This is a genomic window from Methylobacterium sp. E-025, assembly GCF_022829705.1.
In the GTDB taxonomy this organism is placed as follows: domain Bacteria; phylum Pseudomonadota; class Alphaproteobacteria; order Rhizobiales; family Beijerinckiaceae; genus Methylobacterium.
Genome location: NZ_JAKSYR010000062.1, coordinates 1 through 57,397, shown reverse-complemented (window position 1 = coordinate 57,397; position 57,397 = coordinate 1). Strand labels below are relative to the sequence as shown.

48 protein-coding genes and 1 other RNA gene (1 of these 49 cut by a window edge) are annotated in these 57,397 nt (G+C 71.5%); 39 read left to right on the top strand and 10 right to left on the bottom strand.

What is annotated here, in order from left to right:
* The 22 genes from MKK64_RS05930 to MKK64_RS05825 form a co-directional block, all read left to right on the top strand.
* On the top strand, positions 1–587 hold the final stretch of the coding sequence (locus tag MKK64_RS05930) for an NADH-quinone oxidoreductase subunit D (RefSeq protein ID WP_147728467.1). Its footprint begins 604 nt before the window's first position; only the last 587 of its 1,191 coding nucleotides appear in the window; its start codon lies off the left edge, out of view; it ends in the stop codon at positions 585–587.
* Between the two features lie 21 nt (positions 588–608).
* Positions 609–1,643, top strand: coding sequence for an NADH-quinone oxidoreductase subunit NuoE (gene nuoE / locus MKK64_RS05925; protein ID WP_243932614.1), 1,035 nt, complete (start codon positions 609–611; stop codon positions 1,641–1,643).
* A gap of 19 nt (positions 1,644–1,662) precedes the next feature.
* Positions 1,663–2,964, top strand: coding sequence for an NADH-quinone oxidoreductase subunit NuoF (gene nuoF, locus MKK64_RS05920; RefSeq protein ID WP_243932613.1), 1,302 nt, complete (start codon positions 1,663–1,665; stop codon positions 2,962–2,964).
* Positions 2,965–2,969: 5 nt separating this feature from the next.
* Positions 2,970–3,179 (top strand): hypothetical protein, encoded by a 210-nt coding sequence (locus MKK64_RS05915; RefSeq protein WP_243932612.1) that lies wholly within the window; start codon positions 2,970–2,972, stop codon positions 3,177–3,179.
* A 9-nt stretch (positions 3,180–3,188) separates the two neighbouring features.
* Entirely contained in the window at positions 3,189–5,261 is a 2,073-nt protein-coding gene (gene nuoG, locus MKK64_RS05910) for an NADH-quinone oxidoreductase subunit NuoG (RefSeq protein WP_243932611.1), read from the top strand.
* Between the two features lie 9 nt (positions 5,262–5,270).
* On the top strand, positions 5,271–6,293 hold the full coding sequence (gene nuoH, locus MKK64_RS05905; protein WP_147726109.1) for an NADH-quinone oxidoreductase subunit NuoH: 1,023 nt from the start codon (positions 5,271–5,273) through the stop codon (positions 6,291–6,293).
* A gap of 44 nt (positions 6,294–6,337) precedes the next feature.
* Positions 6,338–6,826 carry an NADH-quinone oxidoreductase subunit NuoI gene (nuoI, locus tag MKK64_RS05900; protein WP_147726108.1) on the top strand — a complete coding sequence of 163 codons (489 nt, stop codon included), beginning with the start codon at positions 6,338–6,340 and terminating at the stop codon, positions 6,824–6,826.
* Positions 6,827–6,969: 143 nt separating this feature from the next.
* Positions 6,970–7,590 carry an NADH-quinone oxidoreductase subunit J gene (locus MKK64_RS05895; RefSeq protein ID WP_147726107.1) on the top strand — a complete coding sequence of 207 codons (621 nt, stop codon included), beginning with the start codon at positions 6,970–6,972 and terminating at the stop codon, positions 7,588–7,590.
* Positions 7,591–7,645: 55 nt separating this feature from the next.
* Complete coding sequence (gene nuoK / locus MKK64_RS05890; protein WP_147726106.1) at positions 7,646–7,951, top strand: NADH-quinone oxidoreductase subunit NuoK; 306 nt, start codon at positions 7,646–7,648, stop codon at positions 7,949–7,951.
* Between the two features lie 62 nt (positions 7,952–8,013).
* A complete protein-coding gene (gene nuoL, locus MKK64_RS05885) occupies positions 8,014–10,125 on the top strand; it encodes an NADH-quinone oxidoreductase subunit L (RefSeq protein WP_243932610.1) in 2,112 nt (703 codons plus the stop codon).
* A gap of 47 nt (positions 10,126–10,172) precedes the next feature.
* Entirely contained in the window at positions 10,173–11,693 is a 1,521-nt protein-coding gene (locus MKK64_RS05880; RefSeq protein WP_147842752.1) for an NADH-quinone oxidoreductase subunit M, read from the top strand.
* A 14-nt stretch (positions 11,694–11,707) separates the two neighbouring features.
* The gene (gene nuoN, locus MKK64_RS05875) at positions 11,708–13,162 is read left to right on the top strand and encodes an NADH-quinone oxidoreductase subunit NuoN (RefSeq protein ID WP_243932609.1); all 1,455 of its coding nucleotides are present in this window, start codon (positions 11,708–11,710) and stop codon (positions 13,160–13,162) included.
* Positions 13,163–13,165: 3 nt separating this feature from the next.
* A complete protein-coding gene (locus tag MKK64_RS05870; RefSeq protein WP_243932608.1) occupies positions 13,166–13,954 on the top strand; it encodes a biotin--[acetyl-CoA-carboxylase] ligase in 789 nt (262 codons plus the stop codon).
* A 16-nt stretch (positions 13,955–13,970) separates the two neighbouring features.
* Positions 13,971–15,644: a ribonuclease J gene (locus MKK64_RS05865; protein ID WP_147726101.1), complete on the top strand. Its 1,674-nt coding sequence runs from the start codon at positions 13,971–13,973 to the stop codon at positions 15,642–15,644.
* A 339-nt stretch (positions 15,645–15,983) separates the two neighbouring features.
* Positions 15,984–16,388, top strand: a complete 405-nt coding sequence (gene mce / locus MKK64_RS05860) for a methylmalonyl-CoA epimerase (protein ID WP_147726100.1) — start codon at positions 15,984–15,986, stop codon at positions 16,386–16,388.
* Positions 16,385–16,729 (top strand): DUF1467 family protein, encoded by a 345-nt coding sequence (locus MKK64_RS05855; RefSeq protein WP_147842749.1) that lies wholly within the window; start codon positions 16,385–16,387, stop codon positions 16,727–16,729. The genes mce and MKK64_RS05855 overlap by 4 nt, the downstream gene beginning before the upstream one ends.
* Positions 16,730–16,837: 108 nt before the next feature.
* A complete protein-coding gene (locus MKK64_RS05850; RefSeq protein WP_243932607.1) occupies positions 16,838–18,142 on the top strand; it encodes a sugar MFS transporter in 1,305 nt (434 codons plus the stop codon).
* Positions 18,143–18,569: 427 nt separating this feature from the next.
* Complete coding sequence (gene proS / locus MKK64_RS05845; protein WP_147843822.1) at positions 18,570–19,895, top strand: proline--tRNA ligase; 1,326 nt, start codon at positions 18,570–18,572, stop codon at positions 19,893–19,895.
* A 7-nt stretch (positions 19,896–19,902) separates the two neighbouring features.
* On the top strand, positions 19,903–21,201 hold the full coding sequence (locus MKK64_RS05840) for a lipoprotein-releasing ABC transporter permease subunit (RefSeq protein ID WP_147727873.1): 1,299 nt from the start codon (positions 19,903–19,905) through the stop codon (positions 21,199–21,201).
* 11 nt (positions 21,202–21,212) lie between these two features.
* On the top strand, positions 21,213–21,926 hold the full coding sequence (locus MKK64_RS05835; protein WP_243932606.1) for an ABC transporter ATP-binding protein: 714 nt from the start codon (positions 21,213–21,215) through the stop codon (positions 21,924–21,926).
* 183 nt (positions 21,927–22,109) lie between these two features.
* A complete protein-coding gene (locus tag MKK64_RS05830) occupies positions 22,110–22,355 on the top strand; it encodes a hypothetical protein (protein ID WP_243932605.1) in 246 nt (81 codons plus the stop codon).
* Positions 22,356–22,514: 159 nt separating this feature from the next.
* Entirely contained in the window at positions 22,515–22,976 is a 462-nt protein-coding gene (locus tag MKK64_RS05825) for a hypothetical protein (protein WP_147843825.1), read from the top strand.
* Positions 22,977–22,979: 3 nt separating this feature from the next.
* Here the strand turns inward: MKK64_RS05825 and MKK64_RS05820 are convergent, their stop codons facing one another.
* Positions 22,980–23,363 carry a hypothetical protein gene (locus tag MKK64_RS05820; RefSeq protein WP_243932604.1) on the bottom strand — a complete coding sequence of 128 codons (384 nt, stop codon included), beginning with the start codon at positions 23,361–23,363 and terminating at the stop codon, positions 22,980–22,982.
* 176 nt (positions 23,364–23,539) lie between these two features.
* Here MKK64_RS05820 and MKK64_RS05815 point away from each other — a divergent pair, with 176 nt between their 5' ends.
* Positions 23,540–24,436 carry a GGDEF domain-containing protein gene (locus MKK64_RS05815; RefSeq protein ID WP_243932603.1) on the top strand — a complete coding sequence of 299 codons (897 nt, stop codon included), beginning with the start codon at positions 23,540–23,542 and terminating at the stop codon, positions 24,434–24,436.
* Positions 24,437–24,685: 249 nt separating this feature from the next.
* On the top strand, positions 24,686–25,381 hold the full coding sequence (locus MKK64_RS05810) for a LuxR C-terminal-related transcriptional regulator (protein WP_243932602.1): 696 nt from the start codon (positions 24,686–24,688) through the stop codon (positions 25,379–25,381).
* Between the two features lie 28 nt (positions 25,382–25,409).
* Here MKK64_RS05810 and MKK64_RS05805 read toward each other — a convergent pair whose 3' ends face one another.
* Complete coding sequence (locus MKK64_RS05805; RefSeq protein WP_243932601.1) at positions 25,410–26,624, bottom strand: DNA topoisomerase IB; 1,215 nt, start codon at positions 26,622–26,624, stop codon at positions 25,410–25,412.
* Between the two features lie 114 nt (positions 26,625–26,738).
* Between MKK64_RS05805 and MKK64_RS05800 the strand changes: the two genes are divergently transcribed.
* The 8 genes from MKK64_RS05800 to addB all read left to right on the top strand — a co-directional run bounded on the left by MKK64_RS05800 (position 26,739) and on the right by addB (position 36,704).
* Entirely contained in the window at positions 26,739–27,896 is a 1,158-nt protein-coding gene (locus tag MKK64_RS05800; RefSeq protein ID WP_243932600.1) for a glycosyltransferase, read from the top strand.
* Positions 27,893–28,552 carry a class I SAM-dependent methyltransferase gene (locus tag MKK64_RS05795; protein WP_147858855.1) on the top strand — a complete coding sequence of 220 codons (660 nt, stop codon included), beginning with the start codon at positions 27,893–27,895 and terminating at the stop codon, positions 28,550–28,552. The genes MKK64_RS05800 and MKK64_RS05795 overlap by 4 nt, the downstream gene beginning before the upstream one ends.
* 244 nt (positions 28,553–28,796) lie before the next feature.
* Positions 28,797–30,056: an EAL domain-containing protein gene (locus tag MKK64_RS05790; protein WP_243932599.1), complete on the top strand. Its 1,260-nt coding sequence runs from the start codon at positions 28,797–28,799 to the stop codon at positions 30,054–30,056.
* A 200-nt stretch (positions 30,057–30,256) separates the two neighbouring features.
* On the top strand, positions 30,257–31,882 hold the full coding sequence (gene tsaE / locus MKK64_RS05785; protein WP_409567900.1) for a tRNA (adenosine(37)-N6)-threonylcarbamoyltransferase complex ATPase subunit type 1 TsaE: 1,626 nt from the start codon (positions 30,257–30,259) through the stop codon (positions 31,880–31,882).
* 35 nt (positions 31,883–31,917) lie between these two features.
* Positions 31,918–32,679, top strand: coding sequence for a nucleotidyltransferase family protein (locus tag MKK64_RS05780; RefSeq protein ID WP_147729627.1), 762 nt, complete (start codon positions 31,918–31,920; stop codon positions 32,677–32,679).
* Positions 32,680–32,719: 40 nt separating this feature from the next.
* Entirely contained in the window at positions 32,720–33,040 is a 321-nt protein-coding gene (locus tag MKK64_RS05775; protein ID WP_243932598.1) for a hypothetical protein, read from the top strand.
* Positions 33,037–33,504 (top strand): hypothetical protein, encoded by a 468-nt coding sequence (locus MKK64_RS05770; RefSeq protein WP_243932597.1) that lies wholly within the window; start codon positions 33,037–33,039, stop codon positions 33,502–33,504. Before MKK64_RS05775 ends, MKK64_RS05770 begins: the two co-directional genes overlap by 4 nt.
* Positions 33,501–36,704, top strand: coding sequence for a double-strand break repair protein AddB (addB, locus tag MKK64_RS05765; RefSeq protein WP_243932596.1), 3,204 nt, complete (start codon positions 33,501–33,503; stop codon positions 36,702–36,704). The genes MKK64_RS05770 and addB overlap by 4 nt, the downstream gene beginning before the upstream one ends.
* A 112-nt stretch (positions 36,705–36,816) precedes the next feature.
* On the opposite strand, the gene MKK64_RS05760 is transcribed toward addB, so the two are convergent.
* Together MKK64_RS05760 and MKK64_RS05755 are read right to left on the bottom strand one after the other, a co-directional pair.
* The gene (locus MKK64_RS05760; RefSeq protein WP_243932595.1) at positions 36,817–37,755 is read right to left on the bottom strand and encodes a dihydrodipicolinate synthase family protein; all 939 of its coding nucleotides are present in this window, start codon (positions 37,753–37,755) and stop codon (positions 36,817–36,819) included.
* 77 nt (positions 37,756–37,832) lie between these two features.
* The gene (locus tag MKK64_RS05755) at positions 37,833–38,891 is read right to left on the bottom strand and encodes a YeiH family protein (RefSeq protein WP_243932820.1); all 1,059 of its coding nucleotides are present in this window, start codon (positions 38,889–38,891) and stop codon (positions 37,833–37,835) included.
* 176 nt (positions 38,892–39,067) lie between these two features.
* Between MKK64_RS05755 and MKK64_RS05750 the strand changes: the two genes are divergently transcribed.
* Complete coding sequence (locus tag MKK64_RS05750; protein WP_243932594.1) at positions 39,068–39,313, top strand: hypothetical protein; 246 nt, start codon at positions 39,068–39,070, stop codon at positions 39,311–39,313.
* A 202-nt stretch (positions 39,314–39,515) separates the two neighbouring features.
* Here the strand turns inward: MKK64_RS05750 and fghA are convergent, their stop codons facing one another.
* From fghA to addA, 3 genes are all read right to left on the bottom strand, one after another.
* On the bottom strand, positions 39,516–40,349 hold the full coding sequence (gene fghA, locus MKK64_RS05745) for an S-formylglutathione hydrolase (RefSeq protein ID WP_243932593.1): 834 nt from the start codon (positions 40,347–40,349) through the stop codon (positions 39,516–39,518).
* A 111-nt stretch (positions 40,350–40,460) separates the two neighbouring features.
* The gene (locus tag MKK64_RS05740) at positions 40,461–41,597 is read right to left on the bottom strand and encodes an S-(hydroxymethyl)glutathione dehydrogenase/class III alcohol dehydrogenase (protein WP_147727892.1); all 1,137 of its coding nucleotides are present in this window, start codon (positions 41,595–41,597) and stop codon (positions 40,461–40,463) included.
* A 212-nt stretch (positions 41,598–41,809) separates the two neighbouring features.
* Positions 41,810–45,262 carry a double-strand break repair helicase AddA gene (addA, locus tag MKK64_RS05735; protein WP_243932592.1) on the bottom strand — a complete coding sequence of 1,151 codons (3,453 nt, stop codon included), beginning with the start codon at positions 45,260–45,262 and terminating at the stop codon, positions 41,810–41,812.
* 222 nt (positions 45,263–45,484) lie between these two features.
* On the opposite strand from addA, the gene MKK64_RS05730 reads away from it, so the two are divergent.
* Positions 45,485–46,171 carry a YoaK family protein gene (locus MKK64_RS05730; protein WP_243932591.1) on the top strand — a complete coding sequence of 229 codons (687 nt, stop codon included), beginning with the start codon at positions 45,485–45,487 and terminating at the stop codon, positions 46,169–46,171.
* 118 nt (positions 46,172–46,289) lie between these two features.
* On the opposite strand, the gene MKK64_RS05725 is transcribed toward MKK64_RS05730, so the two are convergent.
* Complete coding sequence (locus MKK64_RS05725; RefSeq protein ID WP_243932590.1) at positions 46,290–47,171, bottom strand: polysaccharide deacetylase family protein; 882 nt, start codon at positions 47,169–47,171, stop codon at positions 46,290–46,292.
* A gap of 218 nt (positions 47,172–47,389) precedes the next feature.
* On the opposite strand from MKK64_RS05725, the gene MKK64_RS05720 reads away from it, so the two are divergent.
* The 4 genes from MKK64_RS05720 to MKK64_RS05705 all read left to right on the top strand — a co-directional run bounded on the left by MKK64_RS05720 (position 47,390) and on the right by MKK64_RS05705 (position 51,270).
* The gene (locus MKK64_RS05720) at positions 47,390–48,664 is read left to right on the top strand and encodes an O-antigen ligase family protein (protein ID WP_243932589.1); all 1,275 of its coding nucleotides are present in this window, start codon (positions 47,390–47,392) and stop codon (positions 48,662–48,664) included.
* A 100-nt stretch (positions 48,665–48,764) separates the two neighbouring features.
* Positions 48,765–48,863, top strand: an RNA gene (gene ffs, locus MKK64_RS05715) — signal recognition particle sRNA small type.
* An 89-nt stretch (positions 48,864–48,952) separates the two neighbouring features.
* Complete coding sequence (locus MKK64_RS05710) at positions 48,953–50,881, top strand: DNA polymerase III subunit gamma/tau (protein WP_243932588.1); 1,929 nt, start codon at positions 48,953–48,955, stop codon at positions 50,879–50,881.
* 65 nt (positions 50,882–50,946) lie between these two features.
* Positions 50,947–51,270 (top strand): YbaB/EbfC family nucleoid-associated protein, encoded by a 324-nt coding sequence (locus MKK64_RS05705; RefSeq protein WP_147729577.1) that lies wholly within the window; start codon positions 50,947–50,949, stop codon positions 51,268–51,270.
* Between the two features lie 73 nt (positions 51,271–51,343).
* On the opposite strand, the gene MKK64_RS05700 is transcribed toward MKK64_RS05705, so the two are convergent.
* Together MKK64_RS05700 and MKK64_RS05695 are read right to left on the bottom strand one after the other, a co-directional pair.
* The gene (locus MKK64_RS05700) at positions 51,344–51,781 is read right to left on the bottom strand and encodes a DUF3429 domain-containing protein (protein WP_147729576.1); all 438 of its coding nucleotides are present in this window, start codon (positions 51,779–51,781) and stop codon (positions 51,344–51,346) included.
* A 149-nt stretch (positions 51,782–51,930) separates the two neighbouring features.
* Entirely contained in the window at positions 51,931–55,296 is a 3,366-nt protein-coding gene (locus tag MKK64_RS05695; protein ID WP_243932812.1) for a hypothetical protein, read from the bottom strand.
* A gap of 286 nt (positions 55,297–55,582) precedes the next feature.
* Here MKK64_RS05695 and MKK64_RS05690 point away from each other — a divergent pair, with 286 nt between their 5' ends.
* Positions 55,583–57,367, top strand: coding sequence for an acyl-CoA dehydrogenase C-terminal domain-containing protein (locus MKK64_RS05690; RefSeq protein ID WP_243932587.1), 1,785 nt, complete (start codon positions 55,583–55,585; stop codon positions 57,365–57,367).
* Positions 57,368–57,397: the final 30 nt, after the last annotated feature.

The window sequence follows — 57,397 nt, the reverse complement described above, 5'->3', positions numbered from 1 at the left end:
TCGACATCGGCATCGTCTCGGTGGACGAGGCGATGGCCTGGGGCTTCTCCGGCCCGATGGTGCGCGGCTCCGGCATCCCGTGGGATCTGCGCAAGTCGCAGCCCTACGAGTGCTACGAGGAGATGGAGTTCGACATCCCCGTGGGGAAGAACGGCGACACCTACGATCGCCAGGTGATCCGCATGGAGGAGATGCGGGAATCCGTGAAGATCATGCGGCAATGCTGCGTCAAGCTGCGCGAGCCGGCGGGGCAGGGGCCGATCGCCTCGATCGACGGCAAGTTCGCGCCGCCGCCGCGCCGGGAGATGAAGCGCTCGATGGAAGCGCTCATCCACCACTTCAAGCTCTACACGGAAGGGTTCCACGTGCCCGCCGGCGAGGTCTACGCCGCGGTCGAGGCGCCCAAGGGCGAGTTCGGCGTCTACCTCGTCTCCGACGGGACCAACAAGCCGTATCGCTGCAAGATTCGCGCTCCGGGCTTCGCCCACCTCCAGGCGATGGACTGGATGTGCCGCGGGCACCTGCTCGCCGACGTGTCCTGCGTGCTCGGCACGCTCGACATCGTCTTCGGCGAGGTGGACCGGTGAGCTGGAAGGGCCAGAACTGATATGTCGAACCGCAGGCTCGCCCCCGCCGCCGAGCAGCCCGAGAGCTTCGCGTTCACGCCGGAGAACGCGGACTGGGCCAAGGGCCAGATCGAGAAGTACCCGGAGGGCCGCCAGGCCTCCGCCGTGATCCCGCTGCTGTGGAAAGCGCAGGAGCAGAACGGCGGCTGGCTGCCGCGGCGCGCGATCGAGGCGGTGGCCGACGAGCTCGGCATGCCGCACATCCGCGTGCTCGAGGTCGCGACCTTCTACACGATGTTCGCGCTGGAGCCGGTGGGCCGGTTCTGGATCCAGCTCTGCGGCACGGTGCCGTGCGATTCCTGCGGCGCGCGCGAGCTGAAGGACATGCTGCACGCCCGCCTCGGCGCGCCGGGGCACGTGTCCGCCGACGGCAACTTCTCCTGGCTGGAGGTCGAGTGCCTCGGTGCCTGCTGCAACGCGCCGATGGTGCAGATCAACCAGGACTACTACGAGGACCTGACGCCCGAGAGCCTCGGCCGGCTGATGGACGACCTCGCCGCCGGCCGTCCGGTCAAGGTCGGCTCGCAGACCGGCCGCGTCTCGTCGGAGCCGCAGGGCGGCGCCGCGACGCTGACCGACGCGACGCTGTTCGACGGGTCGCGCGTCGGCGCCTGGCGCCAGCGCTTCGAGGACAAGAGCAAGGCCGAGGGCGAGGAGGCCCGGGGCAAGGACGAAGCCGCCTCGACCGAGGCGCGCGCGGCGAGCGAGCCGAAGATCGCCAAGCCCGATGCCGGCCGCGCCGTCGAGCGCCCGGCCGCCGACGCCCCGGCCCAGCGCGCCGCGGACGGCGATGTGCCGACCAAGGCCGGCGACAAGGCCGACGCCGACGTCCTGGATTCGCCGGCCAAGCGCGTCGTCGAGGGAGAGCCCGCCGGCGCCGAGGCGGGCGCGCAGTCCGACCTGCCGCGCGACGCGGTGCCGCCGCAGCCGGAAGCCTCGGGCGCGAGCGGGGACGCGCCCGCCGCGGAGCCATCGAAGCCCGACGCGGCGCCGACCAAGACCGACCCGGCCACCTGAGACACGGAAAGCCAAAGCCATGCTGGCCGATCAGGATCGCATCTTCACCAACCTGTACGGGTTGCACTCGCCGGGCCTCGAGGCCGCGCAGAAGCGCGGCGCGTGGGACGGCACCAAATTCCTTCTCGAGATGGGCCGCGACTGGATCATCGACGAGATGAAAGCCTCGGGCCTGCGCGGCCGCGGCGGCGCCGGCTTCCCGACCGGCCTCAAGTGGTCGTTCATGCCCAAGAAGTCGGACGGGCGGCCGCACTACCTCGTGGTCAACGCCGACGAGTCCGAGCCCGGCACCTGCAAGGACCGGGAGATCATGCGGCACGATCCGCACCTCCTGATCGAGGGCTGCATGCTGGCCTCGTTCGCGATGGCGGCGCATGCCTGCTACATCTACATCCGCGGCGAGTACGTCGCCGAGAAGCACGCGCTGCAGCGGGCGGTCGACGAGGCCTACGCCGCCCGGCTCGTCGGGCAGAACAACGTCCACGGCTACCCGTTCGACATCTACGTCCACCACGGCGCCGGGGCCTACATCTGCGGCGAGGAGACGGCGCTGCTGGAAAGCCTCGAGGGCAAGAAGGGGATGCCGCGCCTCAAGCCGCCGTTCCCGGCCAACATGGGCCTCTACGGCTGCCCGACGACGGTGAACAACGTCGAGTCGATCGCGGTCGCCGGCACGATCCTGCGCCGCGGCGGCGCGTGGTTCGCGGGCTTGGGCGGCAAGAACAACACCGGCACCAAGCTGTTCTGCGTCTCCGGCCACGTCAACAAGCCGTGCAACGTCGAGGAGGAGCTCGGGATCACCTTCCGCGAGCTCGTCGACAAGCATTGCGGCGGCATGCGCGGCGGCTGGGACAACCTGCTGTGCTCGATCCCCGGCGGCTCCTCGGTGCCGCTGGTGCCCGCCGAGCAGATCATCGACGCGAAAATGGACTTCGACACCCTGCGCAACCTCGGCTCCGGCCTCGGCACGGCGGCGGTGATCGTGCTCGACCGCTCGACCGACATCGTCCAGGCGATCGCCCGCATCGCGTACTTCTACAAGCACGAGTCCTGCGGGCAGTGCACGCCCTGCCGCGAGGGCACCGGTTGGATGTGGCGGGTGATGCTGCGCATGGCGGAAGGCCGCGCTCAGAAGCGCGAGATCGACATGCTGCTCGACGTCACCAAGCAGATCGAGGGTCACACGATCTGCGCGCTCGGCGACGCGGCGGCCTGGCCGATCCAGGGCCTGATCCGCCATTTCCGCCCTGAGATCGAGAAGCGGATCGACCGCTACAGCGCCAACCCGCATTCCGATGCGGTGCCGATGGCCGCGGAGTGAAGCCGATGACCGACCAGCCCGACAACCCGATGCTCGTGTACCTCCGTCGCATCGATGAGAAGGTCGATCGGCTGAGTGCCGACATGCACGATGTGAAGGTGCGGCTGTCCGGCATCGAAGAGAATCTGGCCGGCGTCCATGGCCGGATCGACCGTCTCGAACTTCCGGTCGAGCGGATCGAGCGCAGGCTCGATCTCGCCGACACGACGCACTGAGAAGCGCGCATGACCAAAATCCTCGTCGACGGCATCGAGGTCGATGTTCCGGCCGAATTCACCCTGCTGCAGGCCTGCGAGATGGCGGGCGCGGAGATCCCGCGCTTCTGCTTCCACGAGCGGCTGTCGATCGCCGGCAATTGCCGGATGTGCCTGGTCGAGCTGAAGGGCGCGCCCAAGCCGGTGGCCTCCTGCGCCTACGCGGTCAAGGATTGCCGCCCCGGCCCGAACGGCGAGCCGCCGGAGGTCCTCACGCGCTCCGGAACGACGAAGAAGGCGCGCGAGGGGGTGATGGAGTTCCTCCTCATCAACCACCCGCTCGATTGCCCGATCTGCGACCAGGGCGGCCATTGCGATCTGCAGGACCAGGCGATGGCCTACGGCGTCGACTCGACCCGCTACGGCGAGAACAAGCGCGCGGTCGAGGAGAAGTACATCGGCCCGCTGGTGCGGACCGCGATGAACCGCTGCATCCACTGCACCCGCTGCGTCCGCTTCCTCGCCGAGGTCGCCGGCGTGCCGGATCTCGGCGCGATCGGCCGCGGCGAGGACATGGAGATCACGAGCTACCTCGAGGAGGCGATGGGCTCGGAGCTGCAGGGCAACGTCGCCGACCTCTGTCCGGTCGGCGCCCTCGTGCCCAAGCCGCAGAGCTACAACATCCGCCCGTGGGAGCTGTCGAAGACCGAATCGGTCGACGTGATGGACGCGGTCGGCTCGGCGATTCGCGTCGACGCCCGCGGCCGCGAGGTCATGCAGATCGAGCCTCGGGTTAACGAGGACATCAACGAGGAGTGGATCTCGGACAAGACCCGCCACCCCGTCGACGGTCTGCGCGTCCAGCGCCTCGACCGGCCGTACCTGCGCGAGAACGGCCGCCTGCGCCCCGCCTCCTGGGGCGAAGCCTTCGCCGCGATCGCGGCCAAGGTGAAGGGCACCGATCCCAAGCGCATCGGCGCGCTGGTCGGCGATCTCGCTGGGGTCGAGGAGACCTACGCGCTCAAGAGCCTGATGACCGGGCTCGGCGTCGCCAACCGCGATTGCCGCCAGGGCGGTGAGCGGCTCGATCCGGCCTGGGGCCGCGCCGCCTACGTGTTCAACCCGACGATCCCCGGCATCGAGACGGCGGACGCGATCCTGCTCGTCGGCGCCAATCCGCGGACCGAGGCGTCGCTCCTCAACGTCCGCATCCGCAAGCGCTGGCGGATGGGGCCGCTCGCGGTCGGCCTGATCGGCGAGGCCACCGACCTCACCTATCCCCACACCTATCTCGGCGCCGGCACCGACACGCTGACGGCTTTGGCCAAGGGCGAGCACAGCTTCCTCGAGATCCTGAAGGGCGCCGAGCGTCCGCTGGTGATCGTCGGCGCCGCCGCGCTCGCCGACCCGGCGGTGCTCGCCGCCGCCGCCGCGCTCGCCAAGGACGTCGGCGCCGTCACGCCGGCGTGGAACGGCTTCGGCGTTCTGAACACCGCGGCCGCCCGCGTCGGGGCGCTGGATCTCGGCTTCGTGCCGGGGGAGGGCGGACTCGACTTCGCCGGCATGATCGCGCCCGGCGCCCTCGACGTCGTGTTCAACCTCGGTGCCGACGAGTGCACGGTCGGGGCCGGCGCCTTCGTGATCTACCAGGGGACCCACGGCGACCGCGGCGCCTCCCGCGCCGACGTGGTGCTGCCGGGCGCCGCCTACACCGAGAAGAGCGCGACCTACGTCAACCTCGAGGGCCGGGTTCAGCAGGTCAACCGCGCCGGCTTCCCGCCGGGCGACGCCCGCGAGGACTGGGCCATCCTGCGCGCGCTCTCGGACGTGCTCGGCCACCGCCTGCCGTTCGATTCGCTGGTGGCCCTGCGCCGGGCGCTCTACGCCGAGCACCCCCACATGGCCGCCATCGGCAGCGTCGAGCCGGGCGACACGGTCGCGGCGGTCGATCGCCTGGCCGGCCTCGGCGGCGAGGTCGCGAAGGCGACCTTCGCCTCGCCGGTGCTCGACTTCTACCTCACCAATCCGATCGCGCGCGCCTCGCGCGTGCTCGCCGAATGTTCGAGCCTCGCCCGCGGGCGCGCCCTCGAAGCCGCCGAGTAAGGGGCCGCCATGACACCTTGGGAAACCGTGGGCCTCGTGCTGCTGCTGGCGCTGAAGAGCTTCCTGCTGCTCGCCTGCCTGCTCGTCTTCATCGCCTACGCGCTGCTTGCCGACCGCAAGATCTGGGCGGCGGTGCAGCTGCGACGCGGGCCGAACGTGGTCGGCCCGTTCGGCCTGTTCCAGTCCTTCGCCGACCTCTTGAAGTTCGTGCTGAAGGAGCCGGTGATTCCCGCCGGCGCCAACAAGGCGCTGTTCCTGCTGGCGCCCCTGGTCTTCGCGACGCTGGCGCTCGCGGCCTGGGCCGTGATCCCGCTCGCGGAGGGTTGGGCGCTGGCCGACCTCAACGTCGGCATGACCTACATCTTCGCGATCTCGTCGCTGGGCGTCTACGGCGTCCTGATGGGCGGCTGGGCCTCGAACTCGAAATACGCCTTCCTCGGTGCGCTGCGCTCGGCGGCGCAGATGATCTCCTACGAGGTCTCGCTCGGCTTCGTGATCATCTGCGTGCTGCTCTGCGCCGGCTCGCTCAACCTGTCGAAGATCGTCATCGCGCAGGACACCTCGCTCGGCATCCTCGGCTGGTACTGGCTGTGGCTGTTCCCGATGTTCGTCGTGTTCTTCATCTCGGCGCTCGCCGAGACCAACCGTCCGCCCTTCGACCTGCCCGAGGCCGAATCGGAGCTCGTCGCCGGCTACATGGTCGAGTACTCCTCGACCCCGTACCTGCTGTTCATGCTCGGCGAGTACGTGGCGATCATGACCATGTGCGCGCTCGGCACGGTGCTGTTCCTCGGCGGCTGGCTCTCGCCGATCCCGTTCGCGCCCTTCACCTGGGTGCCGGGGCTGATCTGGTTCGCACTCAAGGCCAGCTTCCTGTTCTTCATGATCGCCATGGTGAAGGCCATGGTGCCGCGCTACCGCTACGACCAGCTCATGCGGCTGGGCTGGAAGGTTTTCCTGCCCCTTTCGCTCGCCTCGGTCGTCGTCGTCGCCTTCGTGCTCAAGCTGACCGGCCTCGCTCCAGGTGCATGAGTGACGTCGTGCGTGAGCCTCACCCAGGAATCGGAGATCGCGGCATGAAGCTCGATCAGGTCGCCAAGGGCCTTCTGCTGAAGGAGTTCGTCTCGGGGTTCGTCCTCGCGATGAAGTATTTCTTCAAGCCGAAGGCAACGATCAACTACCCCTTCGAGATGGGCCATCGCGGGCCGCGCTTCCGCGGCGAGCACGCGCTTCGCCGCTACCCCAACGGGGAGGAGCGCTGCATCGCGTGCAAGCTGTGCGAGGCGATCTGCCCGGCGCAGGCGATCACCATCGAGGCCGGCCCGCGCCGCAACGACGGCACGCGCCGCACCACGCGCTACGACATCGACATGGTGAAGTGCATCTACTGCGGCATGTGCCAGGAGGCCTGCCCGGTCGACGCCATCGTCGAGGGGCCGAACTTCGAGTTCTCGGTCGAGACCCGCGAGGAGCTGCTCTACGACAAGGAGAAGCTTCTTCTGAACGGCGACCGCTGGGAGCGCGAGATCGCGCGAAACCTCGCGATGGACGCCCCCTACCGCTGACATCCCCGCCCCGTCGCCGGCGCCGCGGGTTGTGCGGCGCGGGAGCGGGTTCTATAGACGGCCGGCCGGGTCCGGACCGTTTTTGCGGACCGTTTTCTCATGAGGCAGAAGGGGCCGCTCCGGCGGCCGATCCCGACAAGCGCATGACCGCAGCCGCCGCCTTCTTCTACCTGTTCGCGGGCCTCACCATCGCCTCGGGCTTCATGGTGATCGCGTCCCGCAATCCCATCGCCTCGGTGCTGTTCCTGATCCTGGCCTTCGTCAACGCGGCCGGCCTGTTCGTGCTGATGGGCGCTGAGTTCCTGGCGATGATCCTGGTCGTGGTCTACGTCGGCGCGGTCGCGGTGCTGTTCCTGTTCGTCGTGATGATGCTCGACGTGGATTTCGCCCAGCTCCGGCAGGGGTTCCAGCAGTATCTCCCGGTCGGCGCGATGATCGGCGCGGTGTTCCTGATCGAGCTTCTTCTCGTCGTCGGCTCGTGGACGATCGATCCCGGCCTGGTGCAGGCGCCGCTCGGCAACGTGGCGGCGGGCGAGCACACCAGCAACACGGTGATCCTCGGCCGGGTGCTGTACACGGAATACGTCTACTTCTTCCAGATCGCCGGCCTGATCCTGCTCGTCGCGATGATCGGCGCCATCGTGCTGACCCTGCGCGACCGCCCCGGCGTGAAGCGGCAGAACATCGCCCTGCAGAACGCGCGGACCCAAGGGGACGCGGTCGAGACCCGGAAGGTGCCCTCGCGCCAGGGCGTCGAGGTCTGATGGCCGCGGCTCGGACGGTTTGGGCGACCCTGAAGACTTGGGCGGAGACAGCACGATGATCGGCCTCAGCCACTACCTCACGGTCGCCGCGATCCTGTTCACGCTCGGCGTGCTGGGGATCTTCATCAACCGCAAGAACGTCATCGTCATCCTGATGTCGATCGAGCTGATCCTGCTCGCGGTCAACATCAACTTCGTCGCGTTCTCGACCTACCTGAACGACATCACCGGCCAGGTCTTCGCCCTGTTCGTCCTGACCGTCGCCGCGGCCGAGGCCGCGATCGGGCTCGCCATCCTCGTGGTGTTCTTCCGCAACCGCGGCTCCATCGCGGTCGAGGACATCAGCATGATGAAGGGCTGAGCGGGGACCCCCGCGACGTCCTTCCGCCAGAAACCCGCTGCCCCGCGAGGCCGGACCGCACGATGTATCACGCGATCGTCTTCTTCCCGCTCATCGGCGCCCTGATCGCCGGGCTGTTCGGGCGCTTCCTCGGCGCGCGGGTCTGCGAGTACGTCACCACCGCCTGCCTCGCCTTCTCGGCGCTCCTGTCCTGGGGCGTGTTCATCGAGGGCGACCACGCCACGCGGGTGCAGGTCGCGACCTGGTTCACGGCCGGCGACCTCACCGTCGACTGGGCCTTCCGCATCGACACGCTGACCCGGGTGATGCTCGTCGTCGTCACCACCGTCTCGACGCTCGTGCACCTCTACTCCGTCGGCTACATGGAGGAGGATCCGCACCGGCCGCGCTTCTTCGCCTACCTGTCGCTCTTCACCTTCGCCATGCTGATGCTGGTGACGGCCGACAACCTCGTGCAGATGTTCTTCGGCTGGGAGGGCGTCGGCCTCGCCTCCTACCTGCTGATCGGGTTCTGGTACGAGAAGCCCTCTGCGAACGCGGCCGCGATGAAGGCCTTCATCGTCAACCGCGTCGGCGATTTCGGCTTCTCGCTCGGCATCTTCCTGGTCTTCGTGCTGTTCGGCTCGGTCGCCTTCGACGGCATCTTCCCGCGGGTGAACGAGCTCAAGGACGCGCATTTCCACTTCCTCGGCCAGGACTGGCACGCGCTCACCCTGACCTGCCTGCTGCTGTTCATGGGCGCGATGGGCAAGTCGGCGCAGTTCCTGCTCCACACCTGGCTGCCGGACGCGATGGAAGGCCCGACCCCGGTCTCGGCCCTGATCCATGCCGCGACCATGGTCACCGCCGGCGTCTTCATGGTGGCGCGCCTGTCGCCGCTGTTCGAGCTCGCGCCCGACGCGCTGGTCTTCGTCACGGTCATCGGCGGCATCACCGCCTTCTTCGCCGCCACCGTGGGCCTGGTGCAGAACGACATCAAGCGGGTGATCGCGTACTCGACCTGCTCGCAGCTCGGCTACATGTTCGTCGCGCTCGGCGTCGGCGCCTATTCCGCCGGCATCTTCCACCTGTTCACCCACGCCTTCTTCAAGGCGCTGCTGTTCCTCGGCGCCGGCTCGGTCATCCACGCGATGCACCACGAGCAGGACATGCGGAACATGGGATCCTTGCGCCGCTACATCCCGTTCACCACGGGGATGATGGCGATCGGCACCCTCGCGCTCATCGGCTTCCCCTTCACCGCCGGCTACTATTCCAAGGACGCGATCATCGAGGCGGCCTACGCCTCGACGCGTCCCGGGCACACCCTAGCCTTCCTCGCCACCGTGATCGCGGCGTTCTTCACCTCGTTCTACTCCTGGCGCCTGTTCTTCCTCACCTTCGAGGGGCCGGCCCGCTGGGGGGCGCATGCCCACCACGACGACCACGCGGCGCCGGCCGTCGCCCACGCCTCCGCAGCCCACGAGGCCGACGGCGCGCCCGGCCACACCGAGGGCGTCGCCCACGACGATCGCGGCCACGACGTCGAGCCGGCGCACAAGAGCGACCTCGTCGCCGACGACCATCACGGGCACGGCCATCACGGCGATCACACGCCGCACGAATCGCCCCTGGTGATGACGATCCCGCTCGGCGTGCTCGCCTTCGGCGCGCTCTTCGCCGGCCTGATCTTCAAAGACCGCTTCATCGGCGAGGGCATGGAGGCGTTCTGGGGCCACGCGCTGGCGCACGGCCCCGACAACCACATCATGCACGACATCCACCACGTGCCGGCGCTCGTCTCCTACGCGCCGTTCATCATGCTGGTGCTCGGCTTCGTGCTGGCCTTCGTGATGTACATCCGCCGGCCGAAGCTGCCGGCCGAGCTCGCCGCCCAGCAGCCGGTGCTGTACCGGTTCCTGCTCAACAAGTGGTACGTCGACGAGCTCTACGACCGGATCTTCGTGCGCCCGGCCAAGGATTTTGGCCTGTTCCTGTGGAAGCAGGTCGACGGCCGCGCCATCGACGGCGCCGGCCCGGACGGGATCGCGGCCCGCGTCGTCGACGTGACCCGCGGCGTCGTCCGCTTCCAGACCGGCTACGTCTACCACTACGCCTTCGTGATGCTGATCGGCGTCGCGGGCATCCTGAGCTGGTACCTGATGGCCGGCCTGCCGAAGCCGGGGGGGCACTGATGGGCCTCGCGTCGCAAGCCGCCCTCACGAACGGGATGGATCGCTAGATGTTCGGCTTAGGGCTCCTCTCCGGGCTGCTGATCGTGCCGCTCTGCGGCGCGGCCTTCATCCTGACCTTGTCGGGCGACGAGAAGGCGGTGGCGAAGAACGCCCGTTGGGCGGCGCTCGCCACCACGGTCGTCACCTTCCTGCTCTCGCTGGTGGCCTGGAACCGCTACGACGCGACCTCGGCGAGCTTCCAGCTGGTCGAGAGCCATGCCTGGCTCGCCGAGACGATCCGGTTCAAGCTCGGCGTCGACGGCTTCTCGATGCCGCTGGTGCTGCTGACGACGTTCCTGATGCCGTTCTGCATCGGCGCCTCGTGGCATTCCATCGAGACGCGGGTGAAGGAGTACTTCGTCGCCTTCCTCGTGCTCGAGACGACGATGATCGGCGTGTTCCAGGCGCTCGACCTGGTGCTGTTCTACCTGTTCTTCGAGGCCGGCCTGATCCCGATGTTCCTGATCATCGGCATCTGGGGCGGCAAGCGGCGCATCTACGCCAGCTTCAAGTTCTTCCTTTACACGCTGCTCGGCTCGGTGCTGATGCTGCTCGCCATCATGGCGATGTACTGGCAGGCCGGCACGACCGACATCCCGACCCTGCTCCAGACCCGCTTTCCCGTGGGCATGCAATGGTGGCTGTGGCTGGCCTTCTTCGCGAGCTTCGCGGTGAAGATGCCGATGTGGCCGGTCCACACTTGGCTCCCCGACGCGCACGTCGAGGCGCCCACCGCCGGCTCGGTGATCCTGGCCGGCATCCTGCTCAAGATGGGCGGCTACGGCTTCATCCGGATCTCGCTGCCGATGCTGCCGGATGCGAGCCACACCTTCGCGCCGCTCGTCTTCGCGCTGTCGGTGATCGCGATCATCTTCACCTCGCTCACCGCGCTGATGCAGACCGACATCAAGAAGCTGATCGCCTACTCCTCCGTGGCGCATATGGGCTTCGTCACCCTCGGCCTGTTCACCCTCAACGAGCAGGGCATCCAGGGCGCGCTGTTCCTGATGATCTCCCACGGCATCGTCTCCGGCGCGCTCTTCCTCGGCGTCGGCGTGGTCTACGACCGGATGCACACCCGCGAGATCGCCGCCTATGGCGGCCTCGTGAAGCGGATGCCGCTCTACGCGGTGGCGATGATGGTGTTCACCATGGCCAATGTCGGCCTGCCCGGCACCTCCGGCTTCGTCGGCGAGTTCCTGGCGATGATGGGGGCGTTCAAGGCCAACCCGACGGTGGCGTTCTTCTCGGTCTTCGGCATCATCCTGTCGGCCGGCTACGCCCTGTGGCTCTACGCCCGCGTGATCTACGGCAAGCTCGAGAAGCCCAACCTCCAGGGCATCCTGGACCTCGACAACCGCGAGAAGCTGATCCTCGCGCCGCTCGTCGCGCTGACGATCTACTACGGCGTCCACCCGGCCCCGATCCTCGACGTCTTCGCCCCCTCCACCGAGGCGCTGATGACGAGTATGAAGGCCGCCCTCTCGAACACGCAGACCGCGGCCGCCGCGCTGCCCCTCGCGCGCTGAAGGCAGGGCCAGAGATGCCGACCGTCCAGACCGTGCAGACCGTCCTGCCCTCGCTCACCCCGCTGCTGCCCGAGCTGATCCTCGGCATCGGCGTGATGGTGCTGATCCTCTACGGCGCCTTCCGCGGCGAGCGGTCCGTCGAGACCATCAACGTCGGCGCCCTCGCGCTGCTCTTGGTGGCCCTCTTCGTGGTGATGTCGCAGCCGGCCGGCACCAAGGTGACCACGCTGTCCGGCAGCTTCATCCAGGACGGCTTCTCGAAGGTGATGAAGGCCCTGGTGCTGCTGGGCTCGGCCGCGACGATCCTGCTCTCGCGCGACTACTTCCAGCGCGAGCGCATCGACCGGTTCGAGTTCCCGATCCTGATCGTGCTGTGCACGATCGGCATGCTGATCATGGTCTCGGCCAACGACCTGATCGCGCTCTATCTCGGGCTCGAGCTGCAGTCGCTCGCCGCCTACGTCATCGCCGCGTTCCACCGCGACGACCTGAAATCCACCGAGGCCGGTCTCAAGTACTTCGTCCTCGGCGCACTCTCCTCGGGCATGCTGCTCTACGGCGCCTCGCTGGTCTACGGCTTCACCGGCACGGTGTCGTTCCCGGGCATCGTCTCGGCGCTGCACGAGGATGCCGGCTTCGGCATCGTGCTCGGCATCGTGTTCGTCGCGGCCGGCGTCTCGTTCAAGCTGGCGGCGGTGCCGTTCCACATGTGGACGCCCGACGTCTACGAGGGCTCGCCGACCCCGGTGACGGCGTTCTTCGCCTCCGCCCCGAAGATGGCGGCGATGGCGATGACGGTCCGCGTCTTCATCGGCGCCTTCCCCGACGTGACCGCGATCTGGCAGCAGATCATCGTGTTCATCGCCATCGCCTCGATGACGCTGGGCTCGTTCGCGGCGATCGGCCAGCGCAGCCTCAAGCGCCTGATGGCCTACTCGTCGATCGGCAACGTCGGCTACGCGCTGATCGGGCTGGCCGCCGGCACCGAGGAGGGCATCCGCGGCGTCGTGGTCTACATGATCATCTACCTCGCGATGACGCTCGGCGCCTTCGCGATCATCCTCTCGCTCCGCCGCCGGAACGAGATGTTCGAGACGATCGAGGACCTGTCGGGCCTGTCGCGCACCCATCCCTGGATCGCGTTCTGCCTCGCGATGATGATGTTCTCGCTGGCCGGCATCCCGCCGCTCGCGGGGTTCTTCGGCAAGTTCTACGTCTTCGCCGCCGCGATCCAGGCCAACCTCGTGGCGCTGGCCGTCATCGGCGTGGTCACCAGCGTGGTCGGGGCGTACTACTACATCCGCGTGGTCAAGATCATGTACTTCGACGAGGCCAAGGCGCCCTACGAGGCGATGGCGCCGGGCCTGCGCATCGTTCTCGCCCTGTCGAGCGTTGTCGTGATCCTGTTCTGGCTGCTGCCGGCACCGCTCGTCGGGGCGGCGGGCGCGGCAGCCAAGTCGCTGTTCTAGGCCTTGGACTTCCGTCTCGGCGAGGGTGCGCGGGCGGCCGGGCACCGCCTTCACGTCCACGACCGCCTCGGCTCGACCAACACCGAGGCGCTCGACCAGGCCCGCGCCGGCGCGACCGGGCCGCTCTGGATCGCGGCGCGTGCCCAGGAGGCCGGCCGCGGCCGGCGCGGCAACGTCTGGGCCTCGATCCCGGGGAACCTGACCGCGAGCGTGCTCTGGCCGGTGGCCGGTGTCGAGCCGGAGCGGGTCGCCGGCCTCGGCTTCGTCGCCGGCATCGCGCTGGTCGAGGCCCTGGACGCGGCCTGCGGCCCCGACTCGGCCGGGACGTTCGGCCTCAAATGGCCGAACGACGTGCTCGCGGGCGGGGCCAAGCTCGCCGGCATCCTGCTCGAGGCGGAGACGCTGCGGGGCGGCCGGCGGGCGGTGGCGATCGGGTTCGGCGTCAATGTCGCAGACGTCCCGGAGGCGTTTTCGGCCTCAGCCACCTCTCTGGCGGGGCTCGGATACCCACTTGATGCCAGCATGGTGTTGGCGGATCTGACGAATAAGCTTGCCGTGGCGGCCCGTATCTGGGATCGCGGACGGGGATTTCCTGAGATTCGCGAGCGTTGGCTCGCACGGGCCTCCGGCCTCGGATCGCGCATCGCGGTCCGCAGCGGGACGGAGACCCTGGTCGGCGATTTCGAAGACATCGACGAGGGGGGGCGGCTCGTGATCCTCGCCCCCGATGGAACGCGGCGGACCGTGACGGCGGGCGAGGTGCATTTTGGGACGGCCGCGACGGCGGCATGAGATGGATTCTGGATTTATGACAACGGGACAGGACGAGCTCGTCTTCCTGCCGCTCGGCGGCGTGGGCGAGATCGGGATGAACGCGGCGCTCTACGGCTTCGGGCCGGAGAAGGGCCGCAAGTGGATCATGGTCGATTGCGGGATGGGGTTCGCGAGCGAGGAGGCGATGCCCGGCGTCGACCTCATGTTCCCGGACCTCTCCTACATCGAGGAGCGCAAGAAGGACCTTCTCGGGATCTTCATCACCCACGCGCACGAGGACCATATCGGCGCGATCAGCGAGCTGTGGCCGCGCCTCAAGGTGCCGGTCTACGCGACCCGCTTCGCCAAGAGCCTGCTCGAGACCCGGCGCCTGTCGGAGCCGGGCGCGCCGAAGGTCGACCTGCGCGAGATCAAGCCGGGCCGGCGCGTGACGCTCGGGCCGTTCGAGATCGACTACGTGCCGGTCTCGCACTCGATCCCGGAATCGAATGCGGTGGCGATCCGCACCTCGGCCGGCCTCGTGCTGCACACCGGCGACTGGAAGATCGACCCGACGCCGATCCTCGGCGACGTGACCTCGGCCGAGGCCTTCCGCGCCATGGGCGACGAGGGCATCCTGGCGCTGGTCTGCGATTCGACCAACGTCGTCCGCGAGGGCTTCTCGCCGAGCGAGGCCGAGGTCGCCTCGACCCTGGCCAAGCTGATCGCGGCCGCGCCCCAGCGCGTGGCGGTGACGACCTTCGCCTCGAACGTCGCCCGCATCCGCGCGGTGGCCGAAGCCGCCAAGGCCTGCGGGCGCGAGGTGGTCGCGGTCGGCCGCGCCATGGACCGGGTCATCGACGTCGCCCGCGAATGCGGCTTCCTCGACGGGCTGCAGGAGTTCCGCCGCGCCGATTCGTGGCGCGACCTGCCGCGCGACAAGGTCGTGGCGCTGCTCACCGGCTCGCAGGGCGAGCCCCGGGCGGCGCTCGCCCGCGTCTCCCGCAAGGACCATCCGGACATCGCGCTCGCCGCCGGCGACCAGGTGATCTTCTCCTCGCGCGCCATCCCCGGCAACGAGCGCGACGTCGGCGCGATCATCAACGACCTGATCGAGCAGGGCGTCGAGGTCATCACCGACCGGACCGAGCTGGTCCACGTCTCCGGCCACCCGCGCCGCGACGAGATGGCCGAGATGTACGCCTGGACCCGGCCGCAGACGGCGATTCCCGTCCACGGCGAGGCGCTTCACCTCGACGAGCATGCGCGCTTCGCCCGCGCCCACGGCGTCGACAACGTGGTCAAGGCCCGCAACGGCACCCTGATCCGCCTGAGCCCGGGCAAGCCGGAGATCATCGACCACGTGAAGTCGGGCCGCCTGTTCAAGGACGGCAACGTTCTGATCGACGGGAAGGACCGCGCGATCCCCGAGCGGCGCAAGCTCGCCCAGGCCGGCCTCGTCTCGGTGGCGATCGCCATCGACGAGAGCGGCGAGGTGTTGGGCGAGCCGGCGGTCGACATCATCGGCCTGCCCAACCGCGGCCGCGGCGGCGCGCCGCTGATCGACACCGTGGTCGATTCGGTCTCGCGCACCCTGTCGGGCATGTCCAAGGGCAAGCGCCGCGACTCGGAGGCCGTCGAGAAGGCGGTCGACCGCGCCGTGCGCTCGGCCGTCAACGAGGTCTGGGGCAAGAAGCCCGCCTGCCACGTGCAGGTGGTCGAAGTCTGATCTTTACCCTCCCCCCGTTGCGGGGGGAGGGCGCCTGCGAAAACGTCGCTTCGCGCATTCGACCCGCATTCGCAGCGGCGATCCGGCTCTCGAGTCTCGGCTCGGACCTGCGCGTATCCGCTCCAACCCCGTCATCCCGGGGCCGCGAAGCGGAGCCCGGGATCCAGAACCGCCGGCGGCGTCGTCACCGGCACGCCGCGGCGGCTCTGGGTTCCGGGCTCGCCGACGGAGCCCGTGAACGACGGGTTCGGGTTGCCAGGGGGCTCCGGATCGTTAGGTCGGTGGAGACCTCGAATGGGGCGCAGCGTCCTCTCGCGGAAGACAGTTAGGGAGAAACCAATGATCGGCCGGCTCAACCACGTCGCCATCGCGGTGCGCGATCTCGACGCCGCCTGCAAGGTCTACCGCGAGACGCTGGGCGCGACGCTGACCGCGCCGCTGCCGCAGCCCGAGCACGGCGTCACCGTCGTGTTCGTCGAATTGCCCAACAGCAAGATCGAGCTGATGGCGCCGCTCGGCGCGGATTCGCCGATCGCCAGCTTCGTCGAGCGCAACCCGGGCGGCGGCGTCCACCACGTCTGCTACGAGGTCGACGACATCATCGCCGCCCGCGACCGGCTCAAGGCCGAGGGCGCCCGCGTGCTCGGCACCGGCGAGCCCCGCATCGGCGCGCACGGCAAGCCGGTGCTGTTCCTGCACCCGAAGGACTTCCTCGGGACGCTGACCGAGCTGGAGCAGGTCTGATCCGGGTGAACGCGCTCCTGAAGGCCGTGGCGCGCACGACGCCGCGGACGCTCGGCGTCGTGCTGGTTCTGGTGGCCGCCTTCGTCGCGGTGGCGGTTCTGCAGTTCCGTCTCACGGTGTTCGGCGCGAGCGCGTTGTACTTCGTGGTGTGGTGGACGCTGCTCTTCGCGATCCTGCCGATCCGCAACCAGGCCGAGACCGACCCGGCCCGCGTGGTGCCGGGCCAGGATCCCGGCGCGCCGGCCGCGCCGCGGCTCCGCGAGAAGGCGATCTGGACGACGCTCGCCGCCGGCGCGGCCTTCCTGGTCGCGCTCGCCGCGTTCCCCCTGACGGGCCTCTAGGCGCCTTCCGCTCCCGGATGTCGCGTTGACAGCCCGTCGACGCCTGGCGAAAGCTTCGCCGTGGCGCGGCGCTCGACCGCCCGTCATCCCAGGACGACGGAGGATCGCATGCTGGCGCCGGGCGCAATGCCGGAGGGCGAGGCCGCCGCCGGTGCGGCGGCACGGCGGCTCCTGCCGATCGTCCTGGCGCTGTTCTTCACCTGGGGGCTCGCCACCGTTCTCGTCGACATCGTCACCCCGAAGCTCAAGAGCCTGTTCGCGCTGAGCTACGCCGAGGCGACGCTGACGCAGTTCGCGTTCTTCATCGCCTACGCAGTGGTCTCCCTGCCGGCCGGCCTCCTCGTCTCCCGCATCGGCTACATGCGCGGGCTGGTGCTCGGGCTCCTGGTGATGACGGCCGGCTGCGTGCTGTTCGCGCCCGCCGCGCGGGCCGGCGTGTTCCCACTGTTCCTCCTCGCCCTGTTCGTGATGGCGTCCGGCATCGCGGTGCTGCAGGTCGCGGCGAACCCGCTGGTCGCGCGGCTCGGTGCGCCCGAGCGGGTGTCGAGCCGGCTGACGCTGGCGCAGACCTTCAACGCGCTCGGCACCACCGTCGGCCCGGCGGTCGGCGCCTGGGCGATCCTCGGCCGCGACGCTCCGGCGCCGGCCGATGCGGCGACCGCCTCGCCCGCCATGCTCGCCGCCGCGCGGCAGGCCGAGGCGGCGGTGCTGCAGGGGCCGTTCCTCGCCATCGCGGCCGGCCTCTTCGCGCTGGCGATCCTGTTCTGGTCGCTTCGCGGCAGCGTCCGGGAGACGCCGACGGCGGCGGTCGCGGGCTTCGGCCTCGATCTGCTCGCCCGGCCGCGCCTCGCCCTCGGCGCCCTGGCCTTGTTCCTCTACGTCGGGGCGGAAGTCTCGATCGGCACGCTGATGGTCAGCTACCTCGAGGAGCCGCGCGTCCTCGGGGCGGATCCGGCCACCGCCGGCCATCTGCTCAGCGTCTACTGGGGCGGCGCGCTGGCCGGGCGAATCGTCGGCAGCCTCGCGCTGCGCCATGTCCGGGCCGGCGCGGCGCTCGCGGCCTGCGCCGTCGCGGCCGGCCTCCTCGTCACGGTGTCGGCCCTGTCCCACGGGTCGGTCGCCGCCTGGACGCTGCTCACGGTCGGCCTCGCCAACGCGATCCTGTTCCCGACGATCTTCGCGATGGCGATCGAGGGCCTGGGCGATCGCACGGCGCAGGGGTCGGGGATCGTCTGCGTGGCGATCGTCGGCGGAGCGATCGTGCCGGTGATCACCGGAACCCTCGCCGACCATGCCGGGCTCGGGACCGCCCTCGGGGTGCCGGTGCTGTGCTACCTCTGCGTGGCGGGCTACGGGCTGGCCAACCTGCGCACCGCTCGAGACGTGCCGGCCACCGGGCCGCTGCCGGCCTGAGCGTTCGCGGGCGTACGAAACAAAAAAGCAAGGCCCGAGGCCTTGCTTTTCAAGCAGTCAATCTGGTTCGACCTTTGGTTGTCCTACGCATTGACTGCGTGGCGGTCGATTTTCCTCCCGAGACCCGGACCTTTGCGTTCCCTCTGAGGGGCTACGCAACCATCGCGGGCTGCTTATAGGAACAACATTTCGTCCTGTCACCGGGTCGAAGGGACAAATCTGCGTTTTTTCGCCGAGAAATTGCAGGGAACCGTCTCCGGGGCCGTCGGCGGGTGGCGAAGCGACGAAACCAGGCTCCGGCCGGCCCCGAAGACCCAAGCCGCTTGTGTTTTCCGGTTGCAATGTGTTGTGTGCCCCCGGCAACGGGATCGGCGTCCGCGCGCGCCGCCAGACCCGAACCGACCGCCGGATCCGTCAAAGAAGCCTCATGCGTCTGTCCCGCTACTTCCTGCCGACCTTGCGCGAGACGCCCAAGGAAGCCGAGATCGTCTCGCACCGGTTGATGCTGCGCGCCGGCCTCGTGCGCCAGGAATCGGCCGGCATCTACGCGTGGCTGCCGCTCGGCCTGCGGGTGCTGAACAAGGTCTGCGACGTGATCCGCACCGAGCAGGACCGGGCCGGGGCGGTCGAGCTGCTGCTGCCGACGATCCAGTCCGCCGAGCCGTGGCGGGAATCGGGCCGCTACGACGCCTACGGCAAGGAGATGCTGCGCATCAAGGACCGGCACGACCGCGAGATGCTGTACGGCCCCACCGCCGAGGAGGTCGTGACCGGGATTTTCCGGGCGAGCGTGCGCTCCTACAAGGACCTGCCGAAGAACCTCTACCAGATCTCCTGGAAGTTCCGCGACGAGGTGCGCCCGCGCTTCGGCACGATGCGCTCGCGCGAGTTCCTGATGAAGGACGCCTACTCCTTCGACTTCGACCAGGCCGGCGCCCGCCATGCCTACAACCGGATGTTCGTGGCCTACCTGCGCACCTTCGCGGGCCTCGGCCTCAAGGCGATCCCGATGCGGGCCGATACCGGGCCGATCGGCGGCGACCTCAGCCACGAGTTCATCATCCTCGCCCAGACCGGCGAGAGCGAGGTGTTCTGCGACCGCGCCTATCTCGACTTCGAGATCCCGCCCGCGACCGTGGATTTCGAGGACGTCGCCGGCCTGCAGGGCCTCGTCGACGCCTGGACCTCGCACTACGCCGCCACCGACGAGATGCACGAGGCCGACGCCTTCGCCGAGGTGCCGGAGGAGAACCGCATGTCGGCCCGCGGCATCGAGGTCGGGCACATCTTCTACTTCGGCACGAAGTATTCCGAGCCGATGGGCGCCAAGGTCGCCGGCCCGGACGGGATCGAGCGCCCGGTCCACATGGGCTCCTACGGCATCGGCCCGAGCCGCCTGGTCGCCGCGATCATCGAGGCGTCGCACGACGAGGCCGGCATCATCTGGCCGGATGCGGTCGCGCCGTTCGACGTCGCGCTGATCAACCTGAAGACCGGCGACGCCGCGACCGACGCCGCCTGCGCCGAGATCCAGGGGACGCTCGAGGCCGCCGGCCTCAGCGTGCTCTACGACGATCGCGACGAGCGGCCGGGCGCGAAGTTCGCCACCGCGGACCTGATCGGCCTGCCCTGGCAGGTGGTGGTCGGCCCTAAGAGCCTGGCCGAGGGCAAGGTCGAGCTGAAGCGCCGCGCCGGCGGGGAGCGCGAGACCCTGGCGCCGGTGGACCTGATCACCCGCATCCGGCGTGCCTGAGGCTCCGATGGCGGTCGAAGCCGGCACCGAGGCGAGCACGCGGAAGCCGGCATGGCTGCGCGGGGCGACCGCGCCGTTCGCGGCCTTCGAGTGGATCATCGCCGGACGCTACCTGCGCGCGCGCCGCCGCGGCGGCGGCGTCTCGGTGGTGGCCTTCTTCTCGGTGCTCGGCATCGCGCTCGGCGTCGCGACGCTGATCATCGTGCTCTCGGTGATGAACGGCTTCCGGACCGAGCTGCTGTCGAAGATCGTCGGCATCAACGGCCACATCTTCGTCACCCCGATCGACCGGACCTTCACCGATTTCGCCGACCTGTCCGAGCGCCTGTCGAAGGTGGCGGGCGTGCGGGCCGCGATTCCGCTGGTCGAGGGCCAGGCCTTCGCCTCGTCGCCCTACGGCGGCAGCGGCGTGCTGGTCCGCGGCGTGCGCGGCGACGACCTCGGGGCGATCGGCGGCATCGCCAAGTCGCTTCGCGGCGGCACGCTGGAGGGCTTCGACGACGGCTCGGGGGTGCTGATCGGCCGCCGGCTCGCCGACAGCCTGGCGATCCAGGCCGGCGACACCATCACGCTCTCGACGCCGAAGGGCGCGACCACGGCCTTCGGCACCGCGCCGCGGACCAAGAGCTACACGGTCAAGGCGATCTTCGAGATCGGCATGACCGAGTTCGACTCGACCTTCGTGTTCATGCCGCTCGCCGAATCGCAGGCGTTCTTCAACCGCGAGGGCGACGTCAGCCTGATCGAGATCTACATCGACAACCCCGACGCGGTCGCCGCCATGCGCGAGCCGCTGGAGCTGGCGGCCGAGCGGCCGGTGCTGCTCACCGATTGGCGCCAGCGCAACCGAACCTTCTTCGGGGCGCTCGAGGTCGAGCGCAACGTGATGTTCCTGATCCTGAGCCTCATCGTCGTCGTGGCGACCTTGAACATCGTCTCCGGCCTGATCCTGCTGGTGCGCGACAAGTCGAGCGACATCGCCATCCTGCGCACCATGGGCGCGACCCCCGGCACGGTGATGCGCGTCTTCCTGATCAACGGCGCGCTGATCGGCCTCGTCGGCACCCTGTCGGGCCTCGGGCTCGGCATCCTGATCACGCTGAACATCAAGCCGATCCAGCGCGTGCTGTTTCCCGGCGCCTGGGACCCGACGGTGCGGTTCCTCGCCGAGATCCCGGCCGAGATGAACCCCACCGAGATCACCGTCGTGGTGCTGACCTCGTTCCTGCTCGCGCTCGCCGCGACGGTCTATCCCTCCTGGCGCGCGGCCCGGCTCGATCCGGTGCAGGCGCTGCGCTACGGCTGAGCGGCAGTTCCATGAGCGGCACCTCCGAGAGCGCCGGCATCCCGCCGGTGCCGGCCCTGTTCTTTTCCCGCGTCGAGCGGCGCTATGCGCAGGGCGACCGGTCGCTCGACATCCTGCGCGGGGCCGACCTCGCGATCTGGCCGGGCGAGCTGGTCGCGCTGGTCGCGCCGTCGGGCGCCGGCAAGTCGACCCTGCTGCACCTCGCCGGCCTGCTGGAGCGGCCGGACGACGGCGAGGTCTACGTCGGCGGCCAGCCGACCGCGGCGATGAAGGATGCCGAGCGCACGCGCTTCCGCCGTGAGGAGATGGGCTTCGTCTACCAGTTCCATCACCTGCTGCCGGAGTTCTCGGCGCTGGAGAACGTGGTGATGCCCCAGCTCATCCGCGGGCTCGGGCGGGGTGAGGCGAAGGCGCGCGCCACCGAGCTCCTGAGCTTCCTCGGCCTCAAGGACCGCCTCGTCCACCGGCCGGCGGAGCTGTCCGGCGGCGAGCAGCAGCGCGTCGCGATCGCGCGCGCCGTCGCCAACGGCCCGCGCCTGCTGCTCGCCGACGAGCCCACCGGCAACCTCGACCCCTCGACCGCGGGGCACGTCTTCTCGATCCTGCTCTCGCTGGTGCGCGCTTCCGGCCTCGCCGCCCTCATCGCCACCCACAACATGGAGCTCGCCGCCCGCATGGACCGCCGGGTCACGATCCGCGACGGGCTGATCCAGCAGCTGGACTGAGCGGCGCACGGCGCGGTTCGGGATCCGCGCTCCATCCGTGCCGAATCGGAGCATTCGTCGCGAGATCCGCGCAGGCGTTGCAACCGAAACGAAGGGTCGCGGATTACCCGTTCGGACACGCACGAAGCGTCTCCGCTCCGGTGCCGGCGCGCCGGCCAAGCTGCCCAGGCGAGACCCAGATCCATGTCGACGACGTCCGTTGCTCCCGTCCTCGCGCTCGTCGCGCTCCTCGGCTTCGCCGCCCCCACGACGGCGTCGGCGGCCCCCGCCACCGCGACCGTGACCAAGGTCGCCGAGGTGACGCCCCCCGTCCGTCCGGTCTCGGTCACCGAGGGCGAGGACGACGGCGGCACCTGCAGCCGGATCCGCCGCCGGCTCTGGGTCGAGGGCGAAGGCTGGATCGTCCGCCGTATCACCACTTGCCGTTGAGCGGAATCGACTTCGGCGCCGCGCGCAATTCTGTGGGCAACAGCGCTCGCCGCGCGGTTTCAGCAGTCTTCGCCCGTGGCTTGGGCGGGCCGACCGGAACGAGATCGGCGAGACCGGGGTTTGCCCCGCATGTCAGCGTCCCGACCGGAGTTGCGATCCATGACCCGTCACCATCCGTCCCGCTCGCGGATCGCCGCCCGGTTCGCGCTCGCCGCCGCCCTGTCGCTCGGCGTCGGGGCCGCGCACGCCGAGACCGTGCGCGTCGCACCCTACGGCTACGGCTCGGCCTATGGCGGTCCGGTCGGGTACGGCTTCGCCGACGAGGCGGTGCGCGGTGCGTATATCGGTGCGCCCTTCAGCAGCGTGCCCTCGCCGAACCGCATCGTCCCGGCCCCCTGGAGCTACGGCACCTACGGCATCCCGACGATCTCGGGCCTGCGCGAGGCACCGGTGGCGGCGCCGAGCCTGACCGTGATCAACCCCGGCCTTCACCCGGCCTCCCGCCGCGGGCAGGGGCCGCGCATCCTGTCGCGCGGACGCGATGGCGCCTGGACCTCGGGCGGGCAGGTCCAGTCCGGGAACGGCGTCTCGGTCGTCACGGTCTCCGTGCCGCGGCGCTGAGCGTCATCGGCGTTCGGGCTCGGTGTGCGCCGCGTACCACGCGGCATAGGGCGTGTTGCGCGGATGGCGCCCGCCCTGGTCCTCGGCTCCATCCGTCCACCAGACCGGCCCGCGCTCGCCGAGGGCTTCCTTGGCGGCCTGCACGGCGCCGCGCGCCGACCGCAGCAGCGCCGGAGCCTGGGGATCGCCCTTCCGTTCGGCCCGCTTGGCCGCCCCGACGGCGCGGCGCGCATCCATCAGCGCGTCGACGTGGCGTTGCCGGGCCGCTTCCGGCAGGCGCGGGTCGGTGCAGCGCCAGAGCCGCTCCCCGACGACGAAGTAGCGCCCGTCCGGCGTGCGCGGGTACGGCGCCGCCTCCGCCCCCTCCGACCTTCCTGTCGCGGTCACGCTCGCCTCCCGCACCCGCAATCGGGGTTCCCGCTCGTCCTCGGCGCCGCGTCGGCGCCGACCGGCGTTCGTACGATTCCATCGCCGATCATCCACGTGTGCGCGAGCCGAGACTGCATCTTAAGGTTTTTAAGGCTTGGTTGCATCAGAACCCGTTTCCATCGGTATCGCGCGCCATGCACATCGTCATCGTCGATTCGAGCCGCGTCGTCCTCAAGATCATCACCGGGCTGCTGGAACCGCGCGGGCACGTCGTGAGCGCCTTCACGGACTCGGCCGCCGCCCGCGATTTCCTGGAGGAGACCCCGAGCGTCCGGGTGCTGATCACCAGCCTCGAGGTCCGGCCGGTGACGGGACTGGAGCTGTGCTGGTCGGCCCGGCTCCTCGCCGAGGCGCGCCGCCCCCTCTACGTCGTCACGATGTCGTCGGCGCGCAACGCGCGGAACCTCGCCGAGGCCTTGGACAGCGGCGCCGACGACTTCATCGAGAAGCCGCCGAGCGCCGAGGAGCTGCATGCGCGCCTGCGCGCGGCCGAGCGCCTGACCACGATGCAGAACGAGCTGATCCGGCTCGCCGAGACCGACCCGCTCACCGGCCTGCTCAACCGCCGCGCCTTCTTCGCCCGGGTCGGCGCGGCGACCGAGCGCGCCGGCAACCACGGGGCGCTTTCGGCCGTGCTCGCCGACATCGACCATTTCAAGCGCATCAACGACGAGCACGGCCACGATGTCGGCGATGCCGCGATCAAGGCCGTGGCCGAGCTTCTGGGCGCCCAGGGGATCGTCGGGCGCCTCGGCGGCGAGGAGTTCGCGGTGGTGCTGCCCGGACTTTCCCTCACCGAGGCCGAGGCCGTTGCCGGGCGCCTCCGCCTGCAGGTGAGGGACCTCCGCATCCGCGGATCGCGCGGCCCCGTGCGCATGACGTGCAGCTTCGGCGTCAGCACCTGGTGCGAGGGCGACAGCGTCACCGCGCTGACCAAGCGTGCCGACATCGCCCTCTACGAGGCCAAGACCTCCGGGCGCGACCGCGTCGTCTCGGCCGAGAACGACCTCGTCCTCGCCCGCGCCGGCTGAAGCCCGGTCCGCTTCGCCGGCACGGGGACCCGCCGCCCTGCGTCGCTCGGTCGTCACGGAGACGGAGGGACGTTAAGGTTGATCGCGCTGTGCCTATGCGAGACACGCGTTAAGTATAAGTCCGGCGCCGTATCTGATTTCGACACAAGTCGACTGCGAAAGACCGCAGGATTCGTCTGGAACGAGTCTTGAAACACTTCTTCCGACCCCGGCCGAATTGTGCCATGCCGGGAAAGAAGGGTGCGCGGTATGAGTACGGCCGTAGACGTCCTGGTGTTCGACGAGCCCCAGGAGCTGAATCCCGCCTTCCGCGCGACGCTGGAGCACATGCCGGCGCTCCATACGATCGGCGAGGCCGACCTCGACCAGGTCGACCCGGCCAACACCGTCGCGCTGATCTTCCTAGACGAGACCCGGCTGCAGGTCGGGCTCAGCCACCTCGTGGACCTCAAGGCGCGCCTGCCGGCGCTGCGGACGCTGGTGGCGTTCCAGGCGCTGAACGCGGCCGACGTCGACGCGCTGCGGGAGGCCGGGGCGGACGCCTTCGTGGCCCGCTCCGCCACGCCGCGGGACCTCTGCAACGCCGTGCTAACCCTGGCCGAGGGCGCCCCGCGGCTGATCGCCCGGAGCGAGGTCGAGGCGGGCACGGCCCCGTCCGCGGAGCCGGCCGACAGCCTCGGGCTGACGCCGCGCGAGGCCGAGGTCCTGCGCTTCCTCAGCGCCGGCTTCAGCAACAAGGAGGTCGCGCGCCGCCTGATGCTGTCGGTCCGCACGGTGGAGACCCACCGCCTGAACCTGCGCCGCAAGACCCAGACCGGACGGTTGAAGGATCTGGTCTCGCTCGCCCGTCAGCTCGGCCTCGCGCCGGTGCTCGACACCGAGCAGGGCCGTCGCGGGGCCGAATCGGCGCGGGCCAGCACGGGCGAGGGTCCGGCGCGCCATTGAGCGCGCCGCGACCCGGCCGGGCGGGCGTTCAGGCGCGCGCGGCCTCCGCGCCCTTGGCGGCCTTCGCCGCGGGCTTGCGCGGCGTGTTCGTCTTCGCCGCCTTGCCGGCCCGAGCCGTCCGGCGCGCGGCCTTCGCCGTGCCGGTCGAGGGCGCGTCTCCGGCGAGCCGGGTCTGCAGCAGGCTCAGCACCGCCGCCTCCTCCGGGCGCAGGCGGCCGAGATCCTCGACCAGCTCGCTCTCGACCGCGTCCTTCACCTGGAGCAGCAGGGCGCCTTCGAGGTAGCAGTCGATGATCTGCGGGTGGATGTAGCACTTGCGGCAGATGGTCGGCGTGTTGCCGAGCCGGGCCGACACGTTCTCGATCGCCGCGCGGACGTTCTTCTTGGCGCCGGCCTCGCCGTCGAAGGTCTCGAACTCGCGAAGCGCCAGCGCCGCCAGCACCGTGCCGGCCCAGGTGCGGAAGTCCTTCGCCGTGATGTCCTGCCCCGAGATCTCGCGCAGGTACGCGTTGACGTCCGACGAGGTCACGTCGCGCTGCTCGCCGGCCTCGTCGATGTACTGGAACAGCTCCTGGCCCGGCAGGTCCTGGCAGGCCTTGACGATCCTGGCCACGCGCCGGTCCTTCACCGACAGGTTCCAGATCTTGCCGCTCTTGCCCTTGAAGCGGAAGGTCATCGCCGCGCCCTCGACCGTCACGTGCGGGTCGCGCAGCGTCGTCAGGCCGTAGCTCTTATTGGCCTTGGCGTAGTCGTCGTTGCCGACGCGGATCAGCGTCGTCTCGAGGAGATGCACCACGGTGGCGAGCACCTTCTCGCGCGACAGGCCCCTGCGCCGCATGTCCGCGTCGATCCGCGTGCGGATGCCCGGCAGCGCGTCGGCGAAGGCCATGATGTGGCTGAACTTCGTCGAGTCCCGCGCCGCGCGGAAATCGGGATGGTAGCGGTACTGCTTGCGCCCCTTGGCATCGCGCCCGGTGGCCTGGATGTGGCCGTTCTTGCGCGGGCAGATCCACACGTCGGTGTAGGCCGGCGGGATCGCCAGGGACTTGATCCGCTGGACCTGCGCCTTGTCGCGGACGGGCGCGCCCTTGGCGTCGACGAAGCGGAAGCCCTTGGCGGTCTTCTTCCGGGTCAGGCCCGGCATCGTGTCGTCGACGTAGGCGAGCCCGGCCTCGGCGGCCGCGTCGCGCGGGTCGACGACGGTGCCGGCGGTCTCGTCCGAGGACACGAGATCCGATGCCATGAGCGCTGCTCCTCGCTTGCGAAAGCCTGCCCTCAACCGGTCGCCGCGCGGCCGTGTTCCGGCGCCTGCGTATCCGCCGTACATGGATGCGCGCCCGTGTTAGAGGCTCGTGCGATGGACGCCGCCCCTTCCGCCCCCGCCGCGCCGATGCGGCGCCTCGCCTTCGTCGTCACCGAGGACTGGTTCTTCGCCTCGCATTTCCTGCCGATGGCGCGGGCGGCGGTGGCGATGGGCCTGTCGGTCGCCGTGGTGACGCGGGTGCGCGACCACCGCGCGGTGGTCGAGGCGACGGGCGCCCGGGTGATCGCTTTGGAGGCGGAGCGCTCCAGCCTCAACCCGATGGCCGCCGGCTACGCCGCGGGGCAGCTCGCCGCGATCCTGAAGGCCTGGAAGCCCGATATCGTCCACTGCATCGCGCTGCGCGGGATCCTGGTCGGCGGCACGGCGGCGGCGATGGCCGGCATCCCGGCGCGCGTCTACGCGCTCACCGGCCTCGGGCTGATCGGCGCGCGCGCCGACGCGGCCGGACGCCTCTCGCGGACCGCCCTGCGCCACCTGATCCGCGGGCCGCTGGCCTCGAAGCGCACCCGCTTCCTGTTCGAGAACCCGGACGACGCCGCCGCCCTCGGCCTCGACCCGGCCGACACCGCGGTGACGATCGTCGGCGGTGCCGGCGTCGACCCGGACGCGTTCGTGCCGCGGCCGCTGCCGCCGCATCCGCCGCTCCGGGTCGCGATCGTGGCGCGGATGCTGTGGTCGAAGGGGATCGACGTCGCCGTCGAGGCGGTGCGGCTCGCCCGCGCGCAGGGCGTTGCGGTCGAGCTTGCGCTGCACGGCGCGCCCGATCCCTCGAACCGCCGGGCGATCCCCGAGGCGACGCTGCGCGACTGGTCCCGCGACGGGGTCGCCTGGCTCGGGCCGACGCGGGACGCGGCCGCGGCCTTCGCCGGCGCCCATGTCGGCTGCCTGCCCTCCCGCGGCGGCGAGGGCCTGCCGCGCACCCTGCTGGAGGCCGCCGCCTGCGGCCGGGCGCTGCTCACCACCGACGTGCCGGGCTGCCGCGCCCTGGTGCGCGACGGCATCGAGGGCCTCGTCGTCCCCCCCGGCGACGCGCCGGCTCTGGCCGCCGCCCTGGTCCGGCTCGCGGGCGATCCCGATCGCGTGGCCGCCCTCGGCGCGGCGGCCCGCAGGCGCATCGTCGAGGACGGGTTCTCGGAGCACGCGGTGGCGCAGGCCGTGTGCGGCCTCTATCGCGAGCTGCTCGGGCCATGATCACGCCGGAGAACGCCGCCGCCTTCATCCGCGCGAACACCCGCCTGCTGCCGGTGGCGCATGCGCCGGAGATCGTGCTCCACGTCGCCGACGAGGCGACGGAGCTGTGGCAGAAGACCGAGGACGAGCTCGCCGAGATCGGCCTGCCGCCGCCGTTCTGGGCCTTCGCCTGGGCCGGCGGGCAAGCCCTCGCCCGCTACCTCCTCGACAACCCGGAAATCGCCGCTGGCCGGCGCGTGCTCGACTTCGCCTCCGGCTCCGGCCTCGTGGCGATCGCGGCGGCGCGGTCCGGCGCCGCCTCGGTGCTCGCCAGCGACCTCGATGCCTTCGCGATCGCGGCGATCCCGCTGAACGCCGCCGCCAACGGCGTCTCCGGGCGCATCGCCACCTCCTCCGCCGACCTGATCGGCACGGTGCCCGACGTCGATCTCGTGCTCGCCGCCGACATCTTCTACGAGCGCGACCTCGCCGGCGCGGTCGGCGACTGGCTCGGCCGCCTGCACGCGGCCGGCACCACGGTGCTCATCGGCGATCCCGGCCGCAGCTACCTGCCGCGCGCCCGCCTCGAGGCGATCGCCAGCTACGCCGTGCCGGTGACGCGGGCGCTGGAGGATGCCGAGATCAAGCAGAGCCACGTCTGGCGCTTTGTCGCGTGATCGCGCCGCCGAAGGCCGCCGGTGATGGCCGGCGATGCGGATTTCTATCGAAGATAGTATTCGCCTGACCATCCAGTGGTTGTATGCGCCGCAACGTCATCGATCATTTTTCGCTGCCGCAGCATTCGTTCTCGGCGGTATGTATTGCGCGGCTTGGGATCGAACGAATTGTAGGTTGATTAATGTCCGTCGGGCAAAGTTCGCTCCAGGCCACCTGAAGTTTCGGTGGGACATGGACCGGACGATGAACGATCCCAACGCTACGATCACGCTGCCCGCCGGCAGCGCGATCTTCGAGGAAGGCGAGCCCGGAACCGTGGCCTACCTGATCGTCGCCGGACGGGCCGCGATCTTCCTGCGCCGCGACGGCATCGAGCAACCGCTCGCCGAGCGCGGCCCCGGCGAGATCTTCGGCGAGATGGCGATCCTCGATTCGGGCCCGCGCCCCACCTCGGCGCGGGCGATCGAGGACTGCGTCCTCGTCCCGATCTCCGAGGCGCAGATCGAGAATCGCCTCCTGCAGGCGGACCCGATCCTGCGCCTGTGCCTCGGCGTGGTCATGGCCCGCTATCGCGACGCGATCGCGCTGCTGAAACCGCATGCCCCGGCCGTGACGGCGCGCCCCGTCGCCGTCGAGCCCTCGCCGGCGCTCAAGGCGGATTTCCAGGCCGCGATCTCCGTGGTGATGATGGAGCGCGCCCTGCGCCGGGCGCTCGACCGCAACGAGTTCGAGCTGTTCCTCCAGCCGATCGTGCGACTCGGCACCGAAACGCTGGCCGGCTTCGAGGCGCTGATCCGCTGGCGCCACCCCGAGCAGGGCCTGGTGCCGCCGATGACGTTCATCCCCGTGGCCGAATCGAGCGGGCTGATCGTCGAGATCACCGAATGGGTCGTCTCCGAGGTCGGCCGGATCATGCCGGAGATCATGATGGCGGCCCTGCAGAACCCGGGCGCCGCCGACGGGCCGCTGTTCCTCTCGATCAACGTCACCGGTTACGACCTCGCCCGCGCGAGCTTCCCGGCGATGGTCGGCGATATGCTGCGCTCCACCGGCATCGCCCCCGCGACGCTGAAGCTGGAGATCACCGAGAGCACGGTGATGCGCGATCCCGCGGGCGCCACGGAGGCCCTCAGCGTGTGCCGCGAGGCGGGCATGGGCATCGCCATCGACGATTTCGGCACCGGCTACTCGTCGCTGAGCTACCTGTCGAAGCTGCCGATCACGACCCTGAAGGTGGACCGCGCCTTCGTCCGGGCGATGCTGACCACCCCGTGCAACCGCAAGATCATCCAGACGATCCTCGTGCTCGCCGACGAGCTCGGCATCCCCGTGGTGGCCGAGGGCATCGAGGCGCCGGCCGAGGCGGCCGCGCTCGCCGAGATGGGCTGCGCCTACGGCCAGGGGTACCTTTATGGCTGCCCGGTGCCGCTGGCCGACACCCTCGCCCTGATCCGGAGCTGGAAGGCCGCCGGCGGCGACGCGCCGCAGATCGCCGCGGCGTGACCGGCCGCGGATGGGCCGAGCTGTCCTGCACGCCCGGCCGATCTCATCGCGACGACCGGCTTCGACCGCGCCGCGCCGGTCGCGACCGGTGCCGCCCCGTGCGGGGATGCGCGTTTTCGCGAAGTTCGGTTAAGGATCCTCCGATAGACCGGTGCGGTTGCAAGGCCGCGCCGCGCATCGGCGCTCGGAGGTTGACGGTTTTGGGCGAGGACGATCCCGATCACGACCGGCAGGGTGCCGTCTCGGGCGCAGCCCCCTCGCCGGGCACGCCCCCCGCGGACGCGCAGCCGCCGGCCTGGGAGATCGTCCTGCCGGAGGAGGGCGCGACCGAGGATCTCGGGTTGTTCCTGGCCGAGTTCCTGATGCCGGGCGATCTCGTCGCGCTCTCGGGCGGCCTCGGCGGCGGCAAGACCACGCTGGCGCGCGCGCTGATCCGCGAGCTTGCCGGCGATCCGAGCCTCGAGGTCCCGAGCCCGACCTTCACGCTGATCCAGCCCTACGAGGGTCGCCTCGGCGCGATCGTCCATGCCGACCTCTACCGGCTGCGCAGCGCCGACGAGCTGGTCGAGCTCGGCTTCGACGAGATGACCGAGGCCGCGATCACCCTGGTCGAGTGGCCCGAGCGGCTTCCGCCCCGCGAGGGGCCGGTCCTGTCGATCGACCTGTCGCTGCGGCCCGAGTTCGGCGAGGGCTCGCGCTTCGCCCGCATCTCCGGCACCGAGGGCATGCGCGCCCGCCTCGACCGGGCGCGCGCGGTCCGCGCCCTTCTCGCCCGCAGCGGCTGGGACGAGGCGACCCGCACCCTGATGCAGGGCGACGCGTCGTCGCGCGCCTACGAGCGCCTGACGCATCCCGACGGCCGCTCGGCGGTGCTGATGATCTCGCCGCCGCGCGCCGACGGGCCGCCGGTGCGCGACGGAAAGCCCTACAGCGCCATCGTCAAGCTCGCCGAGAGCGTCCACGCCTTCGTCGCGATCGACCGGGGCCTGCGGGCGCTCGGCTTCTCGGCGCCGCGCATCTACGGCGAGGACCTCGACACCGGGCTGCTGATCCTCGAGGACCTCGGCACCGAGCCGGTGGTCGACGCCGCCGGCCCGCGGCCCGAGCGCTACGCCGAGGCGACGCGCCTGCTCGCCAAGCTCCACGCGGTCGAGCTGCCGGGCGTGCTGCCGGTGGCGGACGGCATCGACCACGTGATCCCGGCCTACGATGCCGAGGCGCTGTTGTTCGAGACCGAGCTGCTGCCGGACTGGTATGCCCCGGCGATGCGCGGCGTCACGCTCCCGCCCGAGGCGCGGGACGCGTTCGGCGCGCTCTGGGCCGAGGTGCTGGAGGGCGCCGTGCCCGCCCGCCCGACCTGGACGCTGCGCGACTACCATTCCCCCAACCTGATCTGGCTCCCCGAGCGCGACGGGCTGGAGCGCATCGGCGTGATCGACTTCCAGGACGCGGTGCTCGGCCACCCGGCCTACGACGTCGCCTCGCTGCTGCAGGACGCCCGGGTCGACGCCAACGCCGAGTTCGAGCTCAGATTGCTCGGCCTCTACGCCCGCGAGCGCCGTACCCGCGATCCGGCCTTCGACGTGCAGGGCTTCGCCACCGCCTACGCCATCCTGGCGGCGCAGCGCGCCACCAAGATCCTCGGCATCTTCGCCCGGCTGAACCTGCGCGACGGAAAGCCGGCCTACCTCGCCCACATCCCGCGGATCGAGGGCTACCTCGCCCGCAACCTCGCCCACCCGGCGCTGGCGTCCCTGCGGGACTGGCACCTGCAGCACCTTCCGGGGTTGCTCGGACGCGCCGAGCCGCCGGCCGAGCCCGCCTGAACCGCCGTCCGACCTCTCCTTCGCGAGCCCCGCGCATGAGCGACACCCCCGCCTCGCCGCCGACCGCGCAAGCCGCGATCACCCGCGCCTTCGTCCTCGCCGCGGGCCTGGGCAAGCGCATGCGCCCGGTCACCGCCACGGTGCCGAAGCCCCTGGTGGAGGTCGCGGGCAAGGCGCTGATCGACCACGCCCTCGACCGGGCGGCGGAGGGCGGGATCGAGACCGCGGTGGTCAACGTCCACTACCTGCCGGACCTGATCGAGGGGCACCTGGCCAAGCGCGTCGGCCTTCCGAAGATCGTCGTGTCCGACGAGCGCGAGACCCTGCTCGAGACCGGCGGCGGCGTGAAGAAGGCGCTCGCCCTGGTCGGCGCGGACCCCTTCGTGGTGTTCAACTCGGATTCGTTCTGGCTGGAGGGCCCGACCCCGAACCTCGCCCGGCTCATCGAGGCCTGGGACGCGGCGCGGATGGACATCCTGCTCCTGGTGGCGCCGACCACCACGAGCCTCGGCTACGAGGGCTCGGGCGACTTCGTCATGGACGCCGACGGCCGGCTGGAGCGGCGCGGCGAGCGCCGGGTGGCCCCCTTCATCTACGCGGGCGTCGCCATCGTGAAGCCGGAGCTGTTCGCCGACACGCCGGACGGCGCGTTCTCGCTCAACCTGCTGTTCGACCGGGCGATCGCGGCGGGCCGCCTGTCCGGGCTGCGGCTCGACGGGCAATGGCTCCACGTCGGCACGCCCGACGCGATCCGCGCCGCCGAGGAGCGCGTGCGGGTGAGCGCGCAGGAGGGGTGAGCCGCGATTCCGTTTGAGGAACGGATGCGGAACCTCTAGATTGCTCGCATCGAGGATGGCCCTGGTCGCTGCGGAGGTCTCGGTGGACGTGAAGGAAGCGGTTTCCAAGGCGAAAGACTACGTCGCCGCGGTCTTCGATGCCGAGCAGCCGACGAATATCGGTCTCGAGGAGATCCGGTTCGACGACGCGCTGAACCAGCGGCTCATCACCGTCAGGTTTTCGCGGCCCTGGGACGCGTCCGAGCCGCTCGTGACCGCTCTCGGGCGCGATCTCGATCCGAAACGATCCTACCAGGTGGTGCACCTCAAGGACGATGACGGCCGCGTCGTCTCCGTCACCAACCGCCGGGTCGAACCTTGAGTGCCGGACGCCTGCTCGTCGACACGAACCTGCTTCTGCTGCTCTTCGTCGGGACCGTCTCCCGATCATACATCGCCGCGCATCGGCGCGCGCGCGTCCACACGATCGACGACTTCGTGCTGCTGAAGCTCCGGATCGGGGATGCGGCGATCTTCGTCGCCACGCCGAACGTCCTTGTCGAGACCGCGTACCTGATCCGACAATTCGACCAGGCCCGCCTGGCTCCGGTTCTCGAGGCGTTCCGTTCCTACGCGGAGGCGGCGACGGAGACGTATGCGCCGAGCGCGGATGCCGTCGGTTCCGTCGACTTCGACAGGCTGCCCCTCAACGACGTCTCGATCCCGAACGTGCGGGAGCCGGACGTCACCCTGATCACCGACGACCTCCACCTCTACCGCACCAGCGCGATGTCGGGCAGGAAGGTGCTCAACTTCTCGCACGAGCGCGAACGGATCCTCGGTTGACCCAGATCGACCCGACCGACCCACACGCCCACGTCTTCACCATCACCCGCGGCGCGCCGTTCCTGCCGACGCTGGTCGATGCGCTGCTCGACGGGCGCCTCGTCGGCGATCTCGGGCGCGACCCGCTCGCGCTCGCCGCCGTCACGATCTACCTGCCGACGCCGGGCGTGGCGAAGGAGCTGGCCAAGCGCCTGGCGGCGCGGCTGGGCGAGGCGGCCTTGCTGCCGCGGATGATCCCGCTCGGCGAGGCGGACGAGGCCGAGCTGGATCTCGCCGCGATGCCGCTGGTCGCGAACGCCGCCGTCGGCCTCGACCCGGAGATGCAGAAGCTCGAGCGCCGGCTGATCCTCGCCCGGCTGGTGCAGTCCTGGGCGCAGGCGGTCGACCGCTCGCTGCTGCCGATCGACGAGGAGGTGCCGTTCCTGGTGCCGGCCTCGCCCGCCGACGCGGTGGCGCTCGCCGCCGACCTCGAAGGGCTGATGGACGCGCTGACCGTCGAGGGCCTGCCCTGGTCCGAGATCGCGGGTGCCGTCGAGGCCGAGTACTCGCGCTATTTCGGCCTGACCCTCGATTTCGTCCGGATCGCCGCGGAGAACTGGCCGCGGATCCTGGCCGAGCGCGGCCTCACCGATCCGGTATCGCGGGCGCGCGACCTCGTGCTGGCGGAGGCCGCCCGCCTCACCCGCGAGCGTCCGCGCGACCCGGTGGTGATCGCCGGCTCGACCGGCTCGGTGCCGGCCACCGCCAAGCTCATCGCCGCGGTGGCGGGCCTGCCGCACGGCGCGGTGGTGCTCCCCGGCCTCGACCTGGATCTCGACGCGGCCGGCTGGGACGCGATCGAGACCGGCGCAGGCTTCGAGCGCGAGATCGCCCACGGCCACCCGCAGGCCGTGCTGCATCGGCTGCTCGGCCCCGGCTGCCTCGGCGTCGCGCGGGACGCGGTCGTCGACCTCGGCGGCCACGATCCCGAGGTGACCGCCCGCGCCGCGCTGCTGTCGCAGGCCCTGCGCCCGGCCGAGACCACGGATGCCTGGGCGCGCCTCGACGGAACGGCGCGCGAGACCCTCGGCCGGCAGGGTCTGGCGGGGCTCGCCGTCGCCGAGGCGGCCGACGAGCGCGACGAGGCGCTGATGGCCGCCGTCGCCCTGCGCGAGGCGCTCGCCGCGCCGGGCCGGACCGCCGCGCTGATCACGCCCGACCGGGCGCTCGCCATGCGGGTCGCCGCCGAGCTCGCCCGCTGGGACATCGTCGCCGAGGACGGCGCCGGTCTCGCGCTCAGCCGCAGCGCGGCGGGCCGGATGGCGCGCCTCTCGGCGGAACTCGCCGTCGACCTCCACCGAGAGCAGGGCGACGCGATCCCGGCGCGGATCATCGCGCTCCTGGCCCATCCGCTGGTCGGCCTCGGCCTCCCGCGCGGCGACGTCGTGCGCGGCGCGGCGGCCCTGGAGATCGGCGTGCTGCGCGGCCCGGCGCCGGCCGGCAGCTTCCAGGGGCTCAAGGATGCGCTCGCCGTCCAGCGCGCCGCCCCGCACAGGCACCAGCCCCGGGCCAAGCAGCGCCTCGGCGACCGCGATTGGGACCTGGCGGCGACGATCCTCGATCAGCTCGAGGCCGCGTTCGCACCGCTCGCCGCGTTCGCCGGCCCCTGCGGCGCCGAGGCGGCCGCCTGCGATCTCGTCGAGGCGGCGCGCCTCCATGCCGAGGTGTGCGAGGCGCTGCTGGCGCGGCCGGCGGAGGTGGCCGAGCCGATCGCCGATGCCTCGCTGAACTGCCTCGACACGCTGTTCGACGACGTGCGGAACCTCGTCGGCCACCGCGCCGAGGCCGACGCGGCGCTGCTGCCGGGGAGCTTCGACGACTACCCCGCCTTTCTCACCACGCTCGCCGCCGACCGCACCGTGCCCTGCGCCGGGCCGGCGCCGCATCCGCGCCTGAGCATCCTCGATCCGCTCGGATCGCGCCTGATGCACTACGACCGCGTCGTGCTCGCCGGGCTCGACGAGGGCGTCTGGCCCGGCAAGACCACCACGGATTCCTTCCTCAACCGGCCGATGCGCGAACGCATCGGCCTCAACCCGCCCGAGCGCCAGCTCGGCCAGGCGGCGCACGACTTCGTCCAGGCCCTCGGCTGCCGCGACGCGGTGATCACCCGCGCGGCCAAGCGCGAGGGCTCGCCGACCGTGCCGTCGCGCTTCCTCCAGCGCATCCGCGCCTTCGCCGGTGAGGCGGCCTGGGCGGCCACCCTCGACGCCGGCCGGCGCTTTGCCGGCTATGCGCGCGTGCTCGACACGGCGCCCGCGCAGCCGCGCCTGACCCAGCCGAAGCCCAAGCCCGACCCGGCCCTGTTCCCGCGCAGCCTCAGCGTCACCGAGATCGAGACGCTGGTGCGCGACCCCTACGCCGTCTTCGCCCGCCACGTGCTCGGGCTCGATCCGCTCGAGGCGGTGGCCGAGCGGCCCGGCGCGGGGGACCGCGGCACCATGATCCACGCGATCTTCGGCCGATTCGCCGAGCGCTATCCCAATGCGCTGCCCGATCCCGCAATCGCCTGGGAACGGCTCAACCAGATCGCGGTCGAGGCCTTCGCCGGCACCGCCGACACCTACCCCGAGCTCTACGCCGAGTGGTGGCCGCGCTACGAGCGCATGGCCGCCGTCTACCTTCCCTGGGAGATCGCGCGGCGGGCGACCCTCGCGCGGGTCGAGCCCGAGATCTTCGGACGGTGGGCGATCCCGCTCGGGCCTGAGACCTTCACGCTCCGGGCGCGCGCCGACCGGATCGAGCGCGGGGCGGACGGCGCCTGCATCGTCGACTTCAAGACCGGCGCGCCGCCCTCGGCCCGCGAGATCTTTGCCGGCTTCTCACCGCAGCTCACCCTGGAGGCGGCGATGCTGATGCACGGCGCGTTCGACGGGTTCCCGGCGACGAACGCGACGCCGGACCTGCTCTACGTCCACGCCTCGGGCGGGCGGAAGCCGTTCGTGCCACTAGCCGTCAAGCCCCCCAAGGGCGATCCGCGCACCGTGGCGGAGATCGTCGAGGAGCACGCCACCCGCCTGAGGGGGCTCGTCGCCCGCTTCATGACCGGGCAGGCCGCCTACACCTCGCGGCCCTACGCGAAGTACGCCAAGTCCTACGGCGACTACGACCACCTCGCCCGCGTCGGCGAATGGTCGCTCGGGGGAGATGGCGAGGGCTGATCCGGTCGCCTCCGGTCGATCGGAGCGGATGCACGCGTCTCCCTCCCTCGCAGTGGGGGGAGGGAAAGGCGCGAGAGCAGCCTCCGAATCGATCCGGAGGCGAGCCGCAGCCTCAGACCGGCGCCAGCGCCGCGCGGGGATCGTGGCGGGCGAGCCGGCCGAGCAGGTACTCGACCTCGGCGACCGCCTTCGGGGCCAGCGTGCCGCCGGGCTTGCGCTGGGCGGCGGAGGCGATCAGCCCACGGCGCGCGATGACGTACTTGCGCACCGCCAGCCCGATGCCGGGCTGCTGCTCGTAGCGCAGCAGCGGCAGATGGGCGTCGAACAGGTCGTGCGCGGCGTCGCGCTCGCCCGCGGCCGAGAGGCGGACCACGTCGGCGAGCATGTCGGGGAAGGCGTAGCCGGTCATCGCCCCGTCGGCGCCGCGCTCGGTCTCGAAATCGAGGAACAGGCCGCCGTTGCCGCACAGGATCGAAATGTGCCGCATCGAGCCCTCCGCCTCGAAGCCGCGTAAAGCCGAGATCTTCTCGAGCCCCGGCCAGTCCTCGTGCTTGAGCATCCGGCAGGCCGGGTTGTCGTTGACGATCCGGCGGATCACGCCCGGCGTCATCATCACGGTGAAGGTGAGGGGATAGTCCTGGATCACGAACGGCACGTCGGCGCCGATCGCCTCGGCGGCCTGCGCGTAGTAGGCGGCGATCTGGTCGTCCGTGCGCAGGGAACTGGGCGGCGCGATCATCACCCCGGCCGCGCCCGCATCCATCGCGCTGCGGGCCAGCGACGCCATCGCGGCGAAGCCCGGCGCCGAGACGCCGACGATCACCGGCAGGCCCTTCGCCCGCACGATGAAGCGTCGGGCGACGTCGAGCGCCTCGCCCTGGTCGAGCTTGGGCGCCTCGCCCATCACCCCGAGCACGGTGAGGCCGGTGGCGCCGTTCGCGGCGTAGAAGTCGGTCAGCCGGTCGATCGAGTCGTGGTCGATGCGGCCGTCCGGGTGGAACGGCGTCGGGGCGATCGGGAAGACGCCGCGTTCGGAGGCATCGAGGCGCATGGGGTTTGATCCTTCGTGACGGCGTCGGGCCGAGGAACGCGGACGATAGACCGACTCGGCGGTGGCGTCGCAGCCGCTCAGGCGATGCCGAGGGCCCGGATCAGCACGAGGCTGATGCCGATGAGCACGAGGAGCGAGCCGGTGACGGCGGCGGTGACGCGTCCGCCGACGCGCGCGAGGATGCGCACGTCGACGCCCAGGCCGAGCGCGGCCATCGAGACGATGGTAAGGATGCCGGCGAGCCTCGTCAGCGGAAGCGCGGCCGCGTCGGGGATCAGGCCGAGGGAGCGCAGGCTCGCCAGCACCAGGAAGCCGACGATGAACCACGGTACGAGCTTGGTCAGGCTCAGGCGCCCGGGCCGGGCCGCCGCGCCGCCCTCGGCCGGCAGCCGGCGGGCGATCAGCGAGAAGGCGAGTACCACCGGGCCGAGCATCAGCACGCGCACCAGCTTGACCAGGGTGCCGACCTGGGTGCTGACGAGGCTCACCGGCACGGTGGCGGCCAGCACCTGCGGCACCGCGTAGACGGTGAGCCCGGCGAGCACGCCGTACTGGTTGTCGGACAGGTGGGCCAACGGCACGAACAGCGGCAGGCCGAGCACCATCAGCACGCCGAGCACGGCGGTGAAGGCGATCGCGGCGGCGATGTCCTTATTGTCGGCCCCGATCACCGGGGCGACGGCGGCGATCGCCGAGTTGCCGCAGATCGCGTTGCCGCAGGCGACGAGGATCGCCATCCGCGCCGGAAGCGCCAGCAGGCGGCAGATGCCGTAGCTCGCCGCGATCGTCAGGATCACCGTGCCGACGATGCCGGTGAGCAGCGCCGGGCCGGAGGCGACGATCGCCCCGAGGCTGAGGGAGGCGCCGAGCAGCGTCACGGCGAGCTCGAGCAGCTGCTTGGCGCTGAAGGCGATGCCGCTGCGGAAGCGCGCCCCCGGCACCCACGCGCTGCGGAGCGCGATGCCGAGCAGGATCGCGATCACCAGCGCCTCGATATACGGATGGTCGAGCGCGCGCTCCTCGACCGCCTGCACGCCCATCGCGATCCCGGTGATCGCGACGCAGACAAGGATGCCCGGCAGCAGCGCGAACGGGCCGGCGGCGACCGTGGGCGCGGCGTGCGCGGGCGGGGTCATCGGCTTCGAGTCTGCGGTCACGCGGCCTCTCGCTCGGCGGATTCCGCATCCGGGGATGCGTCGAGGAACGAACTTCCACGCCGACGATCCGGCGGAGAAGAAGCCTCTCTTTGTCAAGGAATCTTCGGAAGACGCAACCATTGATCCGGCGACGGCCAAGCGCGACATCTCCCATCATGACCGCCCAGCTCGACCAGCGCACGACCGCCTACGATCCCTTCGGCGAGCCGATGGAGATGCCGCGCGCCTGCGTCGATGCGAAGGCCGTGGGCGCAGCCGGCAGCTACCGCGAGACGCGCCGTGCGGCCCTGGTGTTCTGGGCTCTGGCGCTTCTGTTCGTCGGCGGCCGGATCTACTTGGCGGATCAGGCCCCGTCGCAGGTCGCGGACGCGGCGCCCGTGCAGGTCACGGCCCTGCGCTGATTTCAGGCCGGCCGCCGGCGGGGACACCGCGACGCGGTCCATCCCTCTCGTCCTGCACGTCGAGGCCCGACGTCCGCCGAAGGCTTCATGGATGGGACGACCGCGATCATCGTTCGACGCGTGCCGTCGCGGCGTGAGCCGTCGTGACGACGCCGAAAGCAAAAACCCTCCCGCGATCGCCCGATCGCGGGAGGGTTTTTTGTCACTTCAGCCGGGCGGCGGCCCAGGCGATGTGGTCGTCCATGAAGCTGGAGATGAAGAAGTAGGAGTGGTCGTAGCCCTCGCGCATGTTGAGGGTCAGCGCGATGCCGGCCTTCTTGCAGGCCTCTTCCAGCAGCCACGGCCGCAGTCCGTCCTGAAGGAAGCTGTCGGCGGTGCCCTGGTCGACGAGGAACTCGGGGAAGCGGTGCCCGTCCTCGATCAGCGCGGTGGCGTCGTGGGCGCGCCAGGCCGCCGCGTCCGTGCCGAGATACTTCTCGAAGGCCGGCTTCGACCAGCCCGCCGTGGAGGGCTGGGCGATCGGCGCGAAGGCCGAGCAGGACTTGAAGCGGTCGGGATAGGTCAGCGCGATGGTGAGCGCGCCGTGCCCGCCCATCGAGTGGCCGAAGATGCCCTGGCGGCTCATGTCGGCGGGGAAGTTCTTCGCGACCAGCGCCGGAAGCTCCTCGGTGACGTAGCTCCACATCCGGTAGTTCGCGGAATAGGGTGCCTGCGTCGCGTCGAGGTAGAAGCCCGCGCCGGAGCCGAACTGCCAGTTGCCGGCCTCGTCGGGGATGCCCTCGCCGCGGGGCGAGGTGTCGGGCGCGACGACGATCACGCCGTGGCGGGCGGCGGCCTGCCGGTACTCGCCCTTGTCCATGACGTTGGCGTGGGTGCAGGTCAGCCCCGAGAGGTACCACAGCACCGGCACCGGGCCGTCCTTGGCCTGGGGCGGCACGAAGACCGCGAAGGTCATCGGGCAGCCGGTGGTCGTCGCGTCATGCTTGTACACGCCCTGGACGCCACCGTGCGAGAGGGCCTTCGAGACGGTTTCCATGGGGTGATCTCCTGGGGGCTCTGGGGCCGTGACCGGCCGATGGGTCGATACAGGCTCCTCCCTCCCCCGCAGAGGGGGGGAGGGAAGCGCGCGTCGGTCCGAGTGTCGGTCCTAGTACAGCACCACCGAGCGGATCGACTTGCCCTCGTGCATCAGGTCGAAGCCGTGATTGATCTCGTCGAGCGGCATGGTGTGGGTGATCAGGTCGTCGATGTTGATCTTGCCCTCCATGTACCAGTCGACGATCTTCGGCACGTCGGTGCGGCCGCGCGCCCCGCCGAAGGCCGAGCCCTTCCAGACGCGGCCGGTGACGAGCTGGAACGGGCGGGTCGAGATCTCCTTGCCGGCCTCCGCCACGCCGATGACGATCGACTCGCCCCAGCCGCGGTGGCAGCACTCGAGCGCCTGGCGCATCACGTGGACGTTGCCGGTGCAGTCGAACGAGAAGTCGGCGCCGCCGCCGGTGGCGTCGAGGATCGCCGCGACGACGTGATCGTTGCCGACCTCCTTCGGGTTGATGAAGTGCGTCATCCCGAACTTGCGCGCCATCTCCTGCTTGTCGGGATTGATGTCGACGCCGATGATCTTGTCGGCCCCCACCATTCGCGCGGCCTGGAGCACGTTGAGGCCGATGCCGCCGAGGCCGAACACCACGACGTTGGCGCCGGGCCAGACCTTCGCGGTGTAGATCACCGCGCCGATGCCCGTGGTGACGCCGCAGCCGATGTAGCAGACCTTGTCGAAGGGGGCGTCCTCGCGGATCTTCGCCAGCGCGATCGCCGGCAGCACGGTGAAGTTCGAGAAGGTCGAGCAGCCCATGTAGTGGAACAGGGTGTCGGACCCGCCCGGGCTGCCGCCGGTGGAGACGCAGGAGAAGCGGCTGGTGCCGTCGGGCATCACGCCCTGGCCCTGCGTCGCGCGGATCGCGGTGCAGAGGTTGGTGCGCTGCGACAGGCAGGACTTACAGCCGCGGCATTCGGGCGTGTAGAGCGGGATCACGTGGTCGCCGACCTTCAGGTCGGTGACGCCGGCGCCGATTTCGCGGACGATGCCCGCGCCCTCGTGGCCGAGGATCGCCGGGAACTTGCCCTCCGAGTCGAGGCCCGAGAGGGTGTAGGCGTCGGTGTGGCAGATGCCGGTGGCCATCACCTCGACGAGGACCTCGCCGGCCTTCGGCCCCTCGATGTCGATGGTCTCGATCGTGAGCGGCTTCTTCGCCTCCCACGCCACGGCTGCGCGCGTCTTCATGATGTCGGGTTCCCTGTGCCTGGACGATAACGGACGGCGTCGACAGGCGACGGCGCTTCGGATCGCTCCACCTGGCGGCGGCGATCCGAACGGCCCGAAATACGAGACGCCTGATGCTGGTTCTCGGCCTCGGACGCAACCGCCATTTCCGCAGGGGGACCCCGCCGCAGGCGCGGACCCGGCCGCTCAGGGCCCTGACGCGCGTGGCCGCGTCACGCCGCGGCCAGCCCGAGCCCGGCCAGCGCCTCCGCGATCTCCGCCTCGCTCAGGAGCCGGATCACCGGTCCCGAGGTCCAGACCAGCATCGGGCGGATCGCGTGGTCCGGGTAGATCCGCGCGAGCAGGCGGGCGTAGAGGGCGATCTGCGCGGTCTCGGGCCGCGGCGGCGGCGCGCCCTCGGCGGGCGGCCGGCCGGTCTTGAAGTCGGCGAGCCGCACCGTGCCGTTGGCGACCGCGAGGCGGTCGATGCGGCCGAAGACCGGCCGCTCGATGCCCGCGACCACGACCCGCCCCGACAGGCTGACCTCGGCCCGCGCCTCGCGGGCGAAGAGCGGCGCGAGGTCCGGCGTCGCGATGAGGTTCAGGGCCGCCTGCACGATCGCCGCGCGCTTCGGGCGCGAGAAGGACGGCGCGCGGGCGGCCACGAAGGCGGTCGCGGCGCTCTCGCGGGCGGCCGGGTCGAGGCGCGGCAGGTGCTCCAGCAGGGCGTGGATCAGCTTGCCGCGCCGGCGCGCCTCGGTATCGGCCTGCCGCGGCGGGATCTGGCGCTCGCCGTCGGCCGCGCGCATCGCGCCGGACGGGCTGATCGGCGGCGCCGGGGCCGCCTCGGCCGCGACCGGCTCGCGCAGCCAGGACGGCAGAGCGCCGGGCTCGGGCGCCGCCTCGGCCGGCGCGGTCCCGGTCTCCGGCCCGGATCCGTCCCGCCACAGGGTGGCCGGCCCGTAGGCGGTCTCCACCGCCTCGCCCTCGCCGAAGGCCTGCACCATCCCGGTGCGGATCATCTCGCACCAGGCGGTCGGGCCCACCGGCGTCTGGCCGCGGAACGGCGCGACCACGAGCCGGTCGGCGGCCCGCGTCATCGCCACGTAGAGCAGGCGGTTGTGCTCCTCCCGCGCCCGCGCGTGCAGGGTCTCGCGCGCCGCGCCGATCGCCTCGGAATCGTAGGGCTTCGCGCTCGACCAGACCGGCGGGACGTCGCCCGGCATCGCCAGCAGCGGCGGGTCGTTGCCCCCCGGCGCCTCGCAGCCGTCGATCATCACCACCACCGGGGCCTCCAGGCCCTTGGCGCCGTGCACGGTCATCACCCGGACCTCGTCGCGGCCGGATTCCATGTCGCGCTTGACCGTGTGGCCGGCCTCGCCCCGGCCGCCGGCGCAGTAGCGCGCCAGGAAGCCGGCGAGCGAGGGTGCGTCCGCGCCCGCCTCGGCCTGCGCCGCGCCGAGCAGGAACACGTCGATCGCGTCGCCCGCCTCGCCGCCGAGGCGCGCGACGAGGCGGGCCCGGCCCTCGCCCGGCCCGAGCAGGGCGGCGTAGAACCCGAACGGCCCCTGCGCGCCGGCGGCCGCGATCCAGCCGGCCAGCGCCCCGCGCCCGACGATCGCGGCCGGGTCGCCCGCGTCCGCATGCCGGGCGAGCGCGTCCTCCAGCGTCTCGGACCGGTCGCGGCCGGCGGCGATGCGGACGAGATCCTCGTCGGTGAGACCGACCAGCGGCGTCTTCAGCGCGCAGGCCAGCGTCAGGTCGTCGGCGGGCAGCAGCCCGGCGCGGCCGATCGAGACGAGGTCGGCCACCGCGATGTGCGCGCCCACGTCGAGCCGGTCCTGGCCGGCGACCGGCACGCCGGCGCCCTTCAGCGCGCGGATCACCTCCTCGAAGGCCGGCCCGCGCTTGCGCACCAGCACCAGCACCTCGCCCGGCCGCCAGACCCGGCCGCTGGTGTCGCCCGCAGTGACCCAGGTCCGCACCGCGCGGGCGATCCGGCGCGCGGTGACGATCGCCGGCGCGTTGGCCTCCGGCGCGTCCACGGGCGCGGCCCAGGCATCGGGCTCGACCTCCTCCACCGGCTCGGCGATCGGCCACAGCTCGACGGTGCCGGGCGCGCCGGCCCGCGCCGTGGTGTGGACGGTGCCGACCGCCGCATCGTCGAAGCCGAGGCCGTCGTAGTGCTCGGGCAGGTGGAAGGTGGCGTCGACCGCCCGCAACACGCCGAGGGTCGAGCGGAACGACAGCTTCAGGTCGACGTCCTCGAACCGGAGCTTGGCCGAGCGCGCCTCGCCCTTCCACTTGCCGTGCATCGTCGCGAACTCGCGCGGCTCGGCGCCCTGGAAGCTGTAGATCGACTGCTTGGGGTCGCCGACGGCGAAGCGGGTGCGCAGGGTCTCGCGCGCGCCGGCGCCGGTGGCGAACTCCGCGGTGATCCGGTCGAGGATCTGCCATTGCTGCGGGTTGGTGTCCTGCGCCTCGTCCACGAGCACGTGGTCGACGCCGCGGTCGAGCTTGTACAGCACCCAGGCGGCGTCGACCCGCGCGAGCAGGTCGAGGGTCTTGTGGATCAGGTCGTCGAAATCCAGCGCCCCGAGCTTGGCCTTCTGCGCCTCGATCCGGCGGTGGATCTCGGCGGCGAGGGTGAACAGCGCCTCGGTGCGGGCGAGCGCACGGGCGCTGCGCAGGGCGTCGAACAGCGGCGCGAGCCGGTCGCGCTCGTCGATCAGCGCCGCGCGCACGTCCTCGGGGACCGCCTTGGTGCCCAGGCTCTTGTCGGCCTTCGGCTCGTCCTTGGCGGTGAAGAACACCGCGCGATAGAGGTCGAGCGCCTCCGGCCGGCCGTCGGCGGCCTCGGCCGCGAGCAGGCCGTCGGCGAGCTTCTCGTCGGTCGCCTTGCCGGTGCGCAGGCGCTCGGCGAAGGCCGGCTTGTCGGAGATTCCGTCGTTCAGGATCGTCTCCACCAGCGACGCGTCGGTTTGGCCCGCGGCGAGGCCGAGGGCGGTGCCGAGCCGGGCGAATTGCCGCGTCAGCCCGCCCCGCGCGGCCAGCACCGTGCGCGCGGCCATGGCCTGCCGGATCGCCTTGCGCAGCGCATCGCCCGTCGCCTCCGGCGTCACGAGGTCGAGGGCGTGGCCGAGCCGCGCGTCGCCGCCGATTGCGGCGGCCAGCACCTGGTCGGTCTCGTTGGCGAACATCTCGCGCGACAGGTTCTCGTCCAGCACGGCGAACCGGGCGGGCACGTTGGCCTCGAACGGGAACATGTGCAGCAGCCGCTCGCACAGGGCGTGCAGCGTCTCGATCTTCAGCCCGCCCGGCGTCTCGACCGCGCGGGCGAACAGGCGCCGCGCCGCATCGAGGTCGGTCGGCGAGGCGGTGCGCCCCGTGAGCGCGGCGAGCTCGGCCGACAGCGCCGCGTCGCCGAGGGTCACCCAACGCCCCAGCGTCCGGAAGATCCGGATCGACATGTTGGCGGCGGCGGCCTTGGTGAAGGTCAGGCACAGGATGCGCGACGGCGCGGCCCCGTCGAGCAGCAGGCGCACCACCCGGTCGGTGAGCACCTTGGTCTTGCCCGCCCCGGCATTGGCCGAGACCCAGGCCGAGGCGCGCGGGTCGGCGGCGCGGCGCTGCGCGTCCTCGGTTCCGGGATCGACGACGAAGGCCTCGCCCGCTTGGCGGCTCATGAACGCATCCCCAGGGGCCGCCCCGCGGCCCGCGACGGGCGGACCATCGGGCGTGGGCGGGCGGATCGCAAGCGCGGCCGCGGCGAGGCGGTGTCGCGGCCTGGGCTCGGCCCGGCGAGCGCCCGCTTGCGGTCCGGCCCGGACGCCTGGAAGGTCCGCGCCCCGGGCGCTCGGCGGATGGCGAGCGGCGACCGGCTCGGACGGGCAGGAGAGCAAGGCATCGTGTTCACCCCATCGCTCAGGGACGCCGTGATCGGCGTCGGGCTCGCCTTCGTCGCCGGCTTCGTGGACGCCGCCGCCTTCATCGCCCTGACCGGCCTGTTCACCGCCCACGTCACCGGCAACTTCGTCCTGATCGGCGCGGAGCTGGTCTCGACCTCGACCGGCGTCCTCGCCAAGCTGCTCGCCCTGCCGACCTTCATCCTGGCCGTCGCGCTCACGCGCCTGATCGCCCTGGCGTTGGAGCGGCGCGGGACGTCGCCGCTGCGCCCCTTACTGGCCCTCGAGGCGGCCGTCCTGATCGCCTTCGCGATCTTCGGCGCGGCCCTGTCGCCGCTCGGCTCGCCGGACGGCGCGCGGGCGATCGGCATCGGCATGCTCGGGGTCGCCGCGATGGGCATCCAGAACGGCATCGGGCGCCTGGTGATCGGCCACCTCGCCGCGACGACGGTGATGACCGTGAACGTCACGCAGGCCGTCATCGACATCACCGACCACCTGTGCGGGACCAAGCTCGGCGCGCAGGCCGGCGCCCGCCTGCGGCGCACGCTGTCCGCGGTGCTGGCCTTCGCGGCAGGTGCCCTGGCCGGCGCGTTCGGGGTCGCCGCCCTGTCCTTCTGGTGCGTGCTCGTGCCGGCCCTGGTGCTGATCGGGTTGCTGGCCGTTCCGGACCCGACCCCGCCGCGATGATCCGGGCACTGGGTCGGAGCGGACCATCCGCCTTCGGTTGACCACTCGCGGCGAGCCTTCAGGCCCTCACGTGAGGCGGCGCCGTCCTCCGTGCTGGTCCCGTCGCGACGGGACCGCCTCAGCCCATCACCTGCACCGCGTGCTCGGCGATCGCGCCCGCGGTGGTGAGCCAGACCATGTCGCGGTGGGCGGCGATGCGGGCCAGCACCGCGCGCAGGGGGCGCAGGCGCTGCGGCTGGCCGACGATGTAGGGGTGGAGCGCGATCCCCATCACCAGCGGCGCGTGGCGCGACTGCTCCAGCATTTCGTCGAAGGCGTCGGAGATCGCGTCGGCGAAATGCCGCCCGGTCTCCTTGCGGGCGACGATCGCCGGGATGTCGTTCAGCTCCTGCGGATAGGGCACCGAGAGGATGCGGCCGCCGTCGCGGGTCCCGAACCAGGTCGGCTGGTCGTCGTGCGCCCAGTCCAGCAGGTAGCGGTAGCCCGCTTCGGCCAGGAGGTCGGGCGTCGCCGTCGACTGCGAGATCCACGGGCCGAGCCAGCCGGCGGGCGGGCGGCCCTCGTGCTCGGTCAGCAGCGCCGTCGCCTCGGCGATCAGCGCGCGCTCGCCCGCCTCGTCGAGGCTGCCCTGGCGCTCGGCGTTGGAGCGGCCATGCCCGACGATCTCGTCGCCGCGGGCGCGGAAGGCCTCGATCAGGCCGGGGCAATCCGCATAGAGGCGGCTGTTGACTAGGACGCTCGCTGGCAGCGCGAGCGCGTCGAGCATCGCCTTGATCCGCCACGCCCCGACCCGGTTGCCCCAGTCGCGCCAGGCGTAGTTCAGCACGTCGGGCTGCGGCCCGCCGGGGGCAAGCTCGGCGCCGAGCCCCGATCCGAAATCGAAGGTCTCGAGGTTGAGCGCGACGTAGACCGCCAGGCGCCGGCCACCCGGCCAGTCGTAGAGCGGCCGGTCCGGCAGCGCGCTGTAGCCGTAGCGGCCGTGGCCCTTCGAACTGTCCATCCGTCCTCCGGTTTCCGAAAGCACTCGGGGATGCTGCGACGGGACATGGGGTAGAAGGGGCGGGGGGCAACGGAGCGGCGACGTGCAATCCGCAGCGCCCGCCGGCCAGCCGGGATCAGCCCTTCTCTTCGTCCGCCGTCGCAAGCCTTTCCAAACGTATCCCGTGCAAGGTCGGCCCTCTCCGGTCGCCGAGGGTGCCGGTCTTCGAGGAGGCGTGCATGCGGATCGCCAAGGGAGGAATCGTCCCGGCCGAGCTGCAGCGTGCGGTTGCAGTGTCCGGAGGCGCGTCCCTGAGCCGTCTCGACCGGCTCGTGATCCTCGGCGTCGGCTTCGCGCTGCAGTTCAACGTGCTGACCTCGACCTTCGGGCTGCCGTTCATGCGCCTGTCCGACGCGCTGCCCTTCCTGACGATCCCGTACTTCCTGCTCCGCCCGCGCATCCTGTCCACGCTCCTGGCGCGGGCCCTGCCGATCGGGGTGGTCGTCATGCTGCTCGTCGCCTCGCTGCTGGCGAAGGCCGACGTCCAGCAGGGCGACCTGTACCTGACCCTGGTGCTGCTTCTGTACTTCGTCCAGGCGACCCAGCTCGTGATCCTGCTCCGCGATCCGGCGGGCGCCGACAGCTTCGCGGCCGGCACGCTCGGAGGCTTCGCCGGGTCGCTCCTGGTCCTGGTCGCAGCCTCGGCCGGCATCGACCTCATCGGCGTCGGGCTCGCGGTGCCGACCGACGGCCTTGAGCCGGAACTCGTCCTGTTCATGAAGGACAAGCTCGGCGGCCTGTGGGCCGCCGGCAACGAGACCGGGCACGTCTTCGCGTTCGCCGGCGCCGCTGCGGCCTACCTCTGGCACCGCACCGGCCGCAGCGCGATCTACATCGCGTATTTCGCCGCGCTGCTCGTCAGCTTCCCGCTGACCAACAACCGCGCCGGGCTCTTCCTGCCGGCGATCGTACTCGGGCTGATCCTCCGGAAGAGCGTCAGCGTCTACGCCGTGCTGCTGGGGGCCGCCGCCATCTGCGGGCTCGTCATGCTGTTCAGCGCCACCGGCTATGCCCCCGTCCCCGAGCAGCTCCAGTCGGCGATCGAGAAGCGGTTCGTCGCGGACAGCCACGCCGACAGCAACATCCTCGAGCGTCTCGATTCGACCGCGGCCGGGCTGCAGCTTGCCGCCGCCCATCCGTTCGGCCTCGGCAACGTCTCCAAGGAGAACCAGCTGCTGATGATGGCCGGCGTCGGCACGCCGCACAACGCCGTCGTCACCCTCGCGCTCCAGAGCGGCGTCCTCGTCGTGCTCGCCTTCCTGGCCGGAACGGTCCGGATCGTCCTCGCCCCCCAGCGGTTCGGCCCGCTCCCGTTCTACACGGTGCTGTTCATGGTGCCCTCGCTGATGTTCGAGGAGCTGTCGATCAACCAGGTGTTCCTGTTCGGCTTCGCCCTCGTGCTCGCGGCCTCCGCGATGACGCGGAGCGGCGATCCGGCGGGCGCGCAGGTCTGATCGCGCCGCGTCCGGCCCGGCCGTCGACGCCGGGGGTTGCAGCCGGGGACCCGGTGCCCCGCCCGCTTGCCATCGCCGGAAGCTCCCGCCATATAGGCCGCGGGAGGTTGGCGAGGGACGTTTCACTCGCCAACCGGGTCAGGTCCGGAAGGAAGCAGCCCTAACGAGACCGAGCGGGTCTTCGTCCAGCCTCCCACCTCGTTCCACCGCAGGAACCGCGGGTCGATCGGCCTGCAGCGGCGGCCAAGGCACGACCGCGAAGAGCGAAGACGCACCCCCGAAGAGCGCATGGACGCGAGCACCGGCACGCCTGACGACGAGCCGGGCCTGCCCGGGTTTCCGGCGCCTGCCCTCGCGCAGACGCCGTACCGCGTGCTGGCGCGCAAATACCGTCCCAAGGATTTCGACGACCTGATCGGCCAGGGCGCGATGGTGCGCACGCTCGGCAACGCGTTCGCGGCCGGGCGCATCCCGCAGGCCTGGATGCTGACCGGCGTGCGCGGCGTCGGCAAGACGACCACCGCCCGCATCCTCGCCCGCGGCCTGAACTACGCGCCGGTCGGCGCGCCCGACACCGGCCCGACCATCGCGATGCCGGGGCTCGGGGTCCATTGCCAGGCGATCATGGAATCGCGGCACATGGACGTGCTGGAGATGGACGCCGCCTCGCATACCGGCATCGAGGACGTGCGCGCGATCATCGACGGCGTGCGCTATTCGCCGGTCTCGGCGCGCTACAAGGTCTACATCATCGACGAGGTCCACATGCTCTCGGGCAACGCGTTCAACGCGTTCCTGAAGACGCTGGAGGAACCGCCGCCGCACGCGAAGTTCGTGTTCGCGACGACCGAGATCCGCAAGGTCCCGATCACCATCCTGTCGCGCTGCCAGCGGTTCGACCTGCGCCGGGTCGAGGCCGACGTGCTCTCCGCCCATCTCCAGAAGATCTGCGCGGCCGAAGGCGTCGGCGCCGAGGACGAGGCGGTGGCCGCGATCGTGCGCGCGGCGGAGGGCTCGGTGCGCGACGCGCTCTCGCTGCTCGACCAGGCCATCGCCCACGGCGCCGGCGCCGTCACCGCCGCAGGCGTGCGCGACATGCTCGGGCTCGCCGACCGGGCCCGCATCCTCGATCTGTTCGAGGCGGTGATGCGCGGCGACGTGCCCGCGGCCTTCGCCGAGCTGCGCAGCCAGTACGAGTCCGGTGCCGACCCGTCGGTCGTGCTCTCGGATCTCGCCGCCTTCACCCACCTCGTCACCCGGCTGAAGCTCGCGCCGGAGGCGGCGGCCGCCGACTCGACGCTGAGCGAGATCGAGCGGCGGCGCGGCGGCGATTTCGCCGGCCGCCTGCCCGTGCGGGCGCTGTCGCGGGCCTGGCAGATCCTGCTGAAGGCGATACCCGAGGTCCAGAGTGCGGCCCGCCCGCTCGCCGCGGCCGAGATGGCTCTGGTGCGGCTCGCCTACGCCGCCGACCTGCCGACGCCGGACGAGGCGTTGCGACAACTCAGGGCCGAAGCGCTCGCCGCCGGTGCGCAGGAGGGCGACGCACCGGCTCGACCAGCCCTCACCGCCCCGGCGCCCCGCGCGATCGCGCCGCCTCCGCCGGCCCCCGTCTCGGTGCCGCCTCCGGCGCCCGAGCCGGCCGCCGTACCGCCGCCTGCCGAAGCGCGGCCCCTGCCGGAGGCGCGGCCGCTTCCGCCGCCGCGTCCGGTCCTGGTCCCGGCACCGGCCGCGCCCGCGCCCGTGGTGCAGGGCCGGCCCGCCGAGCCGGCCGGCCCGCGCCTGTCCCGGTTCGAGGACGTGGTGGCGCTCGCCGACATCCGCCGCGACATCCTTCTGAAGTCGGCGCTGGAGCGCGAGGCGCATCTCGTGCGCTTCGAGGACGGCCGCATCGAGTTCCGTCAGGCGGACGGCGGGCGCCCCTCCCTGCATGCCGACCTCGCCAAGGCGCTCGAGCAGTGGACCGGCCGCCGCTGGATCGTCACGCCCTCGCGGGAGGCGGGCGCGCCGACGCTCGACGCGCAGGCCCGTGCCGCGATCGAGAGCCGCCGCGAGAACGCCGCCTCGCACCCGTTGGTGCGCGAGGTGCTGGCGCGTTTCCCCGGCGCGCAGATCGTCGACGTGCGCGACAACGCCCCCGAGGCGGCCTCCGCAGGCCTCGAAGCCCCGGCAGGCCTCGACGAGGCCGCGACCGAGGACGGCGAGGCCGACGACGCCTGACGCTGGCATCCGCCCGCCCGGCTTCCCAGATCACGCTTCACCCCACGAACGAGAGACCGATCCGCATGCGCGACATCATGGGCATCATGAAGCAGGCTCAGGCCATGCAGGAGAAGATGGCCGGCCTCCAGGCCGAGCTCGACACGGTCGAGGTCTCGGGGGCCTCCGGCGGCGGCTCCGTGCGCGTGACGATGACCGCCAAGGGCCTCGTCAAGGCCGTCGCCATCGACCCGAGCCTGATGGTCGCCGACGAGCGCGAGATCCTCGAGGACCTGATCCTCGCCGCGGTCAACGACGCGCGCGGCAAGGCCGAGCAGGCGGCGCAGGAGCGCATGGCCGAGCTCACCAAGGGCCTGCCGCTGCCGCCCGGCATGAAGCTGCCGTTCTGAGGCCCGGGCCGGGTCCCGCGCAGGCCGATCGCCGGGGGAATGGGTCGTCGACGGTCGGCGACCCGCGCGACGATCAGGCCGCGACCAGGAGGGCGGCGCCGGCGACGCCCGAAAGCACCAGACGCAGGCGACCGAGCCAGACCGGGACGAGGCCGCGCCGGGCGAGGTCCTGGTCGACCACGCCCCAGGCGAGCACCAGGATGCCGAGGGTCCGCAGGTCCCACGGGGCGGGGGCCGCGAGCGCGGCCCATGCCAGAAGCGACGGGACGATGGCGATGAGGTAGTCGGCGTTGCCGGCGTTGCGCGCCGCCGCCGCGCCCCAGCGGATGCCGCCGAGGAAGGACGCGATCACCGCGCCGTAGGCCGAGAGGATGGTGCGCGGCGACAGGCCGATCGTGCCGAGGCCGCCGTCGCTGCCGCTGACGGCGAGCGCGGCGAAGCCGACGAACGGAATCAGTCCCGCGACGCCAAGGAGGACGGCGCCGGTCGGTACGGGGGAGACGCGCGCCATCCGACCTCCGGGCTGCCCGCTGCGGATCGGCGGTCGCATATCGAATCACGTATCCTACGAACGCCGCCGCGGAGGGTTCCCGCACTGCGGCATCATGGTCAAGCTTCCGCCGCCCGGAACGCCGGCCCGGGCCACCCGTGCGCTCGCGCTCAGACCCCCTTGCGGGCGGTCTGGCCGAGGGCGGGAGCGATCGGGGCCGGGGCGCCGAGCAGGGTCATCGGCCCGGCGGCGTCCTTGGCGACCGGGGGTTCGTTGACCGCGCGGTCGAGCCGGTGCGGCTTGAAGTTCGCGGCGATGCTGCGCGCCGCGGCGAGGTCGGCCGGGCTCAGCTTGGTCGCCACGTCGTCGCGCTTCTTGCCGGCATCCTCGTCGCCCTGCGCGGCGGCGGCGGCGAACCAGGCGTAGGATTGCGCGAGGTCCTGGGTCAGGCCGAGGCCGCGGGCGTAGAGCACCGCGAGGTTGTACTGGCTGTCGCGCACCCCGTACTCGGCCCCCTGCCTGAACCACGAGGCGGCCGAGGCGTAGTCCGGCTTGCCGGTCGCGCTCGGGTTCTCGGCGTAGATCACCGCGAGATTGTGCATCGAGCGGGCATGGCCCTGCTCGGCGGCGCGGCCGTACCACATCTTGGCCTTGTCGAGGTCGCGCACGAGGCCGGCGCCCTTCTCGTAATGACCGGCGTACTTGTACTGGGCCGGCGCGTAGCCGGCGCCGGCGAGCTTCTCGTAGAGCTTGGCCGCCAGCGACAGGTCGCGCGGCAGGCCGCGCCCGTCCGCGGCGCGCCCGGCCAGTTCCCAGACCGCGGTGCCGTCGCCGTCCTGCGCCGCCTGGCGGAGCTTCGACAGGCCGGCGGGCAGGGTGGCGAGGTCGCCGGCGAGCGAGGCCATGCTCGACACCTGCGGCACCGCGCTCCGGGCCTGCGCCGCCTTCGCCTCCGCGGGGGCGGCGGTGGCAAGCGCCTGCGTGGTCTGCGGGTCGGCCGGGGCAGGGCGGGCCTCAGCCGGCATCGCCGGCTCGGCCTTGTCCGCGCGAGGCTCGGCCTTCGAGTCGCTCTTGGGCGCGGCGGACGCGTTGGTGTCGGCCAGCACGGTCGGCGGCTGGGGCGCGCGCGCCGTGTCGCCGTTCGCGGTCGGGCGCATGCTGATCGCCTGCAGGGCGCCGAGCGCGAGCACGATCGCCGCGAGGCCGAGCAGCAGCGGCCGGCGCCGGCGGTTGATCTCGGCGCGCAGGCGCGCGACCGGTCCGTCGCCGGCCGCGTCCGCGACCGGCATCGGCCGGCGGGCGGCGGAGCGCGGCTCGCGGCGGCCGGCCGAGAGGTCGGCCTCGGAGGCGACCTCGGCCTGGGCGGCCTGGGCGGCCCGGCGGGCGGCGGCGATGAAGTTGGTCTTGATGTCGGTCGCGCCGTCCGCCTCGGCGGGCTCGGCCCGGTCGCGGGCCTGGCGCTCCCGAGGGGCGGCGTCCTTGGACGGACGCGCCGCGCCGGGCTCCAGCAGCTCGTCGCCGGCCCGGGCCGTCTCGGGGCCCGTCGCGGCGGCGCTCGGAAGCTCCGGGCGCCGGGCGGTGCGGGGGCGCGGCGCCTCGACGGTGGTCGAGGCGAGCAGGCGCTCCTCCAGCGGCACCGCGCGGTTGCCGATCGGGGCGCGGGCCGGCGCGGCGGCCGGGGGTGCGTCGAGGCGCCCGGTCAGACGCTCGAGGGCGGTCTGCACCCCTTCGAGCGTCGTGGCGAGGCGCTGGTCGGACGCCGCCTGCCGGGCCTGCATGTCCGCGAGGCCGGCGCGCAGCAGCCCGAACTCACTCGTCTCGGCGTTGCCGCGCCCGCCGATCGAATCGGCCACGGCGCTGCGGGTGGCACGGGCCACGGCGGCCTCGATCGGCGCCTCGTCGCGGAGCGCGGAGACCTGCTTGAGCAGGTCGCCCATGGACCGCTCCAGGCTTGCGAGCGTCGGGTCGCCGCTGCGGGCGTCGAGCCGGTCGGCGATCGACACCACCTGCTTTTCCAGGGCGTCGAGGCCGTCGTCGCCGGAGCGCGCGCCGACGCGGTCGACCTTCTCCGCGAGGTTGCGCAGCATGGCGTGGATCGAGGCGACGTCGCCGCCCGGCATCGCCGGCATGCGCAGGCTCTCGCCGAGGCCTTCCAGGCGCCCGATCAGGTCGCCCACCGGCTGGGTGCTGACGCGGTCGACCTTGTCCGACAGCGCGTCGATCCGCCCGAGGATCGCCTGAGAGCTGGCCGCGTCGGCGCCGTGTGCGCCCGCCTGCATCGCGTCGAGCTTCGAGGCGATCGCGTCGATCTGGTCGACCAGCGCCGCCGGGGCGGGAACGCTGGCGTTGAGGCCGCTGCGGATCTCCTCCAGCAGAGGGCGCAGGGCGGTGTCGCTGCCCGCGGTCGCGGCCTTCTGGAGCTGGGCGATCTGCGCGCTGATCGCCTGGACGCCGGCGGCGAGGCTCTGGATCCGCTCCGGCCCGGCGAGCGCCGCGATCAGGCGGCGGATCTCCTCGATCTCGTCGAACAGGTGCTTGAGCGCGTCGTGATCGACGGCGCTGCCGTGCCCGGTGGCGACGACGGCATCGAGCCGGGAGGCGAGGCGCTCGACCTCGCCGGCCACGCGGGTGTGGACGTTCTCGGCCACGTCGTCGGCCAGCCGCTCGACCTGCGCGCGGATCAGCTCGATCGGCTCGGCGATGGCGGCGAGGTCCGCCGGCGCTCCGGCGCGCTCGACGCCGCTGGCCAGCGAGATCACCGCCTGCTCCAGGGCGCCGAGGTCGCGCCGCGTGGCGAGATGGCCGATCGATTCGCGAAGCCGGTTCGTCTCGCGGCGCAGCTCGGACACCGCGGTGTCCGGCAGCGCGGTGTCCTCGACCGTCGCGTCGAGGCGGCGGGCGATGTCCTCGCGCATGGTCGCGACCACGCTGGCGCCGGCGTTCTCGCCGAGCTCGCGCTGGCGCTGGCGGATGTCCTGCACCGCATCCTGGATCTCGGCGGCCGCCGGGCGGCCGCGCCGGCCCGGGGGCCGGGTCGCCGCGAGCTGCTCGCCCAACGCCGACATCCGGCGCTCGATGTCGCCGAGGCGCTCGGCGACCTGCTGGACCGGGGCGGCGCTGGCGCCGATCGCCGCGCCGATGCGGGATTCGATGTCGGCGATCCGGCGCTGGGCGGCGTCCTCCACCGACAGCCGCTCCTCGGCGAGGGTGCGGTCGAGCCCGTCGATGCGCGCGAGCAGGGCCTGGATGGTCGCGCCGAGAGCGCCGTCCGGGGCGGCGTCGGGCATCGTCGCGGCGGCGGGAGCCGGCGCGGCCTGTGCGGCCGGCCGGGACGTCCCGAGATCCGAGGCGGGGCGGCGCGGCACCTTCGTGCTGGATTTCGCCGCCGCCTTGACCGAGCCCGCCTTCGCCTTGTCCGGCACGACGGAGGCGATCCACGTTTCCAGCGGGACGCCGGCGCGGCGGGCCACGTCGCGGGCAGCATCGAGCACGTCGGGATCGAAGTTGTCGAAGCTCGGCGTCGCGGTTCGGGTCATCATCGGGCCTGCGTTCGGCGGCGTTCGGCACCGGGCCCCGGCCACGTTCGCGCACGCTTGCGACGTGTCCGGAACGCGGTCCTCGGATCGGTTGTCCAGGACCATTAACTTTCTTGGTAAACACCGGGTTAAGAGGTCGAACATGGGTTGCATCGGTCGAAACCGCGGAACCCGGCCGCACCCCTCTTGCCCCCGGACGGCGGGATAGTTTATATATGAACTATCGAGAGACCCACCGCTCCGCGACGGACCGGGCAGGGCCTCCGCCCCCTTGGAGGATCGACACATGCCGAGCTATCGCGCCCCGGTCGAGGACACCCTGTTCCTCCTCAACGACGTGCTCGGCTTCCACAACCATGCCAACCTCGCGGGCTTCTCCGAGGCCACGCCGGACATGGTCGAGGCGGTGCTGAACGAGGGCGCCAAGCTCGCCGACGAGGTGCTGGCCCCGCTCAACCGCGTCGGCGACCTCGAAGGCTGCCTCCGCCGGGCCGACGGCTCGGTGACGACGCCCAAGGGCTTCAAGGCGGCCTACGACGCCTACGCCCAGGGCGGCTGGATGGGCCTGTCGGTGCCGGAAGAATACGGCGGCCAGGGGCTGCCGCACACGCTGAACACCGCGATCCAGGAATTCGCCTCCGGCGCCAACCTCGCGCTCGGGATGTATCCGGGCCTAACGCAGGGGGCGATGGCGGCTTTGCTGGTTCACGGCTCGGACGAGCAGAAGAGCACCTACCTGCCGAAGATGGTCGAAGGCGCCTGGACCGGCACCATGAACCTCACCGAGCCCCATTGCGGCACCGATCTCGGCCTCCTGAAGACCAAGGCCGTGCCGAACGGCGACGGCTCCTACGCGCTGACCGGCACCAAGATCTTCATCTCGGCGGGCGAGCACGACCTGTCGGAGAACATCGTCCATCTCGTCATCGCCCGGATCGAGGGCGCGCCGGCCGGCACCAAGGGGATCTCGCTCTTCGTGGTGCCGAAGTTCCTGGTGAACGCGGACGGCTCGGTCGGCGCGCGCAACGGCGTGTCCTGCGGCTCGATCGAGCACAAGATGGGCATCCACGGCAACTCGACCTGCGTGATGAACTACGACGGCGCCACCGGCTGGCTCGTCGGCCAGGAGAACCGCGGCCTCAACGCGATGTTCGTGATGATGAACGAGGCGCGGCTCGCCGTCGGCGTGCAGGGCCTCGGCCAGTCCGAGGTCGCCTACCAGAACGCCGTGGCCTACGCGAAGGACCGGCTGCAGGGCCGCTCGCTCACCGGCGCGAAGGCGCCGGACAGGGCCGCCGACCCGATCATCGTCCACCCCGACGTGCGCCGCACGCTGATGGGCATCCGCGCCTTCAACGATTCGGCGCGCGCGCTGATGCTCTGGACCGCGCTGCAATCCGACATCTCGCATCGCTCCGAGGACGCGAAGGAGCGCCAGACCGCCGACGACCTGCTCGGCCTGCTCACCCCCGTGGTCAAGGGCGTGCTCACCGACCGGGGCTTCGCCAACGCGGTTGAGGCGCAGCAGATGTTCGGCGGCCACGGCTACATCGAGGAATGGGGCATGTCGCAGTTCGTGCGCGATGCCCGCATCGCGATGATCTACGAGGGCGCCAACGGCATCCAGGCGATGGACCTGATCGGGCGCAAGCTGCCCAAGGACGGCGGTCGCGCGATGATGACCTTCCTCGGCGAGGTCCAGGCCTTCATCAAGGACAACGGCGAGGACGAGGCGCTGAAACCCTTCACCGGGCCGCTCCAGGCCGGGCTCAACGACCTGCAGGGCGCCACCATGTGGTTCATGCAGAACGCGTTCTCGAAGCCGGACAACGCCGGCGCCGGCGCCACCGACTACATGTATCTCCTCGGCCTCGTCGCGATGGGCTACATGTGGGGCAAGATCGCCAAGGCGGCGAACGCCAAGAAGGCCGAGCGGCCGGAGCGCATGGAGGCCAAGCTCGCCATCGGCCGGTTCTACATGGAGCGGGTGCTGCCCGAGACCGCGATGCGCTTCGGGCGGGTCAAGGCCGGCGCGGACACGACCATGGCCTTGCCGGCCGAGGCGTTCTAATCACGCCCTTCCCTCCCCCCTCTGCGGGGG

Bases quoted from the DNA above. Each gene is read 5' to 3' on its own strand.
- proS (WP_147843822.1), top strand. From the start codon at position 18,570: ATGCGTCTGTCCCGCTACTTCCTGCCGACCTTGCGCGAGACGCCCAAG.
- MKK64_RS05760 (WP_243932595.1), bottom strand. From the start codon at position 37,755: ATGCGCCTCGATGCCTCCGAACGCGGCGTCTTCCCGATCGCCCCGACG.
- MKK64_RS05695 (WP_243932812.1), bottom strand. From the start codon at position 55,296: ATGACCCGAACCGCGACGCCGAGCTTCGACAACTTCGATCCCGACGTG.
- MKK64_RS05810 (WP_243932602.1), top strand. From the start codon at position 24,686: ATGAGTACGGCCGTAGACGTCCTGGTGTTCGACGAGCCCCAGGAGCTG.
- MKK64_RS05740 (WP_147727892.1), bottom strand. From the start codon at position 41,597: ATGAAGACGCGCGCAGCCGTGGCGTGGGAGGCGAAGAAGCCGCTCACG.
- MKK64_RS05700 (WP_147729576.1), bottom strand. From the start codon at position 51,781: ATGGCGCGCGTCTCCCCCGTACCGACCGGCGCCGTCCTCCTTGGCGTC.
- MKK64_RS05720 (WP_243932589.1), top strand. From the start codon at position 47,390: ATGCGGATCGCCAAGGGAGGAATCGTCCCGGCCGAGCTGCAGCGTGCG.
- MKK64_RS05690 (WP_243932587.1), top strand. From the start codon at position 55,583: ATGCCGAGCTATCGCGCCCCGGTCGAGGACACCCTGTTCCTCCTCAAC.
- nuoI (WP_147726108.1), top strand. From the start codon at position 6,338: ATGAAGCTCGATCAGGTCGCCAAGGGCCTTCTGCTGAAGGAGTTCGTC.
- MKK64_RS05850 (WP_243932607.1), top strand. From the start codon at position 16,838: ATGCTGGCGCCGGGCGCAATGCCGGAGGGCGAGGCCGCCGCCGGTGCG.
- MKK64_RS05830 (WP_243932605.1), top strand. From the start codon at position 22,110: ATGTCGACGACGTCCGTTGCTCCCGTCCTCGCGCTCGTCGCGCTCCTC.
- MKK64_RS05710 (WP_243932588.1), top strand. From the start codon at position 48,953: ATGGACGCGAGCACCGGCACGCCTGACGACGAGCCGGGCCTGCCCGGG.
- mce (WP_147726100.1), top strand. From the start codon at position 15,984: ATGATCGGCCGGCTCAACCACGTCGCCATCGCGGTGCGCGATCTCGAC.
- MKK64_RS05865 (WP_147726101.1), top strand. From the start codon at position 13,971: ATGACAACGGGACAGGACGAGCTCGTCTTCCTGCCGCTCGGCGGCGTG.
- MKK64_RS05805 (WP_243932601.1), bottom strand. From the start codon at position 26,624: ATGGCATCGGATCTCGTGTCCTCGGACGAGACCGCCGGCACCGTCGTC.
- MKK64_RS05795 (WP_147858855.1), top strand. From the start codon at position 27,893: ATGATCACGCCGGAGAACGCCGCCGCCTTCATCCGCGCGAACACCCGC.
- MKK64_RS05705 (WP_147729577.1), top strand. From the start codon at position 50,947: ATGCGCGACATCATGGGCATCATGAAGCAGGCTCAGGCCATGCAGGAG.
- nuoG (WP_243932611.1), top strand. From the start codon at position 3,189: ATGACCAAAATCCTCGTCGACGGCATCGAGGTCGATGTTCCGGCCGAA.
- MKK64_RS05755 (WP_243932820.1), bottom strand. From the start codon at position 38,891: ATGACCCCGCCCGCGCACGCCGCGCCCACGGTCGCCGCCGGCCCGTTC.
- MKK64_RS05835 (WP_243932606.1), top strand. From the start codon at position 21,213: ATGAGCGGCACCTCCGAGAGCGCCGGCATCCCGCCGGTGCCGGCCCTG.
- addA (WP_243932592.1), bottom strand. From the start codon at position 45,262: ATGAGCCGCCAAGCGGGCGAGGCCTTCGTCGTCGATCCCGGAACCGAG.
- MKK64_RS05840 (WP_147727873.1), top strand. From the start codon at position 19,903: ATGGCGGTCGAAGCCGGCACCGAGGCGAGCACGCGGAAGCCGGCATGG.
- nuoE (WP_243932614.1), top strand. From the start codon at position 609: ATGTCGAACCGCAGGCTCGCCCCCGCCGCCGAGCAGCCCGAGAGCTTC.
- MKK64_RS05790 (WP_243932599.1), top strand. From the start codon at position 28,797: ATGAACGATCCCAACGCTACGATCACGCTGCCCGCCGGCAGCGCGATC.
- MKK64_RS05815 (WP_243932603.1), top strand. From the start codon at position 23,540: ATGCACATCGTCATCGTCGATTCGAGCCGCGTCGTCCTCAAGATCATC.
- nuoF (WP_243932613.1), top strand. From the start codon at position 1,663: ATGCTGGCCGATCAGGATCGCATCTTCACCAACCTGTACGGGTTGCAC.
- MKK64_RS05825 (WP_147843825.1), top strand. From the start codon at position 22,515: ATGACCCGTCACCATCCGTCCCGCTCGCGGATCGCCGCCCGGTTCGCG.
- MKK64_RS05915 (WP_243932612.1), top strand. From the start codon at position 2,970: ATGACCGACCAGCCCGACAACCCGATGCTCGTGTACCTCCGTCGCATC.
- nuoN (WP_243932609.1), top strand. From the start codon at position 11,708: ATGCCGACCGTCCAGACCGTGCAGACCGTCCTGCCCTCGCTCACCCCG.
- MKK64_RS05880 (WP_147842752.1), top strand. From the start codon at position 10,173: ATGTTCGGCTTAGGGCTCCTCTCCGGGCTGCTGATCGTGCCGCTCTGC.
- MKK64_RS05725 (WP_243932590.1), bottom strand. From the start codon at position 47,171: ATGGACAGTTCGAAGGGCCACGGCCGCTACGGCTACAGCGCGCTGCCG.
- fghA (WP_243932593.1), bottom strand. From the start codon at position 40,349: ATGGAAACCGTCTCGAAGGCCCTCTCGCACGGTGGCGTCCAGGGCGTG.
- MKK64_RS05895 (WP_147726107.1), top strand. From the start codon at position 6,970: ATGACCGCAGCCGCCGCCTTCTTCTACCTGTTCGCGGGCCTCACCATC.
- MKK64_RS05750 (WP_243932594.1), top strand. From the start codon at position 39,068: ATGACCGCCCAGCTCGACCAGCGCACGACCGCCTACGATCCCTTCGGC.
- nuoK (WP_147726106.1), top strand. From the start codon at position 7,646: ATGATCGGCCTCAGCCACTACCTCACGGTCGCCGCGATCCTGTTCACG.
- nuoH (WP_147726109.1), top strand. From the start codon at position 5,271: ATGACACCTTGGGAAACCGTGGGCCTCGTGCTGCTGCTGGCGCTGAAG.
- MKK64_RS05780 (WP_147729627.1), top strand. From the start codon at position 31,918: ATGAGCGACACCCCCGCCTCGCCGCCGACCGCGCAAGCCGCGATCACC.
- MKK64_RS05800 (WP_243932600.1), top strand. From the start codon at position 26,739: ATGGACGCCGCCCCTTCCGCCCCCGCCGCGCCGATGCGGCGCCTCGCC.
- nuoL (WP_243932610.1), top strand. From the start codon at position 8,014: ATGTATCACGCGATCGTCTTCTTCCCGCTCATCGGCGCCCTGATCGCC.